Raw genomic sequence first — 57,671 nt, forward strand, 5'->3', positions numbered from 1 at the left:
CGCCGCTTCCGAAATCCCCCACGGCGTGCCGAGACGGCGGCCATGATTGATCTGTTCCTTGACGATCAGGTTGTTGGTCTGGTTGAGAATACCGCCCTGGCGCTCCTGCATGACGAGCGGCGGCATCAGGTATTCGAACATCGAACCCGACCACGAGACCAGCGCGCCGCGCGCCCCGATCGGTACGACGTGACGGCCGAGCTTGTACCAGTGCTCGTTGGGCAGATCGCCCTTGGCGATGCCGAACAGGCTGGTCAGGCGCGCTTCCGATGCCAGAAGGTCGTAGCAGGCTTCATCGACTTCGTTGCTTTCGACCCGGTAACCGATCGACAGAAGACGGCGGTCCTTGCGGAACACGAACTTGAAGTCCATCGCAAAGGCGATCTTGCGAGCCTTGTCGCGCAACACGGCGAGACGGTCACGCAACTCCTCGACATTGGCATTGTCGAAGGTCGAATCGGCAATATGCGATTCGCAGACGGCGACCAGCGAGGCAGACCACTTGATGACTTCCTCGCTCTGCGCCGAACGCACTTCATGGTCGAGGTTGACGGCAAGCTTCTGGATATCGCGGGCGAGAACCGAAAGGTTGATGATGCGGATCGAGGCGAACTCGTGCTCGCGCTTGACGGCGGCAAGCGCGTTGGCAAAGCCGATGATCCGCTCTTCCAGCCGGCGGCGCAGCGGGCGAACCGTCTTGCGATCGTCGGGAAGCGCCTTCAACGTTTCGCCGAGAATGCCGGCAACGTCGCCAATACCGTCGAGATTGCCCTGCAGATGCGCGGACGGCGCTTCCGCCCAGACACGGCAGGCCGAAGAAATGGCGATCAGGTGGCCGGCGAAGTTGCCGCTATCGACCGACGATACGTAACGCGGCGTCAGCGGCTTCAACGTGTCGGTATGGTACCAGTTGAACATGTGGCCACGGAACTTGTCCGCACGCTCGACGGTCGCAAGCGTCTGCTCCAGACGTTCGATCGTCTCGGCGAAGCTGATCCAGCCGAAATGCCGCGCCGAGATCGTCGACAGCAGATAGACGCCGATATTGGTCGGCGAGGTCCGCTTGGCGATCGAAGGGTTCGGCTTTTCCTGGTAGTTGTCCGGCGGCAGGTAGTTCTGTTCCGGCGTGACGAACATTTCGAAATAACGCCAGGTGCGGCGCGCGATCTTGCGCAGCTCGATCGAGACGTTTTCCGGCACGAACAGCTTGTCTTCCGTCTCGGCCGACTGGCTGACATACCAGGCAAGGAGCGGCGAGAAAATCCACAGGATGGCGAACGGAATGCCGACGAGGAAGGCATTGTCGCCCGGAATGGCGGCCAGCACGATGCTGAGCACGGCAATTGCCGGCGCATGCCACATGGCGCGGTAATAATCGGTCGGGCTGCCCTGCGCGTTCGACTGGATCGAGGCAGCAGTCTTCCATTCCAGCATCAGCTTGCGGGAAACGAACAGACGATAGAGCGAACGCCCGATCGCATCGGTCATGATGCAGGCAGAATCGGCGATGAAGACGATGCGGAGCGCAACCTGCGCATTTGTCGAGCGCACGTCGGTCCATACGGAATAGAAATGCGCCTTGGCGACATTGTCGCTCGAGCGCGGCAGAAGATTGGTCAGCAGCGAAATCGTCGGAGCGACGAACAGCGAGAAGATCAGCAGGATCTGCCAGATCAGCGCGCCGAGCGGGTCCATGAAATACCAGCCGAGCACGGACGCGAAGAACCACGCGATCGGGGTGAGCGATCGGCGCAGGTTGTCGAGCATCTTCCAGCGGCCAAGCGCGGTAACGCCCCGCTTCGCATCGATGATATAGGGAATGAGCTGCCAGTCGCCGCGGGCCCAGCGATGCTGGCGCGAAACTTCGACTTCGTAACGGGTCGGATAATCCTCAACCAGTTCGACATCGGTGACGAGAGCGCAACGCGCGAAAGACCCTTCGAGAAGGTCATGGGAGAGAACCGCGTTCTCTTCGATACGGCCCTTCAGCGACGCCTCGAAGGCATCGACGTGATAGAGGCCCTTGCCGGTGAACGAACCTTCGGCGGTCAGATCCTGATAGACGTCGGAAACGGCAAAGACGTAAGGGTCGAGACCGCGGCCGACCGAAAAGACGCGCTGGAAGACCGAGGCTTCCGTACCCGTCGTCAGCGACGGGGTGACGCGCGGCTGCATCAGGCCGTAGCCCTTTATCACCTGGTTGGTCTCAGGATCGAGAACCGGGCGGTTGATCGGATGATGCATCTTGCCGACCAGCTTGGTCGCCGCATCACGGATGAGGCGGGTATCGGCATCGAGCGTCATCACATACTGGACATCTGCCGGAACCGTATTGGCGCCCTGCAGATAGGTCGTGTCGCGGTCGCCGCGCAGAAGCAGGTTCAGCTCGTGCAGCTTGCCGCGCTTGCGCTCCCAGCCCATCCAAACGCCTTCATTCGCATTGAACAGGCGGCGACGGTGCAGCAGGAAGAAGCGGTCGCTTGTGACCTCTTCCTTGTAGCGCGCATTGAGGGCCACGATTTCGCGCTTGGCATAATCGAGGATTTCGAGATCGGCCTCGGTCTGCTCCAGCTTGCTGTCGCGCCAGTCGGAAAGCAGCGAGAAGTAGATTTCGCCCTGCGGGTTGGCCAGATAATGGACTTCAAGATTGCGCACCAGTTCATCGACCGTATCGCGGTCGGTGATCAGACACGGCACGACGACGAGCGTCTTTGCCTCTTCCGGAATGCCTTCCTTGAACTCGTAACCGACCAGACGTGCCGGCTTGACGAAATAGGTGACGACCGTATTGAACAGGCCGGTCGCACCTTCGGACGCCGGAAGCGCGAACATCAGGAGCAGGAAGAAGACGACGATCAGCGGGATAGCGGCCTGAACCAGGAAATAGCCGGTCAGCGCCAGCGCCAGAACCGTCAGCAGGATCACCGGCCCGGCAATGGCAAACCAGTTGAGGCGGCGATAGGCGCGCACGGCGCGCTGCAACAACGGCGGCTTGTAGCCGACGGCAGCTTCCAGTTCCTTGCGATGGCGGCCGACGATGAAGGCTGCGACATTGGTCTCGCGCACATCGGGATCTTTTGCAGCCGCTTCCGTCGCCAGCTTGATGGCAGCCTGGGTGACTTCCGCTTCACTGCGCTTGGAAAGCCGGGCAAGCTTTTCGATGCGGTTGCGATAGGCGTTGCGCGAACCGAAATCGAGCGCTTCGTAATCGGTATGCTCGCGGAACAGCTTGTCGATCTGCGAAACGTCCTCGAACCAGACGCTCCATTCCGTATCGATGATCAGACGCAGGCTCTTAATGATATTGCCCATCGTCACGTTGCCGGACGAAAGACGGCTCTGTTCCGACTGCGTCACCGTCTCGACGTCGGTACCGGCGGCGGCAAGGCGCTTTTCCAGCCATGTCGTCGCAAAGGTGGTGGATTGCGAGGCATTGCGCATGCGGTAGAGGAACTGCGCCGCAAACGTATTGTCGCGGACAAGATCCTCGACCCCGGCAAGCACCTTGGCGCTTTCCGTTTCGTCGTTCAGGCGGATGATTTCGTCGGCGACGTCATTGGCGCGCTTGCGCATGTTGCGCGAACGGTCCACGCGGGTCGCGATACGGCGCAGGTTCTCGATCAGCACGAAGCGGATGAAAGACGGCAGCGCCCAGAGCTCGCCGATCTCCAGCGGTTCGTTTTCCTGAAAACCCTCGACCATGGCGGCCAGCGTTTCGCGGTTCACGCCGCTATGGGTGTGGGCCACATAAAGCCAGGCAAGCGCCAGAACGCGTGGAATTTTCTGCCCCTGCACGACGCGGGTCGGCAATTGCTTGAAGAACTTCTTGGGAAAATCGCGCCGGACTTCCTGGATCGCTTCCTCGACGATGTAATAATTGTCGAGCAGCCATTCGGCAGCCGGCGTGATCGAGGCGCCCGCATCGACATCCAGTGCGGCGGCCCGGTAGACGCGAAGGATTTCCTTCTCGTTGTCGGAATGCTGCTGGAAGAATTCGAAGGACATGAAGCCGGGAAGCTCGCCGTTTTCCCCGCGACCGAGCTGCACTCCGCAGTCCCTGAGGTCTTCTATCGTGAGATAGGTGGCGCGGATCGAATCATTGTGATCGATCTGCTTGACCTCTGTTTCGCGCGAGGAGCCTGGCATCGAAGTATCAAGGGACATGGACACGCTTCTGAATAAGGATTCGGGGTTTATCGGCCAAATTGCTCGGGCCTACGCCGGAGAACCGTGCCGCCATTGAGGAAATGGCAGCAGGATCCGATGCAATCCGCGCGAAGGGAGATAGAGGCCGGCTACAATATTGCAAACGAAACACACCAACTATCGCCAGCCACAGTTCGGATTGACACATTATAAGCCATTAACTCTCACAGCCTGAATAAAGGCTGAACGGATTCAATCGTTTGATTATGGGAAGAAAACCGTAGGCCCGACGAACACTCGATTGGCGCTCGACGATCGATGCGCTATACCCTCGCCTTCTCTTGGGCGAAGGCATCGAAAGGCATCAGGATGACGCTGCGATTTTCAAACGACATGGCTGACGTGGTCGCTATTCGCCGGCATCTGCATGAAAATCCCGAGCTTGGCCTTTCCGAATTCAACACATCGGACTTCATCGCGGCAAAGCTTGAGGAATAGGGTTACGAAGTGACCCGCGGCCTCGCCAGGACCGGTGTCGTCGCGACCCTGCGCAATGGCAACGGCACCCGCTCCGTCGGCATTCGCGCCGATATCGACGCCCTGCCGATCACCGAGGAAACGGGAGCCGAATACGCGAGCAAGAACAAGGGCGTGATGCATGCCTGCGGTCATGACGGACACACGGCCATGCTGCTCGGCGCCGCAAAAATCCTTGCTGAACGAAAGAATTTCGACGGCACGATCCATCTGATCTTCCAGCCAGCCGAGGAAAATTTCGGCGGTGCAAAGATCATGATCGACGAGGGCCTGTTCGACAGGTTCCCTTGCGATGCCGTCTTCGGCATGCACAATGATCCGGGCATGCCTTTCGGCAAGGTCTTCGTCAAGGACGGTCCGTTAATGGCAGCGGTCGATGAATGCCGCATCATCGTCAATGGTCATGGTGGTCACGGCGCCGACCCGCATGCAGCAAAGGACCCGATCGTTGCCGGCGCCAGCATCATCATGGCGCTACAAACTGTCGTATCGCGCAACATCCACCCGCTCGATCCGGCCGTCGTCACTGTCGGCGCCTTCAACGCCGGCATCGCCAGCAACGTCATTCCCGAACGGGCGGAAATGGTCATCACCATCCGCTCCTTCGATCCGAAGGTGCGCGACAAGCTGGAAGAACGCATCCGCGGAATCGCGGAAGGCCAAGCAGCAAGCTACGGCATGACGGCGACGGTCAAATACGACCGCGGTTACGAGGCCACCATCAATCACACGACGGAGACCGATTTTGTCCGGGATCTGGCGAAAAAGGTGGTCGGCGCGGAAAATGTTGCCGAGATCGAGCGCCCGATGATGGGGGCTGAAGACTTCGCCTATATGCTCGCGGAGCGGCCCGGGAGCTATTTCTTCCTCGGCACGGCAAAGACCGAGAAAGATCCCTCGCTGCATCATCCGCGTTTCGACTTCAACGACGACGCACTGCCGATCGGCGTCAATCTGTGGGTCGAATTGGCTGAGACATATCTGGCGGAGAAGTAGGATCACTCGGCAGCAGATGATGTGACCGCCGAGATAGCATCACACTCTGCCGTCATGCTTGGGCATGTCCCGAGCATCTACTGATGCCGAATTGTTGGAAATGCGATCAAATCCTCGGGACAAGCCCGAGGATGACGTTAAGCAGGCGGCGCTCCCAGAATTAGAAAATTCCGAGCGTAACCGCGCCGACGAAAACGAAGGCGGCGACGGCGATTGCCAGATGGGTAGCGGACTGCCAGCTGCCGAACACCGAGTGGCGGTGGGAAAGCGATCGTGTCTGAACATTCGTATGCCGCATGATCTTTCCTCCAGGCTTTGTCACCAGTCGTCGGGTGATGACTGATGCTACCTAATCCCTATCAAGTTGGTAGAGATAAAGTTCCAAGCAAGACGAGCGGATTGGAAAATCCTTTTCCGTTAATGCCTGTATTGTGGCGTTAACGGTTTATTATGCCTCCGGTTCCACTGGCGCCTTTTTCCAGCCTCAATCCGGGTTCCGCTCGAGCGCCATCCGGAAGATGTCTCCATCGACATTTCCACCCGAGCAGACGGCAATGACCGTATCACCCAGCAACTCGCCATGGAAAAGTGCGGCGGCCAGAGCCACCGCTCCACCCGGCTCGACGACGATTTTCAGCCGGCTGAAGGCAAGCGCCATCGCCTTCAGAGCCTCGTCTTCGGTGACGACCAGCCCTGCGCCGCAAAGCTTCGACATGATCGGAAAGGTGATGTTTCCCGGCTGCGGCGTGATGATCGCATCGCAGAGCGAGCCGGATTGCGTCGCGTTCTTCTCGATCTTTCCCGATACCAGCGAACGCGTGACGTCGTCGAACCCTTCCGGTTCGCAAGGATGGACGATGAAGCTCGGTGCCTTGGCGGCCAGCGCCAGAGAGACACCGGAAATGAAGCCACCGCCACCGGTCGGAACGAGAACATCGGCCTTGTCGATGCCGAGTTCGTTAGCCTGTTCGGCGATTTCCAGACCCGCTGTTCCCTGCCCTGCGATCACCAGCGGCTCGTCGAAGGGCTTGATCAGCGTCAGCTCGCGCTCGGCCGAAAGGCGCGCACCGATGGCATCCCGGTCTTCGGTCGCGCGGTCGTAAAGCACGACTTCGGCCCCATAGGCGCGGGTATTCTCGATCTTGATGCGTGGCGCATCGCCCGGCATGATGATGACAGCCGCAATGCCGTGCAGCTTTGCGGCAAGGGCCACGCCCTGCGCATGATTGCCGGAAGAAAACGCAATCACGCCCTTCGCACGGATTTCCGGTGGCAGGCCAGAGATTGCCGACCATGCGCCGCGGAACTTGAACGATCCCGTATGCTGCAGGCATTCAGGTTTGACGAAAATCCGCCGGCCGGCGATCTCGTCAAGGAAGGGCGAAGACAGCAGCGGCGTGCGGCGGACATGGCCGTCGAGACGGACTCGGGCGGCTTCGATCATGGCAATATCGGTCATGGAAATCCCAAAGCAGAGAGCGAATGGCAAAAACCTATTATCGACCCGGCGGCAGGTAAAGCAGCTCGCAATGAGAAGATTGTCACCCTGTCAATTCAGCGCGACAGCATGGCGCCGACCTTCACCACCGCCTTGATGGGCAGGTGGTCCGATGCCAGTCGCGAGAGCGGCGTGTCATGGGTCTCGACCCGGTCGATCAGACCCGGCCGGTTGGCCATGATCCGGTCGAGCGCCAGAACCGGCAGCCGCGAAGGAAAGCTCGGCACCGCGGATGGCAGGCCGAACACGGTCGCCAGCGTGTTGAGCGAAGAGCGGTTGCCCAGCCGCCATTCGTTGAGATCGCCCATCAGCACGGTCGGATGTTCCTCGCGAGCGCTGAGGATATCGAGGATCATCCGGGCTTGCTGCTGGCGGGAGCGGTTGAGCAGCCCAAGATGCGCGGCAATCACACGGAACGTGTGACCATCCTTCAGATCGAGTTCCGCCATCAGCGCACCGCGCGGCTCAAGCCCCGGAAGCTTGACCTGATGCACGTCGCGCACCGCGCCTTCGCGGAAGAAAACGACATTGCCATGCCAGCCATGCGCCATGGCAACGCCGGAGACAGGTACGGGGCAAAGTCCCGTTTCCCTTTCCATCCAGCTGAGGTCGAGAAGTCCGCGACGTTCGCCGAACCGCGTGTCGGCCTCTTGCAGCGCGATGATATCGGCACCGATCTCGCGGATCACCTGGGCGATCCGGCCCGGATCGAACTTGCCGTCTACCCCGACGCATTTATGCACATTGTAGGACGCAACCAGCAGGCCGGATGACGGATCATGCGGCGCGTGCCCCCCGCCCCGGTTCTTGCGGGCGCGGATCGACGCGATGATGCTTGCCGGCAGGGTTGTACGTTTTTCATGCATCGTCGTTGGTTCTTCAAATTACACCGACGCAAGCCACGCCGACAGATACAAATTACAGATAGGGTGACCCCAACCAGAGCACCCGTTCAAGGAAGCGTTTTGCAAATGGTCGTGAACGCAGGCCATGCAGCGTCACCTCCTCCGCAGAGGAAATAGCCAGATCGACCCTTCGTTCCAATGCTTCGGCAAAACTGCGATCGAAAACCTCGAGATCGACCTCGAAATTGAGCCTCAGCGAGCGGGGATCGATGTTGGAGGAACCGACATAGGACCAGCAGCCGTCGATTGCCATCAACTTGGAATGATTGAACGGCCCGGAGGCCCGCCAGATGCGGCAGTAGTTTTTCAGCATCTGGTCGAACTGCGCCGTCATAGCAAGGTCGACGAGTTTCAGGTTGTTGGTGCTCGGCACGACGATATCGACCACCACCCCGCGCCGCGCCGCGGTGATCAGCGCCGTAATCAGTTCGCGGTCGGGCAGGAAATAGGGAGAGACGATCCGGATCGACGACCGGGCAATGGAAAAGGCGCCCATCAGCATCTTCTGGTTCGTCTCGACGCTGCGATCCGGGCCGGAGGATACGGTGCGCATGACGGTCGGCGCGCCGGGCTCGGTATCCGGTGCCGGCACCTTCCACGCGTCGCCTTCCAGCCTTTCGTCGGTCGAGAACTGCCAGTCGGCAGCGGCGATCGCCAGAAGATCGGCAACCACAGGCCCGGTTACCCGGAAATGCGTGTCGGCGGCACATTTCTCACCACTGAATTCGCAGGAAAATGCCTCGCGGATATTCATGCCACCGGTAAACGCGACCGCACCGTCGATGACCATGATCTTGCGGTGAGTGCGCAGGTTGGCATAAGGCATGCGCAGGCCGGTGATGACGTTGCCGTTAAACACGTCGACGGTAACGCCGCCTTCGCGCAGCATGCCGAGCACGCTCGGAACCGAATAACGAGCGCCGACAGCATCGATCAGCACGCGCACCTCGACGCCGCGTCCGGCCGCTGCACTCAGCGCCGCGATAAACCGCCTGCCGATCCGGTCGCGGTCGAAAATATAGGTTTCCAACAGCAGGGAACGCTTTGCACCCTCGATCGCCTCCAGCATGGCACGATAGGCAGCATCGCCATTGTCGAAGGCCGATATGCCGTTTCCGGTGGTCAGATGATGCCGGGTGACGCGGTCACCGAGCGTCTTCATCGCCCGAAAACGATAACCGAAGTCTCGGACGACCTGATCGTCCGTCGCGTCGTAGGAGGCGAAGTCGGCGCGCTCGGTGCCCTGCAGCAGCGAGCGCCGGTCACCGATGACGTTGCGGCGGATGCGGTTGATGCCAGCAATGAGATAAAATGCGGCACCGACGATCGGCGACAGGATGATGACGCCGACCCAGCCGACAGCGGAACGGACCTCTTCCTTCGTCATTGTTGCATGCACGGCTGCGGAAGCCCCGGCCACAATCGAAATGATAAAGAGGATATGTGGCCAATAGGCTTGTGCGATCGAGATCATGGCGTCGAATATAGGGACGCCATGGCTCTCGGCAATTGGACAATCACCGCCTTATGCGGTGAGTTGCTTGGCAAATGTCTCCAGCCCACGCTCGACCTTGTCGAACATCGTATCGACCTGTTCATCGGTGATGATCATCGGCGGGCAGAATGCCATCGAATCGCCGATCGCGCGGCTGATGACGCCCTCTTCCATCAACAGAGGCACAAGCTTGGCACCGAGCTGGCCCGCAGTGAACCCTTCGCGCGGGGCAAGCTCGAAGGCGCCGATCAGGCCGACGCCACGCGTTTCGATCACAAGCGGATTTTCGCCGATCGTCTTCAGCCGCGCCAGGAACTTCGGGCTGAGCGCCTTGACGTTGCCGACGAGATCGCGCTCCTCGATGATGGCGATATTTTCCAGTGCGACGGCGGCGGCGACCGGATGGCCTGCAGCCGTGACGCCATGGCCGAACGTGCCGATCTTCGCCGATTCATCGGCCAGCGGCTGGTAGACGTTCTCGTTGATCAGCAGTGCGGAAATCGGCTGGTAAGACGAGGAAATCTGCTTCGACAGCGTGATCATGTCAGGCTGCAGATCGAATGTCGTTGTGCCGAACATGTTGCCGGTGCGGCCGAAACCGCAGATGACTTCGTCAGCGATGAACAGCACGTCGTATTTCTTCAGAACCTTCTGAATCGCTTCCCAATAGCCGGCCGGCGGCACGATGACGCCGCCCGCCCCCATGACCGGCTCACCGATAAAGGCTGCAACCGTATCCGGGCCTTCCTTCAGGATCAGGTCTTCCAGATCCTGCGCGCAGCGCTCGACGAACTGGGCTTCGGTCTCGCCTTCCGTCTTGAACACGCGGTAATGCGGGCAGCTCGTGTGCAGCACGCGGGCGAGCGGCAGGTCGAAGGAACGGTGGTTGTTGGGCAGGCCCGTCAGGCTGGCAGATGCGATGGTGACGCCGTGATAGCCCTTGGTGCGGGAAATGATCTTCTTCTTGTCCGGCTTTCCAAGAGCGTTGGACCGATACCAGACGATCTTCATCGCCGTGTCATTGGCTTCTGATCCCGAGTTGGTGAAATAGGCCTTAGACATTGGCACCGGCGCCATCTGGATCAGCTTTTCCGCAAGCTCGACCGAAGGACTGTGCGTCCGCGCCGTGAACGTGTGGTAATAAGGCAGCTTCGCCATCTGCTTGGCTGCAGCTTCCACCAGCCGGTTTTCACCGAAGCCGACGCCGACGCTCCACAGGCCGGCCATGCCCTCGATATACTGCTTGCCGGCATTGTCGTAGACATAGATGCCCTCGCCGCGCTCGATCACCAGCGCGCCATCGCGCTCCAGCGCCCGTGCGTTCGTGTAGGAATGCAGATGGTAGGCCTTGTCACGGGCCTCGAGGGAATTGGGCTGGATCGTCACGGGCTGTTCTCCTGTCGCACGAACGCGAATAGGAAATTCATAAGAGGAATTAAGCGGAATTCCAGCCCTTAGACACGATTTAATCGAGCCCGCCGTTTAAAATAATTGACGGGCTCATGAGCAAATTTCATACACTCGCTTATCGCAGCGTCATCGCCGCAATCGGTGGCTCTGCGGAAGCCGGGATCGGGCTCTTGTAATCCTGACCCTTGTGCCGGCGCTTGAGATCGGCCCAGGCCGCCTCGCGCAGCGGCTCGCTTGTCATCGCTGCCAGCCCGGTGGCAGCCATCGCCTTTGCAACGGATGCCATGCCCTTATGAGCTAGCGCGCTCTTTCCCTGTGCCACCACCTGCCAGGTATGAAGTTGCGTCCCGATCGCCAGCGTCGCGCCATAGGCCTGCACGGTCGGCACGACCCAGCTGACATCGCCCACATCGGTGGAACCACCCATCTGGCGAACTTCGCTGTGAGCCGGCAGGATGAAGTCGGCGAGCGGGATGTCCCGCTGCTCAAGGCGTTCCTGCGCCCAGCTGGCTGCAACGTCTTCCGGTGTCAGGGTGGAGCGGATCTTTTCCGCAAATTCGACATCCGCCTCATCGAACGTCGGCGGCCCCATGCTGTCCCAGATGTCCTGCATCGTGTCCATCAGCGGCGTATTCACCACAAGGTTGGAGACCCCCGCCAGAGTGACGGCCTCGACCTTGGTTTCGGTCATCAATGCGGCACCCTCGGCCACCTTCTTCACCCGTTCGATAAGCGCGAAAAGGCCGGAAAGCTCAGGCGCGCGCACGACGTAACGGACCTTCGCATGGGCCTGAACGACGTTGGGCGAAATTCCGCCGGCATCCAGAACAGCGTAGTGGATACGGCATTCGGACGGCATATGTTCGCGCATATAATTGACACCGACGCTCATCAGTTCGACGGCATCGAGCGCGCTGCGGCCCAGTTCCGGCACAGCCGCCGCATGAGCAGCACGGCCGGTGAAGGTGAAATCGATGCGGCAATTGGCAAGCGACGTTTCTCGCTGCACGCCGGCAAAGTTGCTCGGATGCCAGCTAATGGCGATATCGACATCGGAAAAAGCGCCGTCGCGGACCATGAACGCCTTGGCGGCACCGCCTTCTTCCGCCGGGCAGCCGTAATACCGCACCCGACCGGGCGTGCCCGTCTGTTCGAGCCAGTCCTTGAGCGCGGTCGCGGCCAGAAGCGACGCCGAACCAAGCAGGTTGTGCCCGCAGCCATGACCGTTCGCATTCGCTACCAGCGGATCGTGTTCGATGGCGCCCGCCTTCTGGCTGAGGCCGGCAAGTGCATCATATTCGCCGAGAAAAGCGATGACCGGGCCATCCCTGCCTGCTTCACCCATGACGGCGGTCGGAATGTTGGCAACCGCATCGGTGATCCGGAATCCCTGCGCTTCCAGCATCTCACGATGGGCAGCTGCAGACTGGGTTTCCATGTAGCAAGTTTCAGGCGTTTCCCAGACCTGGTTGGCCAATTCGGCGAACACTTCCGTCTTGCGATCCACGATATCCCAGACGAGAGGGAGGTTTGAATTACCTTCAGTCATGAAACAGCCGCCTTGAGCTTTTGGTATGTAATGCGCTGACTGCATACCTACCGCTTTCCGACGCGAGCGCAACGCATAATGCAAAGAATTAAGGCTATGCGCATCAATTGGGCAGAGCCACCTCACTTGTGATCAACAGGTGAATCTTAGCGTCTCGACAACCGACCGATAATCGCTATTCTCGCGCGCCACGGGAGGCAGACACGCTGGGCGAGCACTGCCTTTCGGCAAAACAAATATGGAGTGAACGGGCAAAGGCCGGGCATGATGTCCTGCATTTGGCGCCAGACGTGGAATGTTATTTCTCGGACGGCCGCAATGCATGATGACCGGCATGACCCTGCAGTTCACCCGGAGATGGGGACACGTATTCGACCGGCATCGCCTCGAGGCCTGCCGGTCAGGAGGTGACGGACACAGGGTTTGGCTTAAAAGATGCGGCAAAACGCATCACAAATCAGGGAAATCAACCGTGCTGGCAAAGCCGGCACAGGTAGGGAGACTATCAATGAAACGCGTACTTACTCTCGCAGCGGCGGCGCTTCTGTCCGCAACATTCTTTGCCGGCGCAGCCAGCGCGAAGACCTTCGTTTATTGCTCCGAAGGTTCGCCGGAAGGCTTCGATCCGGGCCTCTACACCGCCGGTACGACCTTCGACGCGTCGGCCCATCCGATCTTCAACCGTCTGCTCGAGTTCAAGCCGGGCACGACGCAGCCGGAAGCCGGTCTCGCCGAGAGCTGGGACATTTCGTCTGACGGCACCATCTACACATTCAAGCTGCGCAAGGGCGTCAAGTTCCAGACCATGGACTTCTTCACCCCGACCCGCGAATTCAATGCAGACGACGTCATCTTCTCGATCGGCCGTCAGGTTGACGAAAAGAACGCCTGGAACAAGTACGTTTCCGGCGGCACATGGGAATATGCCGACGGCATGGGCTTCCCGAAGCTGATCAAGTCGATCGAAAAGGTCGATGACCTGACCGTCAAGGTCACCCTGACCCGTCCGGAAGCGCCGTTCCTTGCCAACCTCGCAATGCCGTTCGCTTCGATCCTGTCGAAGGAATATGCCGACAGCCTCGAAAAGGCCGGCACCAAGGAACAGCTGAACCAGAACCCGGTAGGCACCGGCCCGTTCACCTTCGTCGCCTACCAGCAGGATGCCATCATCCGCTACAAGAAGAACGCCGATTACTGGGGCACCGCTCCGAAGATCGACGATCTCGTTTTCGCGATCACAAGCGACGCTGCCGTTCGTTACCAGAAGCTGAAGGCCGGCGAATGCCACCTGATGCCGTTCCCGAACGCTGCCGACGTTCAGTCGATGAAGGCCGACCCGAACCTGGAAGTGCTCGAGCAGGAAGGCCTCAACATCGCCTACCTCGCCTACAACACGACCCAGGCTCCGTTCGACAAGCCGGAAGTCCGTATCGCGCTCAACAAGGCGATCAACAAGAAGGCGATCGTCGACGCCGTCTTCCAGGGCATGGCAACGCCTGCCACCAACCCGATCCCGCCGACGATGTGGTCCTACAACAACGACGTCAAGGACGACACCTACGACCTCGACGCCGCCAAGAAGATGCTGACGGATGCCGGCGTCAAGGACCTTTCCATGAAGGTTTGGGCAATGCCGGTTTCTCGTCCGTACATGCTCAACGCACGCCGCGCTGCCGAAATCATCCAGGACGATTTCGCCAAGATCGGCGTCAAGGTCGAGATCGTTTCCTACGAATGGGCTGAATACCTGCAGCGTTCGAAGGACAAGAACCGTGACGGTGCTGCCATCATGGGCTGGACCGGCGACAACGGCGACCCGGACAACTTCCTCGACACCCTGCTCGGTTGCGACGCCATCGGCGGCAATAACCGTGCACAGTGGTGCAACAAGGAATTCGACGCTCTCGTGAAGAAGGCCAAGTCGACCTCCGACCAGGCCGAACGCACCAAGCTCTATGAGCAGGCGCAGGTCATCTTCAAGAAGGACGCTCCCTGGGCAACCATCGATCACTCGCTCGCCGTCGTTCCGATGCGCAAGGGCGTGACCGGCTTCACCCAGAGCCCGCTCGGCGATTTCACCTTCGAAGCTGTCGATATCGCCGAGTAAAACTGGCCTAACACAACTTTTTGCCGCGGGACGCGTTGCGTTTCCCGCGGCATTTTCTTATGAGATGCCTAAAAATATGGCGGTGACGCCGATATGGCTCGACCCATGGCTTGACAAAGGCCAGGATCGATCCAGCCCCTTTTCCGCAAAGGTTTAAAATGTTTGGCTTCCTTATGCGGCGCCTCGCCGTCCTGATCCCGACGTTCATCGGGGTCTCCATCATCGCCTTCTCCTTCATCCGGCTTCTGCCGGGTGATCCGGTCGCGCTCCTTTCCGGTGAGCGCGTCATGTCTCCGGAGCGTCACGCGCAGATCAGCGCGCAGCTCGGCATGGACCGCCCGATGGTCGTCCAGTATTTCGATTATCTCGGCGGCGTGCTGACCGGTGATTTCGGCACTTCGATCGTCTCCAAGAAGCCGGTTCTCGACCAGTTCCTGACGCTGTTCCCGGCAACGGTCGAACTGTCCTTCTGTGCTATCATCATCGCCATCGCACTCGGCATCCCGGCCGGCGTGATTGCCGCGATGAAGCGCGGCTCGATCTTCGACCAGGGACTGATGGGCATTGCGCTTGTCGGTTATTCCATGCCGATCTTCTGGTGGGGTCTGCTGCTGATCATCCTGTTTTCCGGCACCCTGCAATGGTTCCCGGTTTCGGGCCGCATCTCGCTGATGTTCTATTTCCCCCAAGTGACCGGCTTCATGCTGATCGACAGCCTGATCTCGGGCCAGAAGGGCGCCTTTTCATCGGCGCTCAGCCATCTGGCGCTGCCGTCGATCGTGCTCGCCACCATTCCTCTGGCCGTCATCGCCCGCCAGACGCGATCCGCCATGCTGGAAGTGCTGTCCGAAGATTACGTCCGCACCGCCCGCGCCAAGGGCCTGTCGCCCTTCCGCGTCGTCGGCGTCCACGCGCTGCGCAATGCCATGATCCCGGTCATCACCACGGTCGGACTGCAGGTCGGCGTCATGCTGGCCGGTGCCATCCTCACCGAGACGATCTTCTCCTGGCCGGGCATCGGCAAATGGATCCTCGATAGCGTCTTCCGCCGCGACTATGCCGTCATTCAGGGTGGGTTGCTGTTGATCGCCGCGATCATCATGACCGTCAACCTGATCGTCGATCTGCTTTATGGCCTGATCAATCCCCGAATCCGGCACTGATCCGCCACCAAGAAGGAGAAAAATCCCATGGCTGACGTCACCATAACGCAAAAGGCGGCGGAGCCCGTCTCCAGCGCCCAGATGCGCCGCCAGATGCTCAAGGAGTTCTGGTTCTACTTTTCCGAAAACCGCGGTGCCGTCATCGGCCTGTTCGTTTTCCTCTTCCTCGTGCTGGTCGCCGTTCTGGCACCGGTGATCGCGCCGCATTCGCCGTTCGAACAGTATCGCGAAGCAGTGCTGAAGCCGCCGGTATGGGCTGCAGGCGGCAGCGCGACCTATCTGCTCGGCACCGATCCTGTCGGCCGTGATATCCTGTCGCGCCTGATCTACGGCGCTCAGTATTCGCTGTTCGTCGGTCTCGTCGTCACGACGCTGTCGCTGATTTCGGGCATCGTCGTCGGCCTGCTGGCCGGTTATTACCGCGGCTGGCTCGACACGATCATCATGCGCCTGATGGACATGATCCTTGCCGTGCCGTCGCTGCTTCTGGCACTGGTTCTGGTCACCATTCTCGGCCCCGGCCTCAACAGCGCGATGATCGCCATCGCCGTGACGCTGCAGCCGCATTTCGTCCGCCTGACACGCGCCGCCGTGATGGCGGAGAAGACCCGCGATTACGTCACCGCCGCCCGCATTGCCGGTGCAAGCCCGTTCCGACTGATGTTCCGCACCATCCTGCCGAACTGCACCGCACCGCTGATCGTCCAGGCGACGCTGTCTTTTTCGAACGCTATCCTCGACGCGGCAGCGCTCGGCTTCCTCGGCATGGGCGCTCAGCCGCCGACACCCGAATGGGGCACAATGCTGGCCGAAGCCCGCGAATTCATCCTGCGCGCCTGGTGGGTCGTCACCTTCCCGGGTCTCGCAATCCTCATCACCGTTCTGGCCATCAATCTGATGGGCGACGGCCTGCGCGACGCGCTTGATCCGAAACTGAAGAGGTCCTGACATGGCACTTCTGCAAATCGACAATCTTACCGTTGAATTCGAAACCTCGACCGGCTGGTTCCGCGCCGTCGATGGCGTCTCGATCTCGGTTGAAAAGGCCGAGGTTCTTGCGATCGTCGGCGAATCCGGCTCCGGCAAGTCGGTCTCGATGCTGGCTGTGATGGGCCTGCTTCCGTGGACGGCAAAGATCACCGCCGACCGCATGCTGTTCGAAGGCAAGGATATCCAGAACTTGAGCCCGGCCGAACGCCGCAAGCTGATCGGCAAGGATATCGCCATGATCTTCCAGGAACCGGTGGCGAGCCTCAATCCTTGCTTCACCGTCGGTTTCCAGATCGAGGAAGTGCTGCGCATCCATCTCGGCCTCGACAAAAAGGCTCGTCGTGCCCGCGCGATCGAACTGTTCAAGCTGGTTGGCCTGCCGAACCCGGAAGAGCGTCTCAACGCATTTCCGCACCAGATGTCGGGTGGCCAGTGCCAGCGCGTGATGATCGCCATCGCGATCGCCTGCGACCCGAAGCTGCTGATCGCCGACGAACCGACCACAGCCCTCGACGTGACCATCCAGAAGCAGATCCTTGACCTGATCATGGACCTGCAGGCTCGTACCGGCATGGGCCTGATCATGATCACCCATGACATGGGCGTTGTCGCCGAGACCGCCGACCGCGTCGTCGTGCAATACAAGGGCCGCAAGATGGAGGAGGCCGACGTGCTTTCCCTGTTCGAAAACCCGAAGAGCAACTACACCAAGGCGCTGCTGGCGGCCCTGCCGGAAAACGCCACGGGTGATCGGTTGACAACCGTTTCTGCCTTCTTCGACGGCAATCCGGAACCTGCCTCCTCTGCAGAGATAAGCGGAGTTACAGCATGAGCGACATCAACACCCCGATGCTCGAAGTCCGCAATATCAAGCGCGACTACGAACTGCCGTCCGGCTTCATGAAGCCGAAAAAGACCGTTCATGCGGTCAAGGGCGTATCCTTCAAGCTGGAACGCGGCAAAACGCTGGCGATCGTCGGTGAGTCGGGCTGCGGCAAGTCCACGCTCGCCCGGATGATCACCTTCATCGACGAACCGACCGCCGGCGAACTGATCATCGACGGCCAGAAGATGGATACCCGCCCGGGCCATCTGACCGCCGAAATGCGCCAGAAGGTGCAGATCGTTTTCCAGAACCCTTACGGCTCGCTCAACCCGCGCCAGAAGATCGGTGACGTTCTGGGTGAGCCGCTGGCCATCAACACCTCGATGCCAGCCTCCGAACGCCGTGACCGCGCCACCGAAATGCTGATCAAGGTCGGCCTCGGCCCGGAACACTACAACCGCTACCCGCACATGTTCTCCGGCGGCCAGCGTCAGCGTATCGCCATTGCCCGCGCACTGATGATGAACCCGAAACTGCTCGTCCTCGACGAGCCGGTCTCTGCCCTCGACCTCTCGGTCCAAGCCCAGGTGCTCAATCTGCTCGCCGACCTGCAGGACGAATTCGACCTCACCTACGTCTTCATCAGCCACGACCTCTCGGTCGTGCGTTATATCGCCGACGAGGTGATGGTGATGTATTACGGCGAAGCGGTGGAATACGGCACGCGCGAAGAGGTGTTTTCGGCCCCGAAGCACGAATACACCCAAACCCTGTTCAAGGCGACGCCGAAAGCCGACGTGGACTCCATCCGCGAACGGATCGCGAAGAAGAAGGCGGCTTCGGCGGCTTGATGTAGAGCGCTATGTCACACTGACAGTCATCCTCGGGCTTGTCCCGAGGATCTACGCACGTTGCCTCGGTTGCAACTTTGGCAGATGCTTTGACAGGCCGAGCACGGCGGAACAAGCCAGCTGTCTCGCCTGCGACCTATCCCCTCACCAACAAAATCTAGCACTTAGCTTTGCTAAGATGCTGATTTTGTAACCTCTCTCACAAGGGGAGAGGGAAGGCTCGAGCAGGCCTCCCCGGCATCTCTCCCCTTGTGGGAGAGAAAGCGATTTCAACATCTTAGCCGAAGGCGAAGTGTTAGAAATCGCAAGTGAGGGGATCCTGCGTCAGGCACGCGCCCAACCTACTCCACAAACACCCTGACCGTCGCAGCCCTCCCCGCCGCATCGATCACCGTCAGCGTCGAAAACCCCGCCCCTTCCGGCAGCCATTCATTTGTCCTACGGCGCGACAGATCCGACAGCGGCTTGCCGTTGGCGAGCCACCGGAATGGCGGACGGCCGCCCTGCAGTTTCAGCACCAGCGGCGAAATTTCTCCGGACAAAGCCCCCAGATCCACCTTCGCCCCTTCCGGCGGATAAACGATCTGCGGTGCCGCCTCGCGGATGCCTCCGCCGAGCGAGGACCGGACCAGTCCGCTCGCCGTCATCGCAAACCGCCTTTGCCCGATCGGCAGGTCGGATTGCGAAAGCCGCACCGCCCCCGCTGGTGCCGGCGGATGCGGCGTGATCGCCACGCCGGACCGCGCAAACGCCTCGAACAGGATCGGTGCCGCGGTCATGTAACCGGCAATGCCCGGCACCGCGCCATTATCCGGCCGCCCGACCCAGACACCCAGAACATAACGCCCGTCATACCCGACCGACCAGGCATCGCGGTACCCGTAGCTCGTACCGGTCTTGTAGGCGATCCCGAGCCTGCGGCTGCCGGTCGGCGGCAACACGTCGGAGAGGATATCGGTGACATTCCAGATCGCCTGGGGCTCCAGCAGCGCCTCGTTATCGAGCACGGCAGGTTTCTCGTCGATACCATTACCGAGCCGCACCGGCTGCCCGCCATTGGCAAGCGCTGCATAACTCTGCACCAGATCTTTCAGCGTGATGCCGACGCCGCCAAGCCCGATCGCCAGCCCCGGCGCCTCGTTTGCCGGGAGGACCGGCCGCACATCGGCACGACGGAAGCGGATCATCAGCCGCGATGGCCCGACCGCATCGAGCAGCCGCACCGCCGGCACGTTGAGCGACAATTGCAGCGCCTGACGCACCGTCACGTCGCCCTGGTAGGTCATGTCGAAGTTTTTCGGCCGGTAACCGAAGAAATCCGCCGGCCGGTCCTCGATCATAGTTTCCTGGGAGACCAGCCCCTGTTCGAAGGCAAGCCCGTAGATGAACGGCTTCAGCGTCGAACCCGGCGAGCGCAACACCCGCGTCATGTCGATCCATCCGGAACGCCCGGCATCGAAATAATCCGCCGAGCCCACCTCGCCGACGATCTGACCGGTCGTCGCATCGGCCATCACCATGGCAAGCGACACTTTCGGCGCAAGCTTGGCGGACGCCTCCCGCGCCACCTCCTCCAGCTTTTGCTGGATATTGCGCTTCAGCGTGCTGCGATAATCCTGCGCCTTGGGCTCTCTGCGGATCGCGGCTTCGGCCAGATGCGCCGCATAGGCCGGCAATTGTTGCCTTTGCCTCGGCACCGGATCATTCGCCGCGCGCTCCGCCTCGCCCTCGCCGGTCACCTCGACCACGGCCGGACGCGTCAGAACCCTTTCCCGTGCGGCGAGCGCCACCTGCAGCTTGCGGTCCGGCCGACGCATCTCCGGTGATTGCGGCAGGGCGACGAGAAGTGCCGCCTCCGCTACCGTCAGCCTTTTTGGCTCCTTGCCGAACCAGGCAAGGCTTGCCGCCCGCACCCCTTCCAGATTGCCGCCATAGGGCGCGTGGGTGAGATAGAGGTCGAGAATCTGCTGTTTGGTGAGCCGCCGCTCGATCTGCATGGCGCGGACGACCTGCAGGAGTTTTGCGGAAAACGACCGGGTTTCACGTGGCTCGATCAACCGCGCTACCTGCATGGACAGCGTCGAGGCACCGGACACGATCCGGCCATTGGTGAGAAGCTGCAAGGCAGCGCGCCCGATCGCCATCACATCGATGCCGCCATGTTCGTAAAACCGGCGGTCCTCATAGGCGACCAGCATGTTGAGGAACCGCGGATCGACATCCCCGACCGAAGTCTTCAGCCGCCAGCGCCCTTGCGGCGTCGCAAACGCCCGCAGCAATTGCCCATCCGCATCCAGCACCTCTCGCGACGTGATCGTGGCATTCTCAAGCGGCGGCGGATAGGCCCGATCGGCGGCATCAATACCGACGACGGCGCACGCTGCTAGAAGAAGGCAGGCGCCAAGTCCGATCGAGATTTTCCACCTGCGCTTCATGCGGGTTCTTTTTGTTGGCCAGAAACTGATTGCTTTGCGAGGAATGCCGTCTACACCCCCAGCAACACCCGCCCCTCATCCGCCTGCCGGCACCTTCTCCCCGTAAACGGGGCGAAGGAGATATGCCGCACCCTCTCCTCAAATCTTTTGCACTTCGTGGGGCACGTCACCTCTCCCCGTTTACGGGGAGAGGGGAAGCGCAGCTTGCTGCGCTCTGGGTGAGGGGCAGCGGCTCTCTCAAAGCCGGAGAGAGAGCACACCCTCACTTCACCCCCACAACCTCCATCTTGCCCGTTGCCGTCCGGGCCGAAAACTGTGGGCGGTACATGTCTTCCACCTGCGCCGCCGGGTGATCGTAGACGCCGGGCGTCACGGCGCGCACGACATAAGCGAGCGTGATCTCCCGGTTGTCGCCCGCATTGCGGTCGAAGGCGGCGACGAAGCGGTCGTTGCGGAATTCGGTATGCGCCGCCTGCACGTCCTCGATCCAGTCGAAATTGGTCAGGTTGGCGCTGTTGACGATCGACGGATTGTCGATCTCCAGACCGGCCGGCAAAAGATCCGTCACGACGATCCGCGACGGCCAGTCGTTGGTTTCGGTTATTTTCAGTACCACGACATACCGTTCGTTCTGCTTCGCCTCGCTGGCACTCACCTCTTCGCCCGCCATCGTGTAATAGCTGCGCGCAATCTCGAACCCGTCGCCACCGGCCGGCAGCGGGGTGGCTGGTGCGGCAACCGTGGTGATCGCCGCCGACAGTGGGTCGGCACTGTCATTGCGCACCGTCAGCGGATGATCGAGCAACACATCGCCTGCCATCTGCGACATCAGCGTGCCATTATGGGCGGCACCGTTGACGTTCAAACGCATGCTGTCGTCACCGGTCTGAAGCGCGCGGGCGGCGAGCAGCATCCAGGTCTGTTCCTGGGTGCTGGTGTATTTCTTCGCCGCCCATTGCTTGGCAACGACATCGGCCAAGGCCGGAACGATCGGCGGCACCGGCCGGCTTTCGGCGGCAAGCGCCAGCACCGCGGCACCGTCACGCAGCGACGAACCGTAATCCGAGCGGGCAAGGCTGACCTTGTGGACCTGCGCATTTTCCGACATCTGCAGCGCCGCATTGAAGATGGTCTTCGACCGCTGGCCATCGCCGTAAAGCGATAGCGCTGCCGCGATATGCGCCTTGGCAAGCGGCGTCGGGAAATCGTTGATCAGCGTATCGGCGTAATATCTGAGGTCGCTGATCGCCGCCTTGCGATTGCGGGACAGCACGTAGAGCGCATAGGCGATCTGGTTGCCCTGGTCGCGCACATTGGTCGTGTAGGCGAGCGTGTTCTGCAGGTTTTCCAGCGCCTGCACCAGCGGCTGTTCCGGCACGTCGTAACCCTGCTCGCGGGCCCGTGACAGGAAGTCGGTCACATAGGCATCGAGCCACAGGTCATTACCGGCACCATCCGGCCCCCAGAGGCCGAAACTGCCGGCCGAGGCCTGGAAGGACAGGACACGATAGATCGCATCCTGCACCCGCTTCTTCACCTCGGCATCATCCGTCAGCCCGTTCTGCACCGCCATTTCGCTGAGATACAACAGCGGCAGCGCCCGGCTCGTCGTCTGTTCGGCGCAGCCATAGGGGTAACGGTCGAGGCTCATCAGCAGCGCCGGAATATCGAACGCGTTGGAACGGCTGACATTGACGCTGACCGAAGCGCCCTGAAGCACGCTGTCGGCGAGAAGATTGCCGTCGATGGTGACGCTCGCTCCCGGCTTCAGATCGACCAGCCGCCGTTCCGTCACCGGCATGGCGGCCGGACGAACCGGGATGGTCAGCACCTGATCGACCGACAGGCCGGATGTATTCGCAAGCTTGATCGACACCCTGCCCTCGCCGGGTTCGATGCCGACCAGCGGCAGGGTGACGCTGGTCTTTCCGCCAGCAGTCAATTCCACCGGCTTGATCGCGCTCTGGCCGACGGCCACCGCATCGCTCGTCTCTATGGTGAGATTGTAGCTGCCAGCCGGACCATCGGTATTGGCGATATCGAGCCGCAGATTGCTGTCGTCCCCCGGCGCCAGGAAACGCGGCAGGCTCGAGGTGATGACGATCGGATCGCGGATGATCACATCCTTGACGCCGTGACCGACGCCGGATTTCGACCAGGCGACGGCCATAACCCGCGCCGTGCCATTGAACTGCGGAATATCGAAGGAGACTTTCGCCTTGCCCTGCGCATCCAGCTTCACCGGGCCGGAGAAAAAGGCGACCAGCTTTTCCTTCGGTGGGCTGGCCTGCAGCGCCATGCTGCCGCCATCGCCGCCGGTTCGCAGGCGCCCGGTCGCGCCGAGCGATCCATCGATCAGCCGCCCATAGATATCGCGGATTTCCAGCCCCAGACGGCGCTGACCGAAATACCAGTCGTCGGGTGCGGGCGGTTCGTAACGGGTGAGATTGAGAATGCCGACATCGACGGCGGCAACCGTCACATAGGCTTCCTCGTTGGCGCCGGCACCGGCCACCTGCAGCGAAATATCGAGCGGCTGGCGCGGCAAGGTCTTGTCCGGCGCATCGATGGCGACGGACAGATCGCGGGCCTCGGGATCGACCTTCAGCCAGGTAATGCCGATCGCCCGCATCGGCATGCGGCTTTCGCGCGCCTCGCCGGGGCGATAAAGCGTTGCCGTGACATAGGACCCGGCACCCCATTCCTTGGTGACGGGAATATCCACCTCGCCGCCGGTTTCGGACAGGCTGGCGGTCTTTACCGAGATCAGCTCCTCGGAACCGGCCATCACCATCAGCTCGCCGGCATAACGCGACGAGATCTTGAGTTTGGCCGTATCGCCGATCTTATAGCTCGATTTGTCCAGCGCGATTTCCAGCGCATCCGGGGTTTCGGTCGAGCTCGCGGTGACGAACCAGCCGGCATCGAATTCGACGCTGGAGGTCGGGCCGCCATTATCCGCCGTCTCCACTTCCAGCCGATAACGGCCCCATTCCGCCGGCACGGACACGCGCCCGCCATCCGTCGTCACATCAACAGTGCCATTGGCAACCTGTTTGGTGCGGGTGATCGGTTCGTAACGCCAGGATGTGCCCTCGCGATACCACTGGTAATCCTGCTCGACCTTGACGAGCTTCCACGGCAGGCCCTTCAAAGCCTGCTTGGCGCCGGCCGCATCGACCAGGATGACGTTGAAATTGCTGACAGCGCCTTCCGGCAGGTCGCCGGAAAACTCCGGCTTGATACCGATCCGCAGCCCATCCGCCTTGACCGGCAAAGACAGGTTGCGTTCGATCGCCCGGCCGCCCGTTTCCTGCATGCGCACGACGATATCGGCATTGATCAGCTTGGTGGTGGACGGCAGCTCGGTGACCTCGGCATCGAACTCCGCCTTGCCGTCTTCGTCGGTCTCGGAAATTGCATCGAGCGGAAGCCGCACGGTTTCAGTCTCTTCCTCGTCAGCCAAGCCGAACTGATAGCCCGGAAAGGCCGCATTTTCACGCGTCGGCTTCAGTGCAATCTCGCCTTCGAGCCCAAGACCCGCAGCCGGCGCGCCATACAGAAAACGCCCGTCGATGGAAACCTTAGCCGGCTTACCGACGGCGATTTCCGTCGCCGCACTCTTCATGTCGAACTCGATGCGGTCAGGCACGAAGTCGTCGACCAGAAACGTCTTTTCGCCGATCGCCGAGCCCTTGGGATCGGTAAACACCTGCATCGTCCAGGTGCCGCGCATCGATGTGTCCTGAAGCGCGAGATCGAGCGTATAGCCGCCAAGCGCGCCGGTCTTCACCATCCGCCGGTCTTCCACGCCATCGGGACGCAGGAAAACGAAAGTGAGCGGCAGATTGTCGATCGCGGTGGCATCGACATTGCGGGCCAGCGCGCTCGCATGCACCACCTCGCCCGGCCGGTAGATGCCGCGTTCCGTCCAGGGCAGAAGATCGATCGCGCCGGGTGCCGGACGCCCCGTCACGCCGCGGTCGGAAAGATCGAACCCGGCGCGGGTCATATCGAGGAAGACATAGTCCTGGCCGTTGTTCTGGGCGGTCAGCACCGCCGGGACCATTGCCGCCGTGCCGCGCATCAGCCCGGCGGTGAAGGTGGCGCGGCCATCCGCATCGGTCTTGGCGATGCCGAGCACTTCATTGTTCTTGGCAAGCAGCTGCAGGTCGACGCCGGCAATCGGTTTGGCCGAACCGAGCGAACGGGCAAACACAGTGAGCCCATCCGTACCGGCATAGGTGGTGAGCCCGATATCGGAAACGACGAACCATTGCGTCGCCTTGTCGTCATATTCCTGCGCAATCGCATTGGCAGCGGAAGCGGTCATCACATAAACGCCCGGCTTGCGCTCAGGCAGCGCTTCATCGACCGGGAAACTGGTGGTGACGTCCTTGTTCAAATCCTGGCCGAGATCGATCGTCCCCTGCCAGACGAGCTCGCCGTTTTCCTGCTCGATCCGGTCTGCAGTATAACCGCTCATCTGGGTGAGGAACTGCGAATTGGTCAGAAGCGGCGCGATGTTGCGGTCGCCGATCCGGTAGAGTTTCAGATTGGCCCGTTCGGTATTGACCGAAACGATCGGGATGCCGCGCCGTGCCGTCGACGGCAGCACGAAACTGTCGCCGGTAAACCGCACCGTCGGCGAGCGGTCCTTGACATAGAGGTCGAGATCCACCTGCGTGGTCAGCGGTTCATCGACCGACGACGGCAGGCCGCGGCGCAGCGACAGCTTGTAGCGCTGGCCATGGGTCAGGCCCTCGACGCAGATCTGGCTGTCCTTGGCCTCCATTGCCTTCGGTGCCTGCCCGTCCAGCGTCACGAAAGGCGCATAGTCCGTGCCGGCCTTGATCAGCGGTTCTGAAAACTGCACGCAGGCGCGCGGATTGGCGCTGTCGGCATCGACCGTATTGCCGGTGACGCGGAACCCTTGCCGCTCGCGTAGATCGTTATAGGCCGCCTGCACCGTGCGGGCACCGACAAGCGCAAGGCTCTGTTTGTAGGCAGTGAGCGCCTGGCGATAATTCTGCTGCTTGGCAAGTGCTGCCCCCAGCACGCCAAGAGCATCGGCTCTGGTCTGCGTCGTGCGCGACATCAGGTAACCGTTGATCGCCGCAAGCGTGCCTTCGCTGTCGGCGGTGGCATTGTTCTTGGCGATGCCGGCGGCGCGCGACAGCGCGATCCAAAGATCGCCGTCATCAGGGGTCAGCGACAGCGCACCCTTGTAATTGTAGATCGCCGTATCGACCCGGCCGGCAAGCAGTTCGCTTTGCGCGATCGTCTTCAGGTTTTCGATCCCGTAACCCTGCTGGTTGTCGCCGAGCGCCAAACCGTCCTTCTGCTCGCGGGCCTGCTGTAAAAGCTCGTCGGACAAGAAGGTCAGTCGTGGCGGTGCGCCGATATCCGGCTGGGCCGCCACCTCGACGATCTTGCCGGCAACTGCACCGGCAAAACTGTTGAGCTCACCGTGGTCGGATTTCAGAAAACACCATTTGGCTTTGACGTTATAGGTGAAGGCACGGCACTGGTTGTCACCGATACAGGCGGTGGCGCACTGATCCTGGCTGACATTCTTGACGGTCCTGAGATCGAAGCCGGTATAGTCGCTGTCAGCTGCCGTCTCGATCCGCCGTTCGGCCGCGGCAAGCGGCGTGGCCAGAAGGAGAGAAGAGAAAAGCAAGGCTGAAAAGCCGAAGATCGCGCGCCTAGACATGACCAAGTCCCCCCATGGCAGCCATCGGAAACGCTGTTGTCCAATGTGAGGACCCGCTTGTCAACGGAAGTCATCTTGTCCGTTGAGGATGAAATCAAACCGAAAGTGACGCAGCGAGGAAACTGCTCTACACAAAGCTGTGCCAGAAATGCCGTCTTGCACACTTCAATGACAGTGGCAGGCAGACAGTCTTGTGATGTAGAAGGCAGTCGATATGGCAATTCTGAATCTATTCAAGAACAGGCGTGCGGACGAGAAGTCGGAGCGGGCAAGCTTTGGCGCTCTTCTCGACGGGTATTCGATCGAGGTCATGCCGCGCACTGCGGCCAAGATCGGGAATTTCCGCGAGTTCCTGCCCGCCGGCAAGCGGGTCTATATCGCCCATATCGACGGCACCCCGATCGACGACATGGTTGCGACGGCGAAACGCCTGACTGATGACGGTTACGTCGTGATGCCGCATGTGCCGGCGCGCCTCATCCGCGACAAGGCGATGCTCGAGGACTGGGTCAACCGTTACAGCAACGGGGCCGGCGTCAGCCAGGCGCTGCTTCTGGCGGGTGGCCTCACCTCGCCCCAAGGGGAGCTCGAAAGTTCGCTTCAGCTTCTGGAAACCGGCCTTTTTGATCGCTACGGCTTCAAGCGGCTGCATATCGCCGGCCACCCGGAAGGCAACCGGGATATCGACAAGGACGGCACGACAAGATTCGTCGACAGGGCTTTGAAGTTCAAGCAGGCCTATTCCGAAAGCAGCGATGCCGAGATGGCGATCGTCACCCAGTTCGCTTTCGATGCAAACTCGATAATCCGCTGGACCGAGCGTATCGCCGAAGCAGGCGTGACGCTGCCGATCCATCTTGGCGTTGCCGGCCCGACCAAGCTTCAGACGTTGATCAAGTTCGCCATTTCCTGCGGCGTCGGCCCGTCGCTGAGCGTGCTGCAGCGGCGCGCGATGGATCTGAGCAAGCTGCTTGTCCCTTACGAACCGGATGAGTTTCTGACCGCAATCGCCAACCACAAGGCGACCCATCCGCAAAGCCTGATCGAACAGATCCACGTCTTCCCGCTTGGCGGCATCCGGGCCAGTGCCGACTGGGTGAACGAGCGGGTGCTCAAGAACAAGGTATCGACTGGCTAGCGCGGTCAGGGCGTAAAGAGAAACGGCGCGATCCGAAGACCGCGCCGCGTTGTTATCAAGATTAAGAGACCGCAATCAGCCGGAGATGTAAGGCATGATCTCGTTCGTACCGCGCCAGATCATTTCCACTGCAACGTAGAGAATGACGGCGAGACCGACATAGGCGATCCAGCGGTGCTTGTTGAGCAGGCGCGCAATGAAGCTTGCCGCAATACCCATCAGCGCGATCGAAAGAACCAGACCGAAGATCAAGACTTCCGGGTGTTCGTGCGCGGCACCGGCGACGGCCAGCACGTTGTCGAGCGACATGGAGACGTCGGCGATGACGATCTGCCATGCAGCCTGGGCGAAGGTCTTGCGCGGCGCGCCGCCGGCAACAGTGCCGTCGGCATTCAGGTCGCTGTCGGCAAGAGCCTCGTTGGCCTCGTCTTCATGGTGATGAGGCGTCCGCAGCTCGCGCCACATCTTCCAGCAGACCCAGAGCAGCAGAACGCCACCGGCAAGCAGCAGACCGACGATCTGGAGAAGCTGAGTCGTTGCGAGGGCAAAACCGATACGCAGCACCGTGGCTGCGATAATGCCGACCAGAATGGCCTTGGCGCGTTGGTCTTTCGGCAGGCCGGCAGCCGCCAGACCGATGACGATGGCGTTATCGCCTGCCAGAACCAGATCGATCATGATAACTTGCGCGAGGGCGGACAAGGCCTCCGGCGTAAAGAATTCCATCATATGACAACCCTATTTAGACGGGGTGCCTCATGTCCTGACGAGCTTTGGGTACGTGTAACGGGACGATACCACGCAACGCGTTCACCTTACGACCAAAAACCATCACGACACCGGGCACCGATATTGGACAATCCAGTCCGACATCACAGTTCATGCGAGAACTGCCAGAGGGGCCCGGTCCTGGTCGACCGAGATTTAGCGCCGCCTTGAATGAAACTCAAGTGGCAAGCTCACGAAACCGTCAGAACTCCGTGATCCGCTGGCGCAAAAGCAAGGTTCGTCCGGTCTCCATCATCTGGCTGCCGGTGGTTTCCTTACTTCGGCAGCCGCTTTTGCAGACTGTCGAGGATACGTTTTCCGAGCGCCTCGTAGTCCTCGTCGAAATGGTGCCCGCCGTCAATCGCGACGGTTTCCACCCCCGATGCCTTCATCGACGGGCACGGATCATCGTCTTCTTCGGTGCCATAGATGCACTGGACCAGACCACTTTTGATCTTGGCGATATCATCGACCGTGGTGCCACCCTCGCCTGCTCCCGCCATGCCGAGCCAGCCGGTGACGGAAATCTCGAAGTCGACTTCCTTAGACAGCGCCAATAGCGAAAGCTGCTTCACTCGCCGCTTTGTTGCCTTGGGCAGAAGATTGTAGGAGGCGGGGATGACATCCGCGCCGAACGAATAACCGATCAGCACGACATTCGAGACACCCCATTGGTCGGTATAGGTATCGATGATGCGCTTCAGGTCGTCGGCCGTTTCCTGCGGTGTCCGCTTTGCCCAGAAATAGCGCAGCGAATCGATCCCGATGACCGGCACGCCCTGTGACTGGAGATACCCGCCCAGTTCGCTGTCCAGATCGCGCCAGCCGCCGTCGCCGGAATAAACGATCGCCATCGTGTCCATGGCCGGCTTCGCCTCGAGAACCGACAAAGGCAGATCGAGAGCACCTTCGGATTTTCCGGCCGACAGCTGGTTCTGCAGCCATGTGCCGAGATAATCCTCCGCATCATCGGAAGTCTCCTTGACGACGATATCGCTATGGGCCTGTTTCAGGGTCAGCGCATGCGCCTTGCCGGCCGGATCGGCGTCGGGTGTGAAGGCAACCGTCACCGGCGCCGGCAACGTGCCATCGGTCAGTCCGTAGACAATGCCGGTATCGGTCGGACGTTTGTCGGCCGGCGTGCAGAGCTGCTTCTTCAGCGGGACGACCTCGCCCGGATCGACGGCGATCGCGCCGCCGACCGTTGCAAACGGGCTTTGCGCGATCATGGCAAGCGCCAGCGTGCCGCCCTCGTTTGCGCCGGCGACGATGGGATGGCGGTATTCGCGGTTCGCCACCCGGCGCTGCACCTGCTGCGAAAGATCCTCGATATCGGAGACCATGTAGATGCAGTCGCCGTCATCTGCAGCGAGCGACTGCATGTATGAGGGAAAATCGATGCCGACGACGGCAGCACCACTTTCGACGAGATCCTTCGCCTGCGTCTCCTCCGCAGCACCCCAGCCCTTCGCATCGGAGATCAGGAACACCATGCCGGCGAGATCCTGACCTTGCGGAAGGTAGATATGCGGCGAGGGAATAAGGCCCGTATGATAGTCCTGAGCCGCTGGCGCATTCTGAGGCTGAACCGGAACCGGATTGGAGGTCGGCGCCTGAGGTGCGGTCGGAGCAGCACTCTGGGCTGAGGTCTGTGCATGCGTCGCGGGCGCAAACGCCATGCTCAGGGCGGTCGTGAGGCCAAGAGCAAAAAACAGGGCAGGACGCATTCTCATTTACCCACTACTCCTCTCAAACCGCCGCCGATCAGCAGGGTTGCATCCATCATGGCAACGGCCGGGCCTATGCCGGAAACGGCAAGATAGCGTGGTTCCCAGCGCGGGTGAAATTTTGATTTGAACGCCTTCAGGCCCTTGAAGTTGTAAAACCGCTCGCCGTGTTCGAAGATCACGCTGCCGATCCGGTCCCAGGCAGGTGCCGCTTCCCTTTGCGCCATGCCGGAAAGCGGCGCCATCCCGAGGTTGAACTGCCGGAAACCGGCATCGCGCAGGTTTTCCATGATCCGAACGAACAGAAAGTCCATCGAGCCCTTCGGCGCATCCGGCGCAAACCGCATCAGATCGACCGTGCCCTCCTCCTTCGTATCGGTGACCGCAAGCGTCGCGAAAGCGACGATCCGGCCTTCCTTGCGCAGGATGCCGACAGGTTGCGACAGCACGTAATCGTCGCGGAAAGCCCCAAGCGAGAACGTCTTTTCGCGGGTATTATGCTCATCGAGCCAGCTGTCCGACACCTCGCGAAGGGAATCCAGATGGCTTACCACCTCATCCGGCTGCAGCATCTCGAATTCCAGCCCTTCGCGGACACCCTTGTTGATCGCCTGCCTGAGCCCCGCAAGGCGGCTACCCTTCAGCTCGAAACTGGCAAGATCGACGACCGCGAGTTCGCCAAGGCGGAAGGCACGCATGCCGGCATCTGTGCAGTAGGCGAGAAGATCGGGCGAGATCTGGTAGAACACGGCTCGTCCGCCGCCGGTTCTCGCCTCCTCGACGAACCGCCAGACCAGTTCGGCAATCTCTTTGGTCGGACCAACGGGATCGAAAAGCGCAATCCATGATCGGCCCTGGATGCCATACATGATGAAGGCGTTACCGCTGGCCGAAAACATCAGCCGTTTGTCGCCCATGCGCACAAGGTTGGCATCGGCGAAATCTTGGGCCATGGCGATATTCGTCGCCTGGGTCAGTTCTTCCGCGGTCGACAGGTCGGAGCGTCTGACAGCAGGGCGCAGCAGACTGAAGATAGACACGACAGCAGCAACGATGGCGATGCCGACCATGGCGCGCAGTCCTCGCGGCGCCTCGGCGGAAAATTCGAACTGCCACCACAGGTCGCGGCTGTAATCGACTTCACGGTAGACGAAGAACAGGATCGTCGTGGCAGCGGCAACGAGGATCAGCATCGCGACGATCCACGGCGGCGTCAGCGCCTGACGCAGCATCGAGGCGGGGCGATTGAACTGCCGCGCGCTGAGCACGAGACCGGCAAGCAGCACCGCGAGGAAAACGGCTTCGAACAGCGCGAGCGCCTTGAGCACGGAAAACAACAGGCCGAGCGTCGTACACAGAACCGCCGTCCACCATGCACCATCCAGCCTCTGCGCGATCCCGCGGGCGCTGACGAAAAGCAGGATGCCAATGATGCTGGAAAGGAAATGCGCGCCTTCCACCAGTGGAAGCGGCATGTAGCTGCCGAGGAAATTCAGGTTGGAATCCGGCGTCGGCGTAACGCTCGAAAGAACAAGCATCGCACCGGCGATCAGAGCGAAGGCCGAAAGCAGCAGCGGTGCCAGCCGGAATTCCAGCTTCCGCAAGGTCGATGCGACCGGATGTTTCGACAGTTGCCGTGCTTCCAGAAAGATGACGAATAGCGTCGCGATCAGCAGCGGCAGAACGTGATAGATGACACGATAAAGAACGAGGCTGCCGAGAACCTGGTCGATATCGACCGTATTGCCGAGCGCAGCGACGATGATTGTCTCGAACACACCAAGCCCCGCCGGGACATGGCTGAGAACGCCGGCACCGACCGCAGTCGCATAGATCGCCAGAAACGAGGGCCAGCCGATATTGGTTTGAGGCAGGAGAACATACAGTACCGATGCCGAGGCGGCGATGTCGAGCGCGGTGACGAGAAATTGCTGCGACGAGGTGCGGCTGTCGGGAAGGCGCAGATGCACCCTGCCAACCGAGATCCTGCGCCCGTCACGGCCGATGAAGACCAGAACGCTCAGACCGACGATGATGGCGAGAGCGATGATTCGGATTGCAGTGTCGCTGACGCCGATGATCTGGCCGACCCGGGGCGCGGTGATGAGACAGGCAAGTGCGGTGACCGAAAGCAGGCCGATGCCGAAGGCGAAGGTGACAAAGGCGATGACGCGGCCGATATCTTCCGGCGAAAGACCCAGCCGGGAATAACCGCGAAACCGGATGGCACCGCCACTGAGCGCACCGAAACCGGCCGTGTTGCCGACCGCATACGCACTGAAGGCCGTCATAGCCACCGGTACGGGCGGCAGCTTGCGGCCGATATAATCCAGCGCATTGAGATCGTATCCGATCAGCGCCGCAAAGCTTAGACCGGTAAAGAAAATGGCAAGCGCGATCGACGACCACGAGGTCGATACCAGCGCCTCGATCACCTCGTCATAGCTGACTTCCGTCGTCAGCTCATAGATCGCGAAGGCGGTGAAGCCGAAAACCACAAGGACGATGAAAGAAACGAACAGACCACGATGGGTCTGGAAAAAATCGCGGACGTGACTGCTAGAACTATTGGACGCCATGGTCTGCTTTGCCTCGGAGACAAGCGGTAAAATCGGAAAACGCGAAGCGAAAAGCAATTGGATCACGGCTTAAGTGTGTCATCCGCTGATTTGCGCAAACGCTCCTAACACATCGCCGGCGATAACGCTTGACGGATTTTGCTCGCCCAAATTGGTTCGAGCCTAAAATGAAAACAATCGGCAATTCCGCGAGACGTTCATTGCGCGTGACCTGGCATAGAAGGCGATGCGGCGGGCTTCGGCTGTGATTGCCGTTCAGTTCCCGGCGCTACGTGGTAACCCCGAACCAGCAGCGCCACGGCAACTCCTTCGTAGAGGAGACCTCGCAGAATCTGAAAGGGGCGCCTTGGAGCGCCCCTTCTGTATTTCGTGTGCTCAGCGGCTCAACGGCGCTGGTTATACACGTCGACACACACTGCGCCGAGCAGAACCAGGCCCTTGATCACCTGCTGGTAATCGATGCCGATGCCGAGGATCGACATGCCGTTGTTCATCACGCCCATCAGGAACGCGCCGATGACCGCACCCGTCACCTTGCCGACGCCGCCGTAAGCCGAGGCACCGCCGATGAAGCAGGCCGCGATGACGTCGAGTTCGAAGCCGGTACCGGCTTTCGGCGTGGCGCTGTTCAGGCGCGCTGCAACGACGAGACCGGCAAGCGCTGCCAGCACACCCATGTTGACGAAGGTCCAGAACACCAGACGCGTGGTTTTGATACCGGAGAGTTCCGCTGCACGCGCGTTACCGCCGACGGCATAGATCTGACGGCCGAGGATCGTACGGTTGGTGAAGAACCCGTAGGCGACGATCAGCACCGCCATGATGATCAGCACGTTCGGCAGGCCGCGATGTGACGAGATCAGGTAGGCGACGAAAGCGATGGCGGCGAAGACGACGACATTCTTGCCGATGAAGAAGCCCATCGGCTCGCTCTCGACGCCATGCGACACACGCCGAGCGCGGCTGCGAAAATTCTGCCAGACCATCAACACGGCAAGGATCAGGCCGACGATGAAGGATGTCACATAGATGCCGCCGTCGGACGAGATCAGCTCGACCAGATAACCCGAAGACAGCTTCTGGAAGATCGGCGGGAAAGGCCCGATCGCCTGACTGCCGAGAATGGCGATCATGAAACCGCGGAAGACCAGCATGCCCGCAAGCGTGACGATGAAGGACGGTATCTTGAAATAGGCGACGAAATACCCCTGGATACCGCCGATAACGCCACCGACCACAAGGCAGATGACGATGGCGGCCGCCAGATTGACGCCCCACGAGACCATCAACAAGCCGGCTAGACCGCCGATGAAACCGGCGACGGAGCCGACCGAAAGGTCGATATGACCGGTCACGATCACCATCAGCATGCCCAGCGCCATGATGACGATATAGCTGTTCTGCAGGACGATATTGGTGACGTTCAGCGGCCTCAAGAGAATGCCGCCGGTTGCGATCTGGAAGAAGATGACGATGACGACCAGCGAGATCAGCATGCCGTAGTCGCGAAGGTTATCCTTCCAGAAACCGGTGCCCGCTTTCGGAGCCACAACTGCTTCCTGTGGGGTGCTCATGGGTTATCTCCCTTTGCGGCGCATGATGGCGCGCATGATATTTTCCTGCGTGGCCTCATCGCCGGCCACTTCGCCGACGAATTCTCCCTCGTGCATCACCATGATCCTGTCGCAAGTGCCGATGAGCTCGGGCATTTCCGACGAAATCACGACGACGGCCTTACCGGCATCCGCAAGTTCGTTGATGATGGAATAGATTTCGTATTTCGCGCCGACATCGATGCCGCGCGTCGGTTCGTCGAGGATCAGGATATCCGGGCCGGTGAACAGCCATTTCGACAGCACAACCTTCTGCTGGTTGCCGCCGGAAAGTTTTCCGGTCTCCTGATAGACATTGTGGCTGCGGATCCGCATGCGCGTGCGGAATTCCTGCGCCACCCGCATTTCCGAGATATCGTCGATGACCCCGCGCGTGGACACGCCGCCGAGATGTGCCAGCGAGACGTTCTTGCGGATATCCTCTGCGAGGATCAGGCCGAGATGCTTGCGGTCCTCGGTGACATAGGCAAGGCCCGCCTTGATCGCCTTGTGGACGTCCGACGTATCGGCTTCCTTGCCGTGAATCTTGACCGTACCGGTAATATCGCGGCCGTAAGCCCTGCCGAACACGCTCATCGCAAACTCGGTGCGACCAGCGCCCATCAGCCCGGAAATGCCGACGACTTCACCGGCCCGGACCTTCATCGATACATTCTTGACCATCTGGCGGCTGGAATGCTGCGGATGGTAGACGGACCAGTTCTCGACTTCGAATATGACGTCGCCGATCTTCGACACGCGGGCCGGATAACGGCTTTCGAGATCGCGATCCACCATGCGGCGCACGATCTCGTCCTCGTCGACGGGACCTTCATGGCAATCGAGCGTGCCGACCGTCTTGCCATCGCGCAGCACGGTGATGCGGTCGGCCACTTCGGTGATCTCGTTCAGCTTGTGGCTGATCATGATCGAGGTGATGCCGTGGCGGCGGAATTCCTTGAGCAGCTCGAGAAGAGCAGCACTGTCGGTTTCGTTCAGCGAGGCCGTCGGCTCGTCGAGGATCAAAAGCCGCACGTCCTTTGACAGCGCCTTGGCGATTTCCACCAGCTGCTGCTTGCCGACGCCGAGATTGGTGATCAGGGTTTCCGGCGCTTCGCTCAAGCCGACCTTGGCCAGCAATTCCTTGGTGCGAAGGTAGCGAGCATCGCGGTCGATCACGCCGAATTTCGATGGCCCATTGGCGAGAAATATGTTCTCGGCAATCGACATCAGCGGAATGAGCGCAAGCTCCTGATGGATGATGATGATCCCGAGCTTTTCGGAATCGTTGATATCGCGGAAATGACGTTCCTCTCCGCTGAAAAGGATAGATCCCTCGTAGGAACCATACGGGTAGACACCCGACAGAACCTTCATCAGCGTCGATTTTCCGGCGCCGTTTTCGCCGACAAGCGCGTGGATCTCGCCTTCCTTGACGGTAAAACTGACATCCGAAAGTGCCTTCACGGCACCAAAACTCTTCGAAATGCCCCGCATTTCGAGAATGGGCGGCTTTTCTGCCGCGGATAATACGGGATCAAGCATGACGACTCCCAAAATAAAGGGGCCGCGCGCCGGGTGCGACGCGCGGCCGTATCGAATTACTTGAGCTGTGCTTCGGTGTAATAACCGCTGTCGATCAGGACCTTCACGTTGGTCTTGTCGATGGCAACCGGCTTCAGCAGGTAGGACGGAATGACCTTGACGCCGTTATTGTAGGTCTTGGTGTCGTTGACCTCAGGCTCCTTGCCGTTCATGGCAGCATCGACCATATCGACGGTCACCTTGGCGAGATCGCGGGTGTCCTTGAAGATAGTCGAATACTGTTCGCCGGCAATGATCGACTTGACCGAAGGAACTTCGGCGTCCTGACCGGAAACGAACGGCATAGGCATGTCGCCCGAGCCGTAACCGACGCCCTTCACCGACGACAGGATACCGATCGACAGGCCGTCATAAGGAGACAGAACAGCGTTCAGCTTCTTGTCGGAATAGGTCGAGGACAGGATGGCGTCCATACGGGCCTGAGCGGTAGCGGGATCCCAGCGAAGGGTTGCGACCTTGTCCATGCCGGTCTGGCCGGAACCGACGACGAGGGTGCCCTTGTCGATCAGCGGCTGCAGAACGCTCATGGCGCCGTCATAGAAGAAGTAGGCATTGTTGTCGTCCGGCGAACCACCGAACAGCTCGATGTTGAACGGGCCCTTTTCGGTGTCGGCCTTGAGAGCCTTCACGAGCGTCGTTGCCTGCAGAACGCCGACCTGGAAGTTGTCGAACGTTGCGTAATAATCGACATTCGGGGTGTCGCGGATCAGGCGGTCATAGGCGATGACCTTGATGCCGGCCGTGTGGGCCTGTGCGAGAACGTCGGAAAGCGTTGTGCCGTCGATCGAGGCGACCACGAGGACCTTTGCGCCCTTGGTGATCATGTTTTCGATCTGCGACAGCTGGTTCGGGATGTCGTCTTCGGCGTACTGGAGATCGGTCTGGTAACCGCGCTCCTTGAGCACCTTGATCATGTTGTCGCCGTCGGCAATCCAGCGGGCGGAAGACTTGGTCGGCATGGCAACGCCGACAAGGCCCTTGTCCTGCGAGAAGGCCGGAGCAGCGAAGGCCATGGAAGCCAGGATCGCCGCAGAAGTAAGCAATTTAAGTATTTTCATTGTACACTCCTCCGTAACGGCGGCCCCCAACGAGCCGCCGAGTTAGTTTAGGGTGGCTCCTCGCCGCCCTCACGACCCAAGGGGCGCTTGCGCGCCCGATAGGTCAGTGATTGTCGCGCGGCAGACCTTCGGTCTGTGCGATACGCTGGTATTTGACAGCCGGCTCAAGAACCGCACCTGTCTCCATCTGTCCGACGATGCCGCGCTGGATCTCCTGCCAGGGCGTCTGATGCTTGGGATACTGATAGCCGCCACTGGCCTCCAGCGCGCCGCGGCGCGCATTCAGCTCGTCGTCGGAAATCAGGATATTCGCTTCGCCGCGGCCCAGATCGATACGCACCCGGTCACCGGTTTTCAAAAGGGCAAGACCACCGCCGGCTGCCGCTTCAGGCGAAGCGTTGAGGATAGACGGGCTGCCGGACGTGCCGGACTGACGGCCGTCACCGATGCAGGCGAGCGAGCTGATGCCCCGCTTGAGCAGGTAATCCGGCGCGCGCATGTTGACGACTTCCGCAGCCCCCGGATACCCGATCGGGCCGGCACCGCGCATGAACAGAACGCTGTGCTCGTCGATGCCGAGCGACGGATCGTCGATGCGGTGATGATAATCCTCCGGACCGTCGAACACCACGGCATTACCTTCGAAGGCTTCCGGGTCGTTCGGGTTCGACAGGTAGCGCTCGCGGAATTCCGGCGAGATGACACTGGTCTTCATGATCGCCGACGAGAACAGGTTACCGCGCAGCACGCGGAAACCGGCACGCGCCTTCAGCGGCTCGTCGTAGCGCTTGATGACCTTGTCATCCTCGATGATCGCCCCGCGACAGTTCTCACCGATCGTCTTGCCGTTGACGGTGATCGCGTCCTCGTTGATCAGGCCCTGGCCCATCAGCTGGTTGACGACAGCCGGAACGCCGCCCGCATGATAATAGTCTTCGCCGAGATATTCACCGGCCGGCTGCAGGTTGACGAGAAGCGGAACTTCCTCGCCGTAGGTTTGCCAGTCGTCGACCGTCAGTTCCACGCCGATATGGCGGGCAAGCGCGTTCAAATGGATCGGAGCATTCGTCGAACCGCCGATCGCCGAATTGACGCGGATGGCATTGACGAAAGCGTCCTTGGTCAGGATGTCGGACGGCTTCAGATCTTCCTTGACCATCTCGACGATACGCAGACCGGTGAGATAGGAGACTTCCTGGCGGTCGCGATAAGGCGCCGGAATGGCGGCCGAGCCCGGAAGCTGCATGCCGAGCGCTTCGGCAAGCGAGTTCATCGTCGTCGCCGTGCCCATCGTGTTGCAATAACCGGTGGACGGCGCCGACGAAGCCACCAGCTTGACGAAGCCGGCATAGTCGATCTCGCCCTTGGCCAGCAGTTCGCGTGCCTTCCAGACGATCGTGCCCGAACCGGTACGCTCACCGCGGAACCAGCCGTTCAGCATCGGGCCGACCGAGAGGGCGATGGCGGGAATGTTGACAGTGGCCGCCGCCATGAGACAGGCTGGCGTGGTCTTGTCGCAGCCGATCGTCAGCACGACGCCGTCGAGCGGGTAGCCATACAAAACTTCGACGAGGCCGAGATAGGCAAGGTTGCGGTCGAGACCGGCGGTCGGGCGCTTGCCGGTTTCCTGGATCGGATGAACCGGGAACTCGATGGCGATACCGCCGGCTTCACGAATGCCTTCACGCAGGCGGTTGGCCAGTTCGAGGTGATGGCGGTTGCAAGGCGACAGGTCGGAACCGGTCTGCGCGATGCCGATGATCGGGCGATCGGACTGCAGCTCGGCCTGGCTGAGGCCGAAATTCATGTAGCGCTCCAGATAGAGCGCCGTCATGTCGACATTGTCGGGATTGTCGAACCAGGCGCGCGAGCGAAGTTTGCGCGCACCCGTAGTTGCAATTCCGGTGGACGGGGTTTTTCCGTGATCTGCCATTGTCAGTCCTCGAATGCTTCAGTTTCGATGCGCCGGCCCAGCATGAAGGCATCGGCCACATGCACCAGCGGCGAAAAATCGGTATCGCTCTCGCCTTTGGAGACGAGCGCAACGAAATCCCGGTAGAGATTGCGATATTCGCGGTCATCCTCAACGATCTGCGCCTCGCCATCGACGATCAGACGGCTGCCGCCATGGGTCAGCACGACCGAGCCTTCTTCCGTCTCGACGCTGATGTCCCAGGTCTGCGGGCCGGTCTGGCGCCAGTCGAACTCCGCCTGGATCGGCAGGCCGGACGCGGTTTCGAACGTCAGGCTGGCCGCGATCGGTGCGGCGCGATTGGACGGAATGGTGAGATCCGAATGGGTGAGGTGGAATGTCTCTGGCATGATGCGGGTGACGATCGACAGCGCATTGATACCCGGATCGAACACGCCGAGACCACCCGGCTCCCAGATCCATGCCTGGCCCGGATGCCAATGACGCACGTCTTCCTTCCAGGAAACCGAGGCGCTTTTGATCTTGCGCTTGGCAAGCAGTGCCCGCGCCGGCTCAACGCCTGCGGCTCCGCGGGAGTGCCAGGTGGCAAACAGGCTCAGCCCCTTCGCCTTCGCCAGCTTTTCCAGCGCAAAGACTTCCGACAGCGTCGCACCCGGCGGCTTTTCCAGCATCACATGCTTGCCGGCCTCGATCGCGGCCTTGGCCTGGGCGAAGCGGCCCTGCGGCGGTGTGCAGAGAGAAATCGCATCCAGTTCGACGCCGGATGCCAGCATGGCACCGATGTCGTGGAAGCAGTGAACGCCATCCAGCTTGGCGTTGCGGCTGGCGACAGCCGTCAGTTCGATACCGTCGGTCGCTTCGATCGCGCCGAGATGCTGATCTCTGGCGATCTTTCCAAGTCCGACGATGCCGAGACGAATTTTGCTCATGTCAATTTTCCTTAAAGCTTGCGCACGTCAACTGACATCGCCGCGGCGACGGTCAGACGGTTGACGAGCGGCAGCTTGAAGGGCGCAGCATCGATCTCAAACACATCACCTTCTTCGGTCTTGATGCCGTGCGAGACGGACAGCGTGGCCGTACCGAAGAAATGAACGTGCAGGTCGCCCGGCGCGCGGAAGATGTCGTATTTGAAGTTATGGTATTCGAGATTGGCTATCGAGTGCGACATGTTGGCCTCGCCCGACAGGAAAGGCTTTTCGAAGATCACTTCGGCGCCGCGACGGATACGCGAAGTACCTTCCACATGATCCGGCAGATCGCCGACCAGAAGTTCCGGGCCGAGCGACGCCTGGCGCAGCTTGGAATGGGCGAGCCAGAGATAGTTGCCCTTCTCGGTCACGTGATCGGAAAACTCGTTGGCGAGACAGAAACCGACGCGGAAAGGTGTGCCGTCAGGACCGATCAGATAGATACCCGCAAGTTCCGGCTCTTCACCGCCATCGAGAGCGAAGGAAGGTGACTCGAGATCCGAACCGGTGGATTTAAGCTGCGAGCCATTGCCCTTGTAGAACCATTCCGGCTGTGCGCCGACCTGTCCTGGGAGAGGCTTGCCGCCCTCGACACCCGACAGGAACATGCGCATGGAATCGGTCGGCTTGTCTTCGGCCTGAGCTGCCTTGTGCATCTTGTCGCGACCATCGGCGGAGCCGAGATGCGTCAGGCCTGTACCGGCGACGACGAAATGGGCAGGATCGGGATGCGAGATCGGCAGACCGACGCGGCCTTCGCGTGCTGCAGCCTCTACGTCGATGTCGGCAGCGTAACCGAGCGCTTCGATCTGCGCTGCAAGGCTGCGGCCGGCGGCAATCGCCTGCGTCGCAAGATCGTAGGTCGAGGTCACGCCATTGACGATACGGCCGGAACCCTGGCCTTCCCACGCAACAACCTTGACCGCGCCCGCATCATCAGCAATCTGCAGAATTCTCAGCATCGATATCGTCATCCAATTTGTCTGAACTGACATGGCGCCTCCACAGGCCATGCCTTCCTCCCATCAGATCGCAGACCTGACGTCTTTCAAAAATACGACTATTGGATTTGCCGCGCGAATGTCAAGAATGTCTTTTTCCGTAAAGGTAAATCGGCATTGGTCAATTTTTAGGCTATTGAATAAGGCGATACACGAGATTTGATAGAAATTCCGAGCACTTGATCGTTTTTTACGCAAGCTTCGAAATTGGGGGTTGCAAAAGTACTATTATATGCCAATCCTTGCCTCGCCAGTTTGCTTCATCATCTCTGGGAGGATTAAGATGAAAAAAGCTCTCGTCGCGGCAACCGCTGCCGCTATTTTTGCCACTCTTGCATCCGGCGTTTCCGCAAAATCACTGACAGTCGGCTTCTCGCAGATCGGATCCGAATCCGGTTGGCGCGCCGCCGAAACGACGTTGACCAAGCAGCAAGCCGAAAAACGCGGCATTACGCTGAAATTTGCCGACGCTCAGCAGAAGCAGGAAAACCAGATCAAGGCGATCCGTGGCTTCATTGCCCAGGGCGTCGATGCGATCCTGATCGCACCCGTCGTTTCCACCGGCTGGGATGCCGTCCTGAAGGAAGCCAAGGAGGAAAAGATCCCGGTCATTCTGCTCGACCGCGAGATCGACAGCCCCAAAGATCTCTTCCTGACAGCCGTTACCTCCGACCAGGTCTATGAAGGCAAGGTCGCCGGCGAATGGCTCGCCAAGGATGTCGGCTCCAAGGACTGTAAGGTCGTCGAGCTTCAGGGCACGACAGGCTCTTCGCCGGCCATCAACCGCAAGAAGGGTTTTGAGGAAGGCATCAAGGCCGCTTCCAACATCAAGATCGTCCGCTCTCAGACCGGCGACTTTACCCGCACCAAGGGTAAGGAAGTCATGGAGAGCTTCATCAAGGCTGAAGGCGGCGGCAAGGATATCTGCGCCGTCTACGCCCATAATGATGACATGGCCGTCGGCGCCATCCAGGCGATCAAGGAAGCCGGCCTGAAGCCGGGCACCGACATCAAGATCGTCTCGATCGACGCCGTGCCGGACATCTTCCAGGCCATGGCAAAGGGTGAAGCCAATGCCACGGTCGAGCTGACGCCGAACATGGCCGGCCCTGCCTTCGATGCGCTCGAAGCCTATCTGAAGGACAAGAAAGAGCCGAAGAAGTGGATCCAGACGGAGTCCAAGCTCTACACCCAGAAGGACGATCCGATGAAGATCTACGAGGCCAAGAAAGGTCTCGGTTACTGATCTCCCGCTGTCCGCATCACTGATGCGAACCTCACCAACGACTGAAGCGGCAAAACTGCCGCTTCAGTTCCTTTGGAGCAATTCCAGCAAAACCGGGCACCGGTTTTTCGCGGCAGGATTTGCGCTGAAACAAAGAGATAGAGCCGTTTCGCGTTTCGAGGAAAGGCGGAAATGCTCTGAATGCGGGATGAAGACATGTCAGTTCAACACGCTCTTCTCGAAGCCCGGGGTATCGGCAAATCCTTTTTCGGCATTCCGGCCCTCGATGAGGTCGATTTCACACTTCAAGGCGGCGAAATCCACGCCCTTCTCGGCGAAAACGGCGCCGGCAAATCGACACTGATCAAGATCCTGACCGGCGTCTATCGCCGAGACCGGGGTACGATCTATCTGCACGGCAACGAGGTTTCCCCCGACAGTGTCGCCGAGGCGCAGACGCTCGGCATCGGCACGGTCTATCAGGAGGTCAATCTTCTGGAGAACCTGACGGTCGCCGAAAACCTGTTTCTCGGCCGCCAGCCACGTCGCTTCGGCATGATCGACCGCCGCACCATGCGCGACCGGTCCAAAACTCTGCTTCAAAGATACGGCCTTAATATCGATGTCGATGCGCTGCTCTCGTCCTTTTCCGTCGCCATCCGCCAGCTCATCGCGATTGCCCGTGCCGTCGATCTTTCCGGCAAGGTTCTGGTTCTCGACGAACCGACGGCCAGTCTCGATGCGCATGAAGTGAAGGGCCTGTTCACTGTCCTGCGCCAGCTGCGCGAAGAAGGTGTCGGCATCGTCATCATCACCCATTTCCTCGATCAGGTTTACGAGATCGCCGACCGAGTCACCGTGCTGCGCAACGGCCGCCTTGTCGGAAGCCGCACGATTTCCGAGCTGCCGCGTCTTGACCTGATCTCGATGATGCTCGGTCGAGAGCTGCAGCACATCACTCGCGATCATCAGGCGGAGCCGGAAACGGTCGATGATCGCGGCGCGCCGTCCATTCAATTCCAGAACTACGGCAAGAAGGGCAGCGTCGCCCCCTTCGATCTCGACATCAGGCCGGGCGAGGTCGTCGGCATTGCGGGCCTGCTTGGTTCGGGCCGCAGCGAGACCGCCTTTCTGCTGTTCGGCATAGACCGCGCCGACAGCGGCACCGCCACGATCGACGGCGAGCAAGTCGCCATCACTTCGCCCGAAGCCGCGATCGCCAACCGTTTCGGTTTCTGTCCGGAGGAACGCAAGACGGACGGTATCGTCGGCGATCTTTCGGTTGCGGACAATATCGCGCTGGCGCTGCAGGCGCAGCGCGGCTGGATGCGGCTGATCTCGTCTTCCCACAAGCGGGAGCTGGCCGACAGCTTCATCAAGTCGCTCGACATCCGCCCCGCCGACCGCGAACGGCCGATAAAATTTCTCTCCGGCGGCAACCAGCAGAAGGCAATCCTCGCCCGCTGGCTGGTGACCGAGCCCCGGCTGCTCATCCTCGACGAGCCGACCCGCGGCATCGATATAGGCGCCCATGCGGAAATCCTGAAAATGATCGAAAGGCTGTGTTCCGAGGGCATGTCGCTGGTTGTCATATCCTCCGAGCTGGAGGAACTCACCGCCGTGGCGCACCGCGTCATCGTACTATCCGATCGCCGCCATGTGGCCGAACTTTCCGGTCGTCAGCTGACCACCGACGGCATCATCCGGGCAATTGCCGGCACCGGCGAAACGGAGGCCGCGTGATGAACTGGTTTACCCGCCGCCTGCGCCGATTGGCACCGCAGCTTGCCGCACTGGCGATCATCCTCGGCGTTATCAGCCTTGTTGCGCCCGGCTTCCTGACGGTATCCGTCCAGAACGGACGGCTTTACGGCAGCCTGATCGACATTCTGGTTCGCGCAGCACCCGTCGCACTCCTGACGGTCGGCATGACACTGGTGATCGCGACACGCGGCATCGATCTTTCGATCGGCGCCGTTATCGCCATCTGCGGCGCTGTTGCCGCAACCCTGATCAGCGAGGGTTATCCGCTCCCGGTCGTGATCGCCGTTTCCCTCGGCGTCGGCATCGCCTGCGGATTGTGGAACGGTGTGCTCGTCGCAGTCCTCGATATCCAGCCGATCATCGCCACGCTCATCCTGATGGTGGCCGGCCGCGGCATCGCCCAGCTCATCACCGAAGGCGTCATCCTGACGTTCAACGACGATACATTCTCGGCACTCGGTTCCGGCGCCCTGGCCGGCATCCCGATCCCCATTTATCTCTGGATCGGAACGGCACTCGCGATCGGCCTGCTGATACGCCGCACCGCGCTCGGTTTCCTGATCGAGGCGACCGGCATCAACCGTCGCGCTGCAAGCCTTGCCGGCGTGCGCGCCCGCTTCCTGCTTTTCTCGGCCTACGCCATTTCCGGTCTCTGCGCAGCCATCGCCGGCATGATCGTCACCGCCGACATCCGCGGCGCCGACGCCAACAATGCCGGCCTTTGGCTGGAACTCGACGCGATCCTCGCGGTCGTCGTCGGCGGCACCTCGCTCAACGGCGGTCGTTTCTCGATCACCGCATCGCTGATCGGCGCGCTGATCATCCAGTCGATCAATACCGGCATCCTCGTTTCGGGCTTTCCGCCGGAATTCAACCTGATCATCAAGGCCGGCATCATCATCGTGGTGCTGACGCTGCAATCGCCCGCAATCGTCACCGTCTTCGGCTTCATCAAGGCCACGCGGCGGGGTGACAAGCTCAATCATGGTGCGAAGGAGGCGACCCGATGATCCATGCCCGCAACCTGCCCTTCGTCACCACGCTGGCGATCTTCGTCATCGCCTACGGGCTTTGCGTCCTGCAGTTTCCCAACATGCTGTCGACGCGGGTAATCGGCAATCTTCTGACCGATAATGCCTTTCTCGGTATCGCGGCGGTCGGCATGACCTTTGTCATCCTGTCGGGCGGCATCGACCTTTCGGTCGGATCGGTGATTGCGTTTACCAGCGTCTTCGTTGCAGTGATGATCGGCTCCTTCGGCGTCCACCCATTGACCGCCTTCCTCGCAGCGCTGGTCATTTCGACCCTGTTCGGTTGCCTGATGGGCGCGATGATCCGCTATCTGCTCATCCCGCCCTTCGTGGTGACGCTGGCCGGCATGTTTCTCGCCCGCGGTGCGGCATATCTCGTTTCGACGCAATCGGTGCCGATCACCCATGAATTCATCGACACCATGCTCGGCTTTTACATCCGTTTCCCCGGTGGCGGGCGGCTGACGCTTCTCGCCATGGTAATGCTGGTCGTGTTTGCCGTTGGCATCGTCGTCGCTTCGCGCACCCGCTTCGGCGCCAACGTCTATGCGATCGGCGGCAATATCCAGTCGGCCGAGCTGATGGGTGTGCCGGTGGGCGCGACGACGATCCGTATCTACGCTCTGTCCGGCTTCCTTTCGGGCCTCGCCGGCATCGTCTACACGCTCTACACGTCCTCCGGTTATTCGCTGGCGACGGTCGGTGTGGAACTCGATGCGATTGCCGCAGTGGTGATCGGCGGGACACTTCTGACCGGCGGCGTTGGACTGATCGCCGGTACATTCGTGGGCATCCTGCTACAGGGGCTGATCCAGACCTACATCGTCTTTGACGGGACACTGTCCTCGTGGTGGACGAAAATCGTCATCGGTATCCTGTTGTTCGTATTCATCGTGTTGCAGCGCACCATCATCTGGTATTCAGACCGCCGACTTGCAGTTCGACAATTGAAGGAAGTGTGATTTTGGGTCTCCTGGAAACGACCATCAGCGGCCGGAAGCGGCGCGGCAACCACGCCCATGTGGTGGCCGAGCTCGGGCGCGGTATCGTCTCCGGCAAGATCCCAGAAGGCTCTCTTCTGCCCGGAGATGCCGAGCTTTCGGGCCGTTTCGGCGTATCACGCACGGTGCTGCGCGAGGCAATGAAGACGCTGTCCGCCAAACGGCTGATCGAGGCCAAGGCCAAGGTTGGCACCCGCGTGCTGCCCCGCGAAAGCTGGAATTTCTTTGATTCGGATGTACTTGGCTGGCGCTTCGAAGCCGGGCTGGATTTCGAATTCATCGAACACCTGGCCGAAATCCGTCTGGCGCTTGAACCTGCCGCAGCCTCGGCAGCGGCAGCCCGTGCCACAAGCGACGATATCGTCGCGCTCTATACGATCGCCGCCAAATTCGACAATCTCAACCATACGCCGGAAACGGTCGCCCAGGTGGATCTCGAATTTCATCTCGCCATTGCCCGTATGTCCGGCAACCCTTTCATGCGCTCGGCAAGCGCGCTGATCGAGGCAGCGCTTGCAATTTCCTTCCAGCTGTCATCGCCTGCCGCTTCGCCTGAAACGATCGACGAGGTGGCGACAAATCACCTGCGGATCGTCCACGCCATCGCTTCGCGCGATCCGGCCAAGGCGATGTCGGCGATGCGGCATGTAATCGAGATCGGCAAGAGCCGTATCCGCGCTTCGCTCCGCGGCGTCGATCGCAACGCAGTCGATGTCCGCCATGCCGTCACCGTCGACAACAACTGAGCACCACATCGTGTCGAGCGGAGCTTGCGACAGCAATAGTTGACTTCATAAGTCATGAATGATCTTAGTCCGGCAAGAACACAGATATTCCGGACCGCCCCATGCTCCACCAGACCCGAGGCCGCATTACCCGTGACAACGGCGCAGCAATCGATGCGCTGAAAAAACGTGCCGCCGAATGGGAAGTGCCGCTGACGCAGGAGGCCGCCGGTTTCTGCTTCCATGTCTGGAATTCCAAGGCAACGCTCTATCCGGACGAAACCGGGGTGACGATCGAGATCTCCTCGCCCGAGCAGCGCCTGCTGCAGACATTACAGGGCAGCCTGACCGAGCTTTTCGAGGAATGCCTGCTCTGCCCGAAATGGGATGAAGTGGCCGAAGGCGCGCTGGCGCCCGGCATGTCGCTGATGCAGGTGGCCTCGGTGACCAAACGCTCGCCGGGCTTCACCCGCGTACGTCTGGAAGGACATGATGCGGAACGCTTCGGAGCGGGCAACTACCATTTCCGCCTTCTCATTCCTCGCCGAGGCCGCCCGCCCTGCTGGCCACGCATCGCCGCATCCGGCCGCACCGTCTGGCCGGAGGGCGACGACGCCCTGCACAGGCCCGTCTACACCACCGTCGCCCATGGCCAGGACTGGATCGAGTTCGACATCTTCGAACACCAAGGCAGCCCGACATCCGCCTGGGTCGCGGAAGATCCGACCGACAGGACGATCGGCATCATCGGGCCTGGCGGCGGCGGGTGCCCCGATAGCCAGAACCTTTTCCTGTTTGGCGACGAGACCGCCCTGCCGGCGATCATCCGCATGCTCCAGGAGGCGAAAGGCGAGGTCCGGGCATTCGTCCGGGCGCGCCGCGACGATCTCTGCGAGCTTGCCGCCGATGACAGGGTGTCAGGCGTTGCAGATCTGATGCCAGCGCTGCAGGCTCTTGAACTTGGCGATGGCGCCCATGTATGGTTTGCCGGACATGCCGATCAAGCCCGCGCGGCCCGCACATATCTGACCGGCCAAGGCTTGCAGAAGCGCGATTTCATCGCCGCGGCCTACTGGAGTTAATTGGAAACGGCAGCTTTCCACCTCTACCGAAGGTAGTTCAGCATTGGCTCAACAGCTTTGCCTATACATGTCGGCGGCGCGCGGAGCCCCTGCATGCCCCACAAAATTAACGGTATATTAAGGTATTCTAATACCCTTAAGCCTATGAAATCATCGAATTAACCTTACCGCGTAACCTCGCTTGGCATTCGCGCTTGCTCAAATTCGAAAAAATGAGCACTTTTCAAGAAATAAGAGCGATTACCGTGCTGATGCTTCCATCAGCAGACATCATAGCAATGTCGCGGACGCTCTTTAGTGTGAACTTCGTAGTCGAATAATTGAGGTGCGGGCATGACTTATGAATCCGCCAGACTGATGTCTGAGGCGATCACTATTTCTTCGACGGCAATTCTTTCGTCCTTGATCGACACATTGGTCGAAAAAGGCGTTCTGACTGTGGACGAGGAAAAAGAGGTTTATCTCTCTGCGATGGACAAGATCAGCGAAGTCGCCGGCGATGATGAAGAGGGCACGCACGAACTGGCCCGCGAACTCATCGAACAGCAGCTTGCCGATCGCGAAGCCTAAGCCGTCAGGCCGAAGGCCTTGACGTCTCGACCACCGAAATCTCCCGCCCCGGCGGAAGTTTTCGAAAAAATCAGAAGAATGAAACGGCCAGCACCAGAAGCAGCGAGCTGGCCATCACGGTCAGCGCGAAAGCGCCGTTCCATCTGAGCACGATCGTCGTCGCCGAAGTGGATGTCAGACGCGCCATGGTGATCGTCATTGCGCTGATCGGTGACAGGGCGATACCCGCCGCCCAGCCAAGCGAAAGCGCAAGCGCCAGCAACATCGGATGAGCATTACCGAAGGCTGCAGCCCCGAACAGTTGGGCAAGAAAAACCACCACGATCGAATGCGGCACGAAAAGAACCGCACTCCCCGCAATCGCCACGATACATAGGCTCGCCAGAACCGACGGCGGCAGCTGGTTGAGATTTTCCAGAAAATCGCCGCGGCCATCGAGGAAAACCACCGCCGTCGCCCCGATGACGCTGGCCGACAGATAGATCGCGCTTTCGGTTCGCATGACCGACATATTGCCGACCATGCCTTTGATTTCGTGGCCGAAGCCTGAAAGCGGCACGCGCTGTTCGTAAACGATCGAGCCCAGTGCAAAAAGCGGTAGAAGGATCAGCGAAGCGACGAGCGGGCTCACATCTATCGCAGCATGAATGGCCAGCGTGCCGCCGAACAGGCCAAAACAGGCACAGAGCGTTATCGCAAGCGGCCCGACAGATGGCACTTCCCGGTCTTCCGCGTTACCCGCATAGTCCGTCTGGCCAGTGGTCTCGGTATGAAATATCGTCGTCACCAGGATCAGGGCAACGGCTGTTGCGAAGGCGGCGACAACGAAAGCCGTCGGAGCAAGGTTCGGGATCGACTGCGTGATGATGGCAAATCCGACGCCAAGAGGCGACCATATCGTCATCAGCACCGTGCCGCGCATGGCAGCCAGCAGGATCGAACGACGCTCGCCTTGACGATCCTGCCCTTCGGTCGCCTTTGCCACCATCTGGCCGAGCAGCGATATGATGCCGATATTGAAAAGCAGGCTGAGCAGATGGCTGCCGACCTTGACCGCCTGGTAGCGCCTGCGGCCAGGCATGCTCATCAGATATTCTGCCGCATTCCTGATGATTTCCGACCGGCCGACTGCATAACGCAGCATGCCGAGCACGGACAGGAACGAAGAGAAACCGACGCCCTGATAAAGCGCACGCTCGACGATCGCGGCCTTCTCAGTGGTAAGCAGAAATTCCGATGTTGCGCAGAGAACAAAGCCGGCCGTCACGAACGTCTTTGCGATCATTGCCAGCCGCCTCCAGTCCGACAACACCGCCAGTGTGGCAAACGCGGCGGCGGTTCTGAGCAGCCAGACGGAACCGGATGTCACATTTGCAAGGACGAACAGAAACGCGCCAGCCAAAGTGAGCACATCCGCCACGCTGACAACCTGCGGCTTTGGCAGCATGGCGGCTGCGGCAACCTTGCTCATGGACAGAAAACTCCGGGAAAAGCTGCGATCCCGACGCTCATGTCCGAAACGGCGAGAGATCTAAAAAGGGAATTGGGGGTATCAAATAACCTGCTGCAAGACGGTAACACCCTGGCTACAGGACGGATTACCTAATTGCTGCATTGCAACATAACGGAATCAAAGTCCAGCATTCTCAGAGTGTCAAACACCTGCTGCGACGCAATATTCTTTGTTTCAGGCGGGCAGTTCGCCTATACACACAACTTCGAATTGCCACTCAATGCGGCAGATCGTCTCTCTGTTGTTTTTTGAGGCAACGACATCAAAGTCGTGCCGCTTAAAGCGAAGCGAACCTGGGGGAACCCATCGAGCGTGATGCCGCGGCAAGTGATGGCGGACATGCTTAGTTCGCAAGCGCGCGAACTGCGGCGGCAAGTCAAGACGCGTCAGAAACATCTTCCGGGTTTGGACGCTCTTCCGGGCCGACATATTTTCTGGGCACTCCGTCACGCCGTGCCGTGCGGTCCCGATGCAGCGCTGCGCGTGCCAGCAGCATGAAGGTGATCGGTGTCGTCACGGTTACAAAGATGCCGATCAGGATCTCATGGATGACCAGCCGCGAAGACGACACGGTGAAATAGATCATCGAGGCCAGCATTATCCCGCCGATCCCCCAGCTGGTGCCGAGCGCCGGCGCATGAAGCCGCTCGTAGAAGGTTGGCAGACGCAGGAAGCCGATGGCACCGATCAGGGCGAGTGCAGCACCGACCAGCAGAAAGAAGGCTACGGCAAGTGCTACGGAAAGCGGGAGGTCTGCGGCAGGATAGATCATTCGATCACCTCCCCGCGCATCAGGAATTTAGCCAGCGCCACGGTCGAAACGAATCCGAGAAGCCCGATTACCAGCGCCGCCTCGAAATAGATCACACGGCCTGTGCCGATGCCGAATGTTACGAGCAGCAGCATCGCGTTGATATAGATCGTATCGAGACCGATGATGCGGTCCTGCGCTCGTGGCCCGCGAAACATTCGGATTGCGGCGATCGCCATGGCGACAACCAACATGAATTGGGAAATTGCGACCGCAGTATAGATGATGACGGCACTCATGCGAATATCTCCATCAACAGCTTCTCGTAACGGTTCTTGATCGTCGCGACCCACTGCTCTTCCTCTTCCAGATCGAGCACGTGCATGAGGATGGAACCATCGTAGGAATCATATTCCAACCAGACCGATCCGGGCGTGCTTGTCAGAATGATCGCCAGAAGCGCCAGAGCGGTGCGATCCTTGATCTCGAGCGGAATCGTCAGGAAACCTGCCTTCCGTCCCTTTGCCCGTCCCCGGACGATCAGCCAGGCAACCGCAATATTCGAGAGGGCAACGTCATAGAGCACGATGAAGAACAGTTTGGGCAGAAGATACCATTTATTCAGCTTCGGTTTGTCCGGTCTCAACGACGCCATGGCCCAGGAAGCGAATACCGCAACCAGCGCACCGAGGATCAGATGCCCGAGCGTGAAGCCGTTCAGCAGCATCCACATCAGTGTCAATGAGATCGTCAGGATCGGATAGGGAAGCATCAGTTGCCCTCCCCGGCATCGCTATCGACACCCGGCACGATCGTCGCATTCCGAACCGCATCGATATAGATGCTCGGAGTGTTGAGGGTGCGGATGGTCGTGTCCATGTACTGGATCGCCGAATTTGCCTGCACCGTCAGCAACAGCGTCAGACCCAGAAGGAACATGACGGGCACGATCTCGATGACGAGAACGCGCGGAACCGTGCCTTCGAGCGAGGTCCAGAATGTCCGGATCCCGACGCGTGTCATCGAGATGAGGGCTGCGACGCCCGACAGGATGACAAGCACGATCAGAACCCAGACGGCAACTGTCGGCGGCACGCCAATAGCCCCGGTGCCCATCATCGCAGACAGCATGGCGAATTTGGCAATGAATCCGGACAAGGGCGGCAGGCCCGAGAGAAGAAGGCCGCACATGGCAAAACACGTACCGAGAATAGCCAGCGTACCGGGCATGGTCACGCCATCCCCTTCTTCCGGCTCGTCTTCGTCCGCATCGCCATAAGCTTCCATGGTGACGGCAAGAACGTTGGCGCCGGCGTCCTGGCTGCGCTCGACAAGCTCGATCAGCATGAAGAAGGCGCTGATCGTCAGCGTCGAGCTGACCAGATAAAGCAGCGCCCCGGACGAGACCGCACCGTCGTTGATACCGATCACCATCAGCAGCGTGCCGGACGAGATCAGCACCGAAAAGCCGGCAAGCCTGCCGAGCGCCTGCGATGCAAGCACCCCGATCGTCCCGAAGATCAGCGTTGCCATACCACCATAAAGCAACACGGTGGATCCGAAGCCGGCGGAAGGCCCGCTGTCGAACAGCAGCGTCGTGAGCCGCAGGATGATATAGATGCCGAGCTTGCTGAGAATGGCGAAGATGCCGGCGACCGGCGCCGCAGCAGCGCTATAGGCGGTGGGCAGCCAGAAGCAGAGCGGCCACATGCCTGCCTTGATAAGAAAGGCGATGCCGAGCACGCCGGCACCGGCTTCCATCAGCATCCGGCGATCCGCTTCCATTTCCGGGATGCGGGCAGCAAGATCCGCCATGTTCAGCGTACCGGCCGTGCCGTAGATCAGGCTGACGCCGATCAGGAAAAGAAGTGCCGCCGCGAGGTTGACTGCAATGTAGTGCAGGCCGGCCTTGACGCGCAGCTGGCCCGAACCGTGCAGCAGAAGACCGTAGGATGCCGCCAGCATCACTTCGAAAAACACGAAGAGATTGAACAGGTCGCCCGTCAGGAAAGCCCCATTAACGCCCATCAGCAGCAGCTGGAACATCGAGTGGAAATGTGAGCCCATCGCGTGCCAGCGCGCCAGCGAATAGACGAGGGCCGCAACGGCGACAGACGCCGTCAGCAGCAGCATCAGGGCCGACAGTCCGTCGAGCACGAGAACGACGCCGAACGGAGCGGCCCAGTTACCGAGCAGATAGACGCCCTCATAACCGTTCGGGCCGCTTTCGATACGAAACAGAATGAAGGCGACGGTGATCAGCAGAAGCGTTGAGGCAAGGCTTACCATCGCCTTTGCCACGCGCTGCCGCTCATCGATGAACAGCAGGATCGCCGCGGCCGCGAGCGGGATCAGGATCGGCGCGACGATCAGATGGTGCGACCAGCCGTTCATCGCTTGTCCCCCCTGCCGTCCACATGGTCTGTGCCGGTCAGGCCGCGCGAGGCGAGCAACACGACGAGGAACAGCGCCGTCGTCGCAAATCCGATGACGATCGCGGTGAGCACCAGCGCCTGCGGCACCGGATCGGCCAGAACGCCGTCAACCCCGCCTTCGCTCAGGATCGGCGGAACGTTCGTCTTCACGCCGCCGACACCGAAGATGAACAGGTTCACCGCATAGGAGAGCAGTGAAAGCCCGATGATGACCTGGTAGGTGCGCGGACGCAGGATGAGCCACACGCCGCAGCTGGTCATGACGCCGATGGCGATGGAAAGGATGATTTCCATTAGCTCTCCTTCGTCTTGTCGGCTTCGATCGTGCGAAGGCGGGTGATGCGGATGGACTGGTGAGCCAGGGCAACAAGGATCAGCACCGTCGATCCCACCACCAGCAGGAAGACGCCGAGATCGAAGAGCAGCGCCGTCGCAGCCGGCACTTTGCCGATCAGCGGTAGCGTCAGATATTGCGAATGCGACGTCAGGAACGGATAACCGAGGAACCAGGCGCCGACACCGGTCAGGGTCGAGATCAGAAGCCCGAGACCCATCCACCAGAGCGGCAGGATGCGAATACGATCCTCCGCCCAGCGGGTACCGCCAGCCAGATATTGCAGCAGGAATGCGATCGAAAGCGTCAGTCCGGCCGAGAACCCGCCGCCCGGCAGATCATGCCCGCGCATGAAGATATAGACCGCGAAGGTGATGATGACCGGGAACATCCATTGCATGATCACCGACGGCACCAGCAGATAGTCACGCACCGTATCGCCCGCATTGCGCTCCGGCCGCTCCTCGTCGAAGCGGTTCTGGATCCGTTGCTGCTCGGGCATGACCATCGTGTCGGGCGCCGGACGGAAACGGCGCAGCAGGGCAAAGACAGTCAGTGCCACGATGCCAAGAACAGTGATTTCACCGAGCGTGTCGAAACCGCGGAAATCGACGAGAATGACGTTGACGACGTTGCGGCCGCCACCTTCCGTATAGGCGTTTTCCAGGAAGTAGGTGGCGATGGCATCCGGCACCGGCATGGTCATCACGGCATAGGCGATAAAAGTCATGCCGACACCGCAGATGATCGCGATCAAGAGATCGCGGAAACGCCGGAAGCGGGCACGGAACGTCACCGATTCATCCATCTTCTCCGTCCGCTTCGGCAGCCAGCGTAACCCGAGCAGGATAAGAACGGTGGTGACGATCTCGACCAAAAGCTGGGTAATCGCAAGATCCGGCGCCGAGAGCCAGACGAAGGTGATGCAGACGATAAGGCCGATGCCGCCGAGCATGATCAGCGCCGCAAGCCGATGGTACTTGGCGAGAAAGGCCGTGCCGAGCGCAAGGCAGATGCCGATCAGCCAGATGCCGGCAAACACCTTGTCGACGCCCGAGAATACGAAGGTGCGCGGCTCGAAGCCGGAGAGCCAGAGTGGCAGGAGACCCGCGAGGAAGCCTGTCACGACCACCCAGCGCAATTGCGGCTGCAGATTGCGGGTGCCGATCCGCTGTTCGGCCGAACGGGCCCAGCGCCACGAAACCTCGACGAGGATACGCTCGAAGATACGCTGGCCCTTCAGCCGGCGTAGCAGCGGTGGACCGTCCTCGCAGGTCGCCAGATAGTGGCGAAGCACGAAATAGAGCGCACTTCCGCCAACAAGCGCGATCAGGCTCATGACCAGCGGCAGGTTGAAGCCGTGCCAGATCGAAAGACTGTATTCCGGCGTATCCGTGCCGAGGACGCTGACCACCGCCGTATGAAGGAACGGACCGACAGAGAAGGCCGGCGCGATGCCGACGATCAGGCAGATGACGACGAGCAGCTCGATCGGAAAGCGCATCCAGCGCGTCGGCTCATGCGGCGTGTCCTTCGGCAGATTGGTCGGCGACGGGCCGAAAAAGACGGTATGGATGAAGCGCAGCGAATAGGCGACGCTGAACGCACCGGCAAGCGTGGCGACATAAGGCAGGATAATGTCGAGTACCGAATCCGCATGCGTCTCGATCGCCTCGGCGAAGAACATTTCCTTCGACAGGAAGCCGTTGAGCAGAGGTACGCCCGCCATCGCCGCACTCGCCACCATGGCAAGTGTCGCGGTATAGGGCAGATAGCGGAAAAGCCCGCTTAATCGTCGCATGTCACGCGTTCCGGTCTCATGATCGATGATGCCGGCTGCCATGAACAGCGACGCCTTGAAGGTCGCATGGTTCAGCATGTGGAAGATCGCCGCCACCGTGGCAAGCGGACTTCCGAGGCTGAGAAGCGTGGTGATCAGCCCGAGATGGCTGATCGTCGAATAGGCAAGCAGACCTTTGAGGTCCTGCTGGAAGATCGCGAAAAAGGCGCCGATCAGAAGCGTGAGAATGCCGGCCGCCCCCAGGATGAAGAACCATTCATAGGTTCCCGAAAGCGCCGGCGAGAAGCGGGCCAGCAAGAAGACCCCGGCCTTCACCATTGTCGCCGAATGCAGATAGGCCGAGACCGGCGTCGGCGCCGCCATCGCATTCGGCAGCCAGAAATGGAACGGGAACTGGGCACTCTTGGTCAGCGCGCCGAGAAGGATGAAGATCAGCGCCGGAACGTAGAGCGAGTGGCCGCGAATGAGATCGCCCGACGCCAGGATTTTGTCGAGATCATAGCTGCCGACGATATTGCCGATGAGAAGCAGGCCGATCAGCAGGCAGAAACCGCCGATACCGGTGATCGTCAGAGCCATACGGGCGCCATCGCGCGCCGCGGCGGAATTGTTCCAGTAGCTGATCAGCAGGAAGGACGAGATACTCGTCAACTCCCAGAAGATCGAAAGCAGGATGACATTGCCCGAGAGAACGATGCCGAGCATTGCCCCCATGAATGCCAGGAAAAAGGAGAAGAACCGCGGGACGGGGTCGTCCTCGGACATGTAATAACGGGCATAGACCGTCACGAGCAGGCCGATCCCGGTGATCAGCACGCAAAACATCCAGGCGAAACCATCCAGACGCAGCGAAAAGTTCAGACCAAGCTGAGGGATCCATTCCAGATGGTAGCGAAAGACATTACCATCGGTCACCTGCGGATAGGCCAGAACGGTGATGATCAGGCAAAAGGCGGCGACCAGAGAAGCAAGCCGCGACGGCAGGACAGTCGATGCCGTGTTCAGGAGCAGAACGGAAAGGATACTTCCGATAAACGGCAAGGCCAGCAGCAGAAGAAGAAATTGCGGCGCAAGCGTTATCCCAATGTCCCATCCCTTCATTTCCAAGGCATTTCAGACCTCTATCATGTAATGGGATGCCCCACTAGCCAATCGGATCAAACTGCCATATATGATTGATTCTGACCAATATGGGCATTTTGGAACAATGGGTCAACCGGATCAGGGAAAGATTTTGTCACCGGCGCTCTGTCGCGCAGGCCGCGGCTTCCTCGACTGGACGCAAGGCGATCTGGCGGATCGCTCCGGCGTGTCCCGCAGCACGATCAGGGATTACGAAGGCGACCGCCACGAGGTTCACCGCTCGACGGAAGCGCAGCTTCGGCGGGCGTTTGAGGAAGGCGGACTGGCATTCGTTGCCGTCGAAGACGACTGCATTGGCATTTGCCCCAAGGACAAGAACAAACCCGCCGAATGACATCCGGTCATCCGACCCGGATCTTCTGGAACTGATGTCTGTATTCGGTCGGCGAAATGCCGACCTCCTTCTTGAACGCCTTGCAGAAATAGTTCGCGTCCGCGTAGGAAAGATCCAGCGAGACGTTGGTGATCGGCAGATCGCTGTTTTGTAAGAGTGACTTGGCGCGCTCGATCCGCTGCCCCTTGAGGTAGGAAATGAAGGTCGTGTTCATTTTCTTGCGGAACAGTCGGCTGAGATAACACGGGCTGACATGCGCGAAATCCGCCGCATCCTCCAGCGTCACGCCTTTGGAAAGATTGCGCTCGATGAAATGGAGAACGGTTTCGATCCGCTCTCCCGCTGACCCGCCGTGTTCCTGTCCCGGATCGAACAGCGCGTCGGTGATCTGACACAACAGTTCCTGCACCTTGTACTGGCTACGCGCATCGAGGCGCTGGTTTTCCAGCTCCTCGACTTGCCGGGCCATAGGCGCTGTCAGCTTGCGGCCCGTTTCCTTAAGAAGATCGGTCAGGATTTCGGCAAGATCGAGCACTTCGTGGCGCGGCGCCACGTCCTTATGCGCATAGATGTTTTCCAGCCGTGTCCGCACCAGACGCAGGCAGTCACGATATGCGCGCCCTTCGACCAGCGCCCGGATCCTGTCGGCCATGCTGGGGCCGCTATCCTCTTCCTCCTCGGTATCGATTGTCGGGACCAGCCGCAGGCTAGGTCCTGCCTTTTCAGGAGCAGACAAGGCAAGGCAATCGCGAACGCCCTCGAGCAATGCGTCGGTTCGCACCGGTTTCAGCAGAAAACCGTCGGCCTTGTATTGGATAGCAGCCTGCATGATGTCGAAATAATCATAAGCCGTGACGATCAGCACCTTCGTCGCGAGATGCCGCTCCCGCACCATCTGCAGCAGTTCGAGGCCATTGGGGCGCGGAATCTTGATATCGAGCAGCATCACATCGATACGCTCGCTTT

40 protein-coding genes and 1 pseudogene (2 of these 41 only partly in view) are annotated in these 57,671 nt (G+C 60.3%); 15 read left to right on the plus strand and 26 right to left on the minus strand.

Annotated features, from left to right (window positions below; all coding sequences use genetic code 11):
• A protein-coding gene (locus FHP24_RS24420; RefSeq protein ID WP_139678848.1) for a GH36-type glycosyl hydrolase domain-containing protein crosses the window boundary here: on the minus strand, nt 1-4,164 show its beginning. Its footprint begins 4,299 nt before the window's first position; 4,164 of the gene's 8,463 nt are visible here — the first part of the coding sequence; its start codon is at nt 4,162-4,164; the stop codon falls past the left edge of the window.
• Nucleotides 4,165-4,539: 375 nt separating this feature from the next.
• Between FHP24_RS24420 and FHP24_RS24425 the strand changes: the two are divergent.
• Nucleotides 4,540-5,679, plus strand: a pseudogene (locus FHP24_RS24425) (M20 aminoacylase family protein).
• Nucleotides 5,680-5,839: 160 nt separating this feature from the next.
• Here the strand turns inward: FHP24_RS24425 and FHP24_RS28845 are convergent.
• From FHP24_RS28845 to FHP24_RS24450, 6 genes are all read right to left on the minus strand, one after another.
• Entirely contained in the window at nt 5,840-5,977 is a 138-nt protein-coding gene (locus FHP24_RS28845) for a hypothetical protein (RefSeq protein ID WP_180356111.1), read from the minus strand.
• A gap of 186 nt (nt 5,978-6,163) precedes the next feature.
• Nucleotides 6,164-7,138, minus strand: coding sequence for a threonine ammonia-lyase (locus tag FHP24_RS24430; protein WP_139678849.1), 975 nt, complete (start codon nt 7,136-7,138; stop codon nt 6,164-6,166).
• Between the two features lie 95 nt (nt 7,139-7,233).
• A complete protein-coding gene (locus FHP24_RS24435; protein WP_139678850.1) occupies nt 7,234-8,043 on the minus strand; it encodes an endonuclease/exonuclease/phosphatase family protein in 810 nt (269 codons plus the stop codon).
• A 52-nt stretch (nt 8,044-8,095) separates the two neighbouring features.
• Nucleotides 8,096-9,556 carry a phospholipase D-like domain-containing protein gene (locus FHP24_RS24440; protein WP_139678851.1) on the minus strand — a complete coding sequence of 487 codons (1,461 nt, stop codon included), beginning with the start codon at nt 9,554-9,556 and terminating at the stop codon, nt 8,096-8,098.
• A 51-nt stretch (nt 9,557-9,607) separates the two neighbouring features.
• Nucleotides 9,608-10,963, minus strand: coding sequence for an aspartate aminotransferase family protein (locus tag FHP24_RS24445; protein WP_139678852.1), 1,356 nt, complete (start codon nt 10,961-10,963; stop codon nt 9,608-9,610).
• A 139-nt stretch (nt 10,964-11,102) separates the two neighbouring features.
• Nucleotides 11,103-12,536 (minus strand): M20 family metallopeptidase, encoded by a 1,434-nt coding sequence (locus FHP24_RS24450; protein ID WP_139678853.1) that lies wholly within the window; start codon nt 12,534-12,536, stop codon nt 11,103-11,105.
• A gap of 508 nt (nt 12,537-13,044) precedes the next feature.
• Here FHP24_RS24450 and FHP24_RS24455 point away from each other — a divergent pair.
• The 5 genes from FHP24_RS24455 (at nt 13,045) to FHP24_RS24475 (ending at nt 18,473) form a co-directional block, all read left to right on the plus strand.
• Nucleotides 13,045-14,643 (plus strand): ABC transporter substrate-binding protein, encoded by a 1,599-nt coding sequence (locus tag FHP24_RS24455; protein WP_139678854.1) that lies wholly within the window; start codon nt 13,045-13,047, stop codon nt 14,641-14,643.
• 158 nt (nt 14,644-14,801) lie between these two features.
• Nucleotides 14,802-15,806, plus strand: coding sequence for an ABC transporter permease subunit (locus FHP24_RS24460; RefSeq protein ID WP_139678855.1), 1,005 nt, complete (start codon nt 14,802-14,804; stop codon nt 15,804-15,806).
• Nucleotides 15,807-15,833: 27 nt separating this feature from the next.
• The gene (locus tag FHP24_RS24465; RefSeq protein ID WP_139678856.1) at nt 15,834-16,754 is read left to right on the plus strand and encodes an ABC transporter permease subunit; all 921 of its coding nucleotides are present in this window, start codon (nt 15,834-15,836) and stop codon (nt 16,752-16,754) included.
• 1 nt (nt 16,755) lies between these two features.
• On the plus strand, nt 16,756-17,628 hold the full coding sequence (locus tag FHP24_RS24470; protein WP_139678857.1) for an ABC transporter ATP-binding protein: 873 nt from the start codon (nt 16,756-16,758) through the stop codon (nt 17,626-17,628).
• Nucleotides 17,625-18,473: a dipeptide ABC transporter ATP-binding protein gene (locus tag FHP24_RS24475; RefSeq protein ID WP_180356112.1), complete on the plus strand. Its 849-nt coding sequence runs from the start codon at nt 17,625-17,627 to the stop codon at nt 18,471-18,473. The genes FHP24_RS24470 and FHP24_RS24475 overlap by 4 nt, the downstream gene beginning before the upstream one ends.
• A 341-nt stretch (nt 18,474-18,814) precedes the next feature.
• Here FHP24_RS24475 and pbpC read toward each other — a convergent pair whose 3' ends face one another.
• Both pbpC and FHP24_RS24485 read right to left on the minus strand, forming a co-directional pair.
• Nucleotides 18,815-20,908: a penicillin-binding protein 1C gene (pbpC, locus tag FHP24_RS24480; protein WP_139678858.1), complete on the minus strand. Its 2,094-nt coding sequence runs from the start codon at nt 20,906-20,908 to the stop codon at nt 18,815-18,817.
• A gap of 262 nt (nt 20,909-21,170) precedes the next feature.
• Nucleotides 21,171-26,624: an alpha-2-macroglobulin family protein gene (locus tag FHP24_RS24485; RefSeq protein ID WP_139678859.1), complete on the minus strand. Its 5,454-nt coding sequence runs from the start codon at nt 26,622-26,624 to the stop codon at nt 21,171-21,173.
• 214 nt (nt 26,625-26,838) lie between these two features.
• Here FHP24_RS24485 and FHP24_RS24490 point away from each other — a divergent pair, with 214 nt between their 5' ends.
• The gene (locus tag FHP24_RS24490) at nt 26,839-27,762 is read left to right on the plus strand and encodes a methylenetetrahydrofolate reductase (protein ID WP_139678860.1); all 924 of its coding nucleotides are present in this window, start codon (nt 26,839-26,841) and stop codon (nt 27,760-27,762) included.
• 75 nt (nt 27,763-27,837) lie between these two features.
• On the opposite strand, the gene FHP24_RS24495 is transcribed toward FHP24_RS24490, so the two are convergent.
• From FHP24_RS24495 to araD1, 9 genes are all read right to left on the minus strand, one after another.
• Nucleotides 27,838-28,491: a TerC family protein gene (locus FHP24_RS24495; RefSeq protein WP_139678861.1), complete on the minus strand. Its 654-nt coding sequence runs from the start codon at nt 28,489-28,491 to the stop codon at nt 27,838-27,840.
• A gap of 314 nt (nt 28,492-28,805) precedes the next feature.
• Nucleotides 28,806-30,263 (minus strand): AcvB/VirJ family lysyl-phosphatidylglycerol hydrolase, encoded by a 1,458-nt coding sequence (locus tag FHP24_RS24500; RefSeq protein WP_281287469.1) that lies wholly within the window; start codon nt 30,261-30,263, stop codon nt 28,806-28,808.
• Nucleotides 30,260-32,836, minus strand: a complete 2,577-nt coding sequence (gene mprF, locus FHP24_RS24505; protein WP_139678862.1) for a bifunctional lysylphosphatidylglycerol flippase/synthetase MprF — start codon at nt 32,834-32,836, stop codon at nt 30,260-30,262. The genes FHP24_RS24500 and mprF overlap by 4 nt, the downstream gene beginning before the upstream one ends.
• 383 nt (nt 32,837-33,219) lie before the next feature.
• Nucleotides 33,220-34,410 carry a multiple monosaccharide ABC transporter permease gene (gene mmsB, locus FHP24_RS24510; RefSeq protein ID WP_139678863.1) on the minus strand — a complete coding sequence of 397 codons (1,191 nt, stop codon included), beginning with the start codon at nt 34,408-34,410 and terminating at the stop codon, nt 33,220-33,222.
• A gap of 3 nt (nt 34,411-34,413) precedes the next feature.
• Nucleotides 34,414-35,973 (minus strand): multiple monosaccharide ABC transporter ATP-binding protein, encoded by a 1,560-nt coding sequence (gene mmsA / locus FHP24_RS24515; RefSeq protein ID WP_139678864.1) that lies wholly within the window; start codon nt 35,971-35,973, stop codon nt 34,414-34,416.
• A gap of 56 nt (nt 35,974-36,029) precedes the next feature.
• On the minus strand, nt 36,030-37,091 hold the full coding sequence (gene chvE / locus FHP24_RS24520) for a multiple monosaccharide ABC transporter substrate-binding protein (protein WP_139678865.1): 1,062 nt from the start codon (nt 37,089-37,091) through the stop codon (nt 36,030-36,032).
• Nucleotides 37,092-37,194: 103 nt separating this feature from the next.
• Nucleotides 37,195-39,024 carry an IlvD/Edd family dehydratase gene (locus tag FHP24_RS24525; protein WP_139678866.1) on the minus strand — a complete coding sequence of 610 codons (1,830 nt, stop codon included), beginning with the start codon at nt 39,022-39,024 and terminating at the stop codon, nt 37,195-37,197.
• Nucleotides 39,025-39,026: 2 nt separating this feature from the next.
• Nucleotides 39,027-39,953, minus strand: coding sequence for a Gfo/Idh/MocA family protein (locus FHP24_RS24530; protein WP_139678867.1), 927 nt, complete (start codon nt 39,951-39,953; stop codon nt 39,027-39,029).
• Between the two features lie 11 nt (nt 39,954-39,964).
• Complete coding sequence (gene araD1, locus FHP24_RS24535; protein WP_139678931.1) at nt 39,965-40,957, minus strand: AraD1 family protein; 993 nt, start codon at nt 40,955-40,957, stop codon at nt 39,965-39,967.
• 316 nt (nt 40,958-41,273) lie between these two features.
• Between araD1 and ytfQ the strand changes: the two genes are divergently transcribed.
• The 7 genes from ytfQ (at nt 41,274) to FHP24_RS24570 (ending at nt 48,394) form a co-directional block, all read left to right on the plus strand.
• On the plus strand, nt 41,274-42,242 hold the full coding sequence (gene ytfQ / locus FHP24_RS24540; protein WP_394344669.1) for a galactofuranose ABC transporter, galactofuranose-binding protein YtfQ: 969 nt from the start codon (nt 41,274-41,276) through the stop codon (nt 42,240-42,242).
• 195 nt (nt 42,243-42,437) lie between these two features.
• A complete protein-coding gene (locus FHP24_RS24545; RefSeq protein ID WP_139678869.1) occupies nt 42,438-43,964 on the plus strand; it encodes a sugar ABC transporter ATP-binding protein in 1,527 nt (508 codons plus the stop codon).
• The gene (locus FHP24_RS24550) at nt 43,964-44,995 is read left to right on the plus strand and encodes an ABC transporter permease (RefSeq protein ID WP_180356113.1); all 1,032 of its coding nucleotides are present in this window, start codon (nt 43,964-43,966) and stop codon (nt 44,993-44,995) included. The genes FHP24_RS24545 and FHP24_RS24550 overlap by 1 nt, the downstream gene beginning before the upstream one ends.
• Entirely contained in the window at nt 44,992-45,978 is a 987-nt protein-coding gene (gene yjfF, locus FHP24_RS24555) for a galactofuranose ABC transporter, permease protein YjfF (protein WP_139678871.1), read from the plus strand. Before FHP24_RS24550 ends, yjfF begins: the two co-directional genes overlap by 4 nt.
• A 2-nt stretch (nt 45,979-45,980) precedes the next feature.
• The gene (locus FHP24_RS24560; RefSeq protein WP_139678872.1) at nt 45,981-46,763 is read left to right on the plus strand and encodes a FadR/GntR family transcriptional regulator; all 783 of its coding nucleotides are present in this window, start codon (nt 45,981-45,983) and stop codon (nt 46,761-46,763) included.
• Nucleotides 46,764-46,864: 101 nt separating this feature from the next.
• Nucleotides 46,865-47,824, plus strand: coding sequence for a siderophore-interacting protein (locus FHP24_RS24565; RefSeq protein WP_139678873.1), 960 nt, complete (start codon nt 46,865-46,867; stop codon nt 47,822-47,824).
• 333 nt (nt 47,825-48,157) lie between these two features.
• The gene (locus tag FHP24_RS24570; protein ID WP_139678874.1) at nt 48,158-48,394 is read left to right on the plus strand and encodes a hypothetical protein; all 237 of its coding nucleotides are present in this window, start codon (nt 48,158-48,160) and stop codon (nt 48,392-48,394) included.
• A 70-nt stretch (nt 48,395-48,464) separates the two neighbouring features.
• Here FHP24_RS24570 and FHP24_RS24575 read toward each other — a convergent pair whose 3' ends face one another.
• From FHP24_RS24575 to FHP24_RS24605, 7 genes are all read right to left on the minus strand, one after another.
• Complete coding sequence (locus tag FHP24_RS24575; RefSeq protein WP_139678875.1) at nt 48,465-49,865, minus strand: hypothetical protein; 1,401 nt, start codon at nt 49,863-49,865, stop codon at nt 48,465-48,467.
• A gap of 418 nt (nt 49,866-50,283) precedes the next feature.
• Nucleotides 50,284-50,679 carry a monovalent cation/H(+) antiporter subunit G gene (gene mnhG / locus FHP24_RS24580; RefSeq protein ID WP_139678876.1) on the minus strand — a complete coding sequence of 132 codons (396 nt, stop codon included), beginning with the start codon at nt 50,677-50,679 and terminating at the stop codon, nt 50,284-50,286.
• Nucleotides 50,676-50,957: a K+/H+ antiporter subunit F gene (locus FHP24_RS24585; protein WP_139678877.1), complete on the minus strand. Its 282-nt coding sequence runs from the start codon at nt 50,955-50,957 to the stop codon at nt 50,676-50,678. The genes mnhG and FHP24_RS24585 overlap by 4 nt, the downstream gene beginning before the upstream one ends.
• A complete protein-coding gene (locus tag FHP24_RS24590; protein WP_139678878.1) occupies nt 50,954-51,430 on the minus strand; it encodes a Na+/H+ antiporter subunit E in 477 nt (158 codons plus the stop codon). Before FHP24_RS24590 ends, FHP24_RS24585 begins: the two co-directional genes overlap by 4 nt.
• Nucleotides 51,430-53,052: a monovalent cation/H+ antiporter subunit D gene (locus FHP24_RS24595; protein ID WP_139678879.1), complete on the minus strand. Its 1,623-nt coding sequence runs from the start codon at nt 53,050-53,052 to the stop codon at nt 51,430-51,432. The genes FHP24_RS24590 and FHP24_RS24595 overlap by 1 nt, the downstream gene beginning before the upstream one ends.
• A complete protein-coding gene (locus FHP24_RS24600) occupies nt 53,049-53,387 on the minus strand; it encodes a Na+/H+ antiporter subunit C (protein WP_139678880.1) in 339 nt (112 codons plus the stop codon). Before FHP24_RS24600 ends, FHP24_RS24595 begins: the two co-directional genes overlap by 4 nt.
• Nucleotides 53,387-56,329, minus strand: coding sequence for a monovalent cation/H+ antiporter subunit A (locus FHP24_RS24605; RefSeq protein WP_139678881.1), 2,943 nt, complete (start codon nt 56,327-56,329; stop codon nt 53,387-53,389). The genes FHP24_RS24600 and FHP24_RS24605 overlap by 1 nt, the downstream gene beginning before the upstream one ends.
• 61 nt (nt 56,330-56,390) lie before the next feature.
• On the opposite strand from FHP24_RS24605, the gene FHP24_RS24610 reads away from it, so the two are divergent.
• Nucleotides 56,391-56,705, plus strand: a complete 315-nt coding sequence (locus tag FHP24_RS24610; protein ID WP_139678882.1) for a helix-turn-helix domain-containing protein — start codon at nt 56,391-56,393, stop codon at nt 56,703-56,705.
• Nucleotides 56,706-56,712: 7 nt separating this feature from the next.
• Here the strand turns inward: FHP24_RS24610 and FHP24_RS24615 are convergent, their stop codons facing one another.
• Nucleotides 56,713-57,671, minus strand: partial view of a response regulator gene (locus FHP24_RS24615; protein WP_139678883.1) — the 3' portion only. It continues 133 nt past the right edge of the window; 959 of the gene's 1,092 nt are visible here — the last part of the coding sequence; the start codon falls outside the window, past its right edge — the gene reads right to left on this strand; the stop codon is at nt 56,713-56,715.

The organism is Aliirhizobium smilacinae (assembly GCF_006335145.1).
GTDB classification, from domain to species: Bacteria; Pseudomonadota; Alphaproteobacteria; order Rhizobiales; family Rhizobiaceae; genus Neorhizobium; species Neorhizobium smilacinae.

Excerpts from the sequence above, each read along its gene's own strand:
- FHP24_RS24550 (WP_180356113.1), top strand. The coding sequence starts at position 43,964 with ATGAACTGGTTTACCCGCCGCCTGCGCCGATTGGCACCGCAGCTTGCC.
- FHP24_RS28845 (WP_180356111.1), bottom strand. The coding sequence starts at position 5,977 with ATGCGGCATACGAATGTTCAGACACGATCGCTTTCCCACCGCCACTCG.
- FHP24_RS24565 (WP_139678873.1), top strand. The coding sequence starts at position 46,865 with ATGCTCCACCAGACCCGAGGCCGCATTACCCGTGACAACGGCGCAGCA.
- chvE (WP_139678865.1), bottom strand. The coding sequence starts at position 37,091 with ATGAAAATACTTAAATTGCTTACTTCTGCGGCGATCCTGGCTTCCATG.
- FHP24_RS24495 (WP_139678861.1), bottom strand. The coding sequence starts at position 28,491 with ATGATGGAATTCTTTACGCCGGAGGCCTTGTCCGCCCTCGCGCAAGTT.
- FHP24_RS24585 (WP_139678877.1), bottom strand. The coding sequence starts at position 50,957 with ATGAGTGCCGTCATCATCTATACTGCGGTCGCAATTTCCCAATTCATG.
- FHP24_RS24595 (WP_139678879.1), bottom strand. The coding sequence starts at position 53,052 with ATGAACGGCTGGTCGCACCATCTGATCGTCGCGCCGATCCTGATCCCG.
- FHP24_RS24545 (WP_139678869.1), top strand. The coding sequence starts at position 42,438 with ATGTCAGTTCAACACGCTCTTCTCGAAGCCCGGGGTATCGGCAAATCC.
- FHP24_RS24440 (WP_139678851.1), bottom strand. The coding sequence starts at position 9,556 with ATGATCTCGATCGCACAAGCCTATTGGCCACATATCCTCTTTATCATT.
- FHP24_RS24490 (WP_139678860.1), top strand. The coding sequence starts at position 26,839 with ATGGCAATTCTGAATCTATTCAAGAACAGGCGTGCGGACGAGAAGTCG.
- FHP24_RS24455 (WP_139678854.1), top strand. The coding sequence starts at position 13,045 with ATGAAACGCGTACTTACTCTCGCAGCGGCGGCGCTTCTGTCCGCAACA.
- araD1 (WP_139678931.1), bottom strand. The coding sequence starts at position 40,957 with ATGCTGAGAATTCTGCAGATTGCTGATGATGCGGGCGCGGTCAAGGTT.
- FHP24_RS24605 (WP_139678881.1), bottom strand. The coding sequence starts at position 56,329 with ATGAAGGGATGGGACATTGGGATAACGCTTGCGCCGCAATTTCTTCTT.
- yjfF (WP_139678871.1), top strand. The coding sequence starts at position 44,992 with ATGATCCATGCCCGCAACCTGCCCTTCGTCACCACGCTGGCGATCTTC.
- FHP24_RS24475 (WP_180356112.1), top strand. The coding sequence starts at position 17,625 with ATGAGCGACATCAACACCCCGATGCTCGAAGTCCGCAATATCAAGCGC.
- FHP24_RS24530 (WP_139678867.1), bottom strand. The coding sequence starts at position 39,953 with ATGAGCAAAATTCGTCTCGGCATCGTCGGACTTGGAAAGATCGCCAGA.
- pbpC (WP_139678858.1), bottom strand. The coding sequence starts at position 20,908 with ATGAAGCGCAGGTGGAAAATCTCGATCGGACTTGGCGCCTGCCTTCTT.
- FHP24_RS24450 (WP_139678853.1), bottom strand. The coding sequence starts at position 12,536 with ATGACTGAAGGTAATTCAAACCTCCCTCTCGTCTGGGATATCGTGGAT.
- FHP24_RS24575 (WP_139678875.1), bottom strand. The coding sequence starts at position 49,865 with ATGAGCAAGGTTGCCGCAGCCGCCATGCTGCCAAAGCCGCAGGTTGTC.
- FHP24_RS24590 (WP_139678878.1), bottom strand. The coding sequence starts at position 51,430 with ATGCTTCCCTATCCGATCCTGACGATCTCATTGACACTGATGTGGATG.
- FHP24_RS24435 (WP_139678850.1), bottom strand. The coding sequence starts at position 8,043 with ATGCATGAAAAACGTACAACCCTGCCGGCAAGCATCATCGCGTCGATC.
- FHP24_RS24525 (WP_139678866.1), bottom strand. The coding sequence starts at position 39,024 with ATGGCAGATCACGGAAAAACCCCGTCCACCGGAATTGCAACTACGGGT.
- FHP24_RS24460 (WP_139678855.1), top strand. The coding sequence starts at position 14,802 with ATGTTTGGCTTCCTTATGCGGCGCCTCGCCGTCCTGATCCCGACGTTC.
- FHP24_RS24570 (WP_139678874.1), top strand. The coding sequence starts at position 48,158 with ATGACTTATGAATCCGCCAGACTGATGTCTGAGGCGATCACTATTTCT.
- mmsA (WP_139678864.1), bottom strand. The coding sequence starts at position 35,973 with ATGCTTGATCCCGTATTATCCGCGGCAGAAAAGCCGCCCATTCTCGAA.
- FHP24_RS24430 (WP_139678849.1), bottom strand. The coding sequence starts at position 7,138 with ATGACCGATATTGCCATGATCGAAGCCGCCCGAGTCCGTCTCGACGGC.
- FHP24_RS24485 (WP_139678859.1), bottom strand. The coding sequence starts at position 26,624 with ATGTCTAGGCGCGCGATCTTCGGCTTTTCAGCCTTGCTTTTCTCTTCT.
- FHP24_RS24465 (WP_139678856.1), top strand. The coding sequence starts at position 15,834 with ATGGCTGACGTCACCATAACGCAAAAGGCGGCGGAGCCCGTCTCCAGC.
- mnhG (WP_139678876.1), bottom strand. The coding sequence starts at position 50,679 with ATGATCTATCCTGCCGCAGACCTCCCGCTTTCCGTAGCACTTGCCGTA.
- FHP24_RS24500 (WP_281287469.1), bottom strand. The coding sequence starts at position 30,263 with ATGAGAATGCGTCCTGCCCTGTTTTTTGCTCTTGGCCTCACGACCGCC.
- mprF (WP_139678862.1), bottom strand. The coding sequence starts at position 32,836 with ATGGCGTCCAATAGTTCTAGCAGTCACGTCCGCGATTTTTTCCAGACC.
- FHP24_RS24600 (WP_139678880.1), bottom strand. The coding sequence starts at position 53,387 with ATGGAAATCATCCTTTCCATCGCCATCGGCGTCATGACCAGCTGCGGC.
- FHP24_RS24470 (WP_139678857.1), top strand. The coding sequence starts at position 16,756 with ATGGCACTTCTGCAAATCGACAATCTTACCGTTGAATTCGAAACCTCG.
- mmsB (WP_139678863.1), bottom strand. The coding sequence starts at position 34,410 with ATGAGCACCCCACAGGAAGCAGTTGTGGCTCCGAAAGCGGGCACCGGT.